Consider the following 48,645-nt stretch of genomic DNA (forward strand, 5'->3'; position numbering starts at 1 on the left):
TCCAGATCCGGTCCGGAGCTGGCCACCAGCCGGACCGGGCCGAGCGCGTCGGTGCGGGACGGGTGCAGGTTGTGCGGCAGCCACTTGACCCACTCCCACATCGGCCGGCGGCCGGACCCGGCGCAGACCGCGACGATCAGGTCGTCCGGGGCGTGGAACACGGCGAGCTGGGTCAGCACCGCCCGGGTCAGCGCGCGGGCGTCCGCCTCCGGGCCGCGCAGGAAGACCCGGGCGAAGCCGCGCAGGGAGACGGCCACCGGAAGGTCCGGCACCACCGAGTACGCGTCCAGGAACCGCCGCAGCGCACCCGCGGTCATCGGTTCCAGGTCCTCCAGCGGCCGGGTCACCGGCGGGACCAGCGGGGTGGCCAGCGTCTGCGGCCCCACGCCCAGCCGGACCACGCCGAAGTCGGCATCCGCGGGACGGCGCTCCCAGACCCGGTGGCTGGTCGCGGTGGACCACAGGCGGCTCGGGTCGGGATGGCGGTAGGCCAGGCCGGCGCGCTGTGCGTTCGCCGTCTCCCGGACCCGGCGGCGGAGCGTGGCCAGATGGCGCAGGTACTCCCGGCGGGCGGCCATCATCTCGGCCTTCTTCGGTGAGCCGTTGGCGCCGAACGAGGTGGCCAGCATGGCCAGCGACGAGATGCCGAACAGGCCGCCGACCACATAGGAGAACGGGCCGCTGCGCCCGTTGCCCATCATCATCGCCATGGCGACCGAGCCACCCAGCATGGGCAGCACCATCACCGCCTGCTGCCACCGGCGGCTGCTCTCCTGCGGGATCTCCGGAGGTGCGTCGACGGCCAGCTCGCCGGTCGGGATCTCCGGGGCGGGGCGCCGGGCGGACCGCTTGATCACCACCGTACTCATGCCGCCGCTCCCGCCCGCCCCGTCCATCGGGGCCCCGCACGCCGGCCCATGGTAGGTAAAGTGCCCCCGTTCCCGCAGCCTCGTCTTCGTCGATGGGTCAGGTCATGAGTGTCGGGTTGGCACGCGTCACGATCAGCGCCCCGCAGCGCCGGGTCGACGTCGCGCTGCCCGAGCACGTGCCGCTCGCCGAGCTGCTGCCCGAGGTGCTGCGGCACGCGGGCGAAGGGCTGGCCGACGACGGCGAGAAACACGGCGGCTGGCTGCTGCGGCGTACCGACGGCGCGGCGCTGGCCACCGGCCAGGGCCTGTTCCCGCAGGGGGTGCGGGACGGCGAGGTGCTGCACCTGGTGCCGGCCCGCCAGGACTGGCCGGAACTCGAGTACGACGACGTGGTCGAGGCCATCGCGGAAGGCGCCCGCCGCGGCTCGGTCTGGACGCCCGACTCCACCCGGACCGCCACGCTGCTGTCCGGTGCGGTGCTGCTGGCGCTCGGCCTGATCGCGATCCTGACCACCGGCCCGGCCTGGCCCGCGGCGGCCGCGGTGGGCCTCGGCGCCGGACTGCTGCTCACGCTCTGCGCGGTGACCGCTTCCCGGGCGTACGGCGACGCCCGGGCCGGCGCCGCGCTCGGCGCCAGCGCGATGCCGTACGCGTTCGCCGGCGGCGCGGTCCTGATCGCCCCGGACGCGGGCGACCGGGTCGGAGTGTTCGGCCCGCTGCCCTGGGTGGGCGGCCCGGAGCTGCTCGCCGGCTCGGTGGCGGTGCTGCTGGTCGCGGTGCTCGGCGGGATCGGCGTGGCGGCCGGGCTGCGGATCTTCGCGGCCGGGGTGACGGTGGGCCTGCTGGGCGCGGTGACCGCGCTGGTCAGCATGCTGACCACGGCCGCCGGCGCGGCGGCGGTGCTGGCCTCGCTCCTGGTCTGCGGCATCGGGGTGCTGCCGTTGCTGGCGATCCGGTTCGGCCGGATGCCCACGCCGCCGGTCACGTTGCCGACCGGTGGCGCGGCCGAGGACTTCACCAGCGCACCGTCGGGGGCGCTGGACGCGGCCCGGGAACGCCCCGACCGGGCGACCGTCTTCGCGGCGGTGACCCGGACCGAGGAACTGCTGGCCGGCATGCTGCTGGGACACGCGGTGCTGTCCGCCGCCGCCTTCGGCGTGCTGTCCACCGCGACCGGCTGGTCGGCCCAGATGCTGATCGGGGTGTCCGCGGCCGCGCTGCTGCTGCGGTCGCGCCTGTTCGTCACGGTGCGCCAGCGGGTGCCGCTGATCGGCGGCGGGCTGGCCGGGGTCACGGTGCTCGGCGTCGACCTGCTGCGCGGCGCGGACGCCGGGCTGCTGCTGGCGGTGACCGCGGGCGGTTTCCTGCTGGCGCTGGCGACCGTGGCGGCCGGCGCGACGTACTCGCGCAAGCCGCCTTCGCCCTACCTGGGCCGGGCCGCCGACCTGCTGGACACGCTCGTCGTGATCTCGGTGATCCCGGTGGCCTGCGCGGTGGCCGGGCTGTACCGCGCGGTCGGCGACATCAGCCTGTGACGCCGGCCGGCCGGATCAGTGCGCCCCGTCGTGGTGCTCGAGAGCCTCGGCGCGCTTGAACGAGGCCCGGATCTCGTCCTCCGCCTCGACGCGACCGGTCCAGGTGGCACCCTCGACCGACTTGCCCGGCTCCAGGTCCTTGTAGACCGTGAAGAAGTGCTGGATCTCCATCCGGTCGAACTCACCCAGGTGGTGGATGTCGCGCAGGTGCTCCTGGCGGGGGTCCTCGTAGGGCACGCAGAGGACCTTGTCGTCGCGGCCCTTCTCGTCGGTCATCCGGTACATGCCGATGGCGCGGGCGCGTACCAGGCAGCCGGGGAACGTCGGCTCCTGGATCAGCACGAGCGCGTCCAGCGGGTCGCCGTCCTGGCCGAGGGTGCCCTCGATGAACCCGTAGTCCGCCGGGTACTGCGTGGCGGTGAAGAGCGTCCGGTCCAACCGGATCCGGCCGGTCTTGTGGTCGACCTCGTACTTGTTCCGCTGGCCCTTGGGGATCTCAACCAAGACGTCGAAATCCATGATTTGCTCCTCTGTTAGCCCCGCCTCGTCAACCCGGTCACAGTGGCGGCGGAGCGGAGCGCGAGAGCCCCACCGAATCCGCGCGCAGCGATGTGCGGGATGTCAGTAGTCTCCCCTAAGTCGGGTGCGGCAGGCGAGGAGGGGCGCGTGGGGAGGCAAGACTCACAGAACGACCCGGGCGCGTCCCGGGGCCGGGCGTCCGTTCCGGCCCGATCGCCCGAGCCGGTTCCGGCCCCGCCCGCAGCGCCCGGTCCCGCTGCGGAGCCGTCTGCGCCGCCCGCTGCGGAGCCGTCTGCGCCGCCCGCTCCGGCTCCCGAGCAGCCTGCGTCGACCGCTGCGGCTCCAGCGCGGCCTGCGTCGCCCGGCCCGGCTGCCGAAAAGCCTTCGCTGCCTGGTCCGGCGCCCGGGCAGCCTGCGGTGGGTGGTCCGGCCGCGGAAAGCCCTGCGCCGGCCGGTCCTGCTCCGACGCCGCCTGCGGTGCCCGGTCCCGCGCCTCGGCCGACCGCCCCGGCGCCGAAACCGGCCGTTGCCGCTCCGGAGGCGCCCAGGTCCGCCCCGCAGTCGCCGGTCCCGGTCGCCCACGGACGGGTGAGTGTCCCCGAACGGGTGAGCCCGCCGCCGGAAGCCCGCGCCGCGGTTCCGCCCGGCGGCGACGTGGCGGGCCCGGCCACCGATCACCCGGTCGTGGCGGCGGGACCGTCCCGGAAACTCCGTACCGGATTGATCGTGGCTCCGGTCCTGCTCGCCGTCGCGGTCACCGCGACCCTGGTGGCCCGGCCCGGGCCGGTCGACGGCTGGCTGGCCGGCGAACCGACCACCGCGCCCACCGTGGCGTCGTCGCCCGAGCCCACGCCGACGCCGGTGCTCGCCGCCGCGAACGCCGACGCCGGTGTCCCGCCCAGTTCGGCCGCGGTCACCGCGGCGCTCGCGCCCCTGGTCGGCGGGCCCGCACTGGGCGCCCAGGTGCGCATCTCGGTGCGCGACGCGGCCACCGGCGAGGCCCTGTACGAGCGCGGCCCGGACGTTCGCACCACGCCCGCCTCGACCACCAAGCTGGTCACCGCCGCCACCGTGCTGGCCGCCCGCGGACCGGCCTACCGGCTCACCACCCGGGTGGTGGCCGGTGCCCAGCCCGGCGAGGTGGTGCTGATCGGTGGCGGTGATCCGACGCTGGCGGTGAACGGCAAGGCGCAGTTCCCCGGCGCGGCCCGCCTGGACCGGCTGGCCGGGCAGGTGAAGAAGGCGCTGGGCGGCGCGGCGCCGACCCGGGTGCTGATCGACACGTCGTTGTTCACCGGGCCGGAGACCGGGCCCGGGTGGACCGCCGGAGTCATCTCGCCGGAGGGCCAGGTGGCGCGGATCCAGTCGCTGATGACCAACGCCGGCCGGATCCGGCCGGTGCACAACGAGGTGGGCGGCGACCCGCGCTACCGGGATCCGGCGCTCGCGGCCGGCCGGGCGTTCGCCGCCCAGCTCGGGGTGTCCGGGCCGGTGCGCCGCGCTACCGCTCCGGCGACGGTCGCCGATCCGTCCGCCGCGGATCCGTCCGCCGCCCCGGGCGCGCCGGCGCCCGGCACCGAGTTGGGCCGGGTGCAGTCGCCACCGCTGGTGCACCTGGTCGACTGGATGCTGGAGCAGAGCGACAACGTGATCGCCGAGGCACTCGGCCGGCAGGTGGCGCTCGCCGCCGGGCAGCCGGCGTCGTTCCAGGCGGCGGCCGCGGCGATGCTCGGCAAGCTCGCCGAGCTGGGGCTCCCGGTCGCGGAGGCCCAGCTGGCCGACGCCAGCGGCCTGTCCCGCCGCAACGCGCTCACCCCGTCGCTGCTCACCGATCTGCTGGTGCTCGCGGCGGGCGGGCGTCAGCCGGTGCTCAGCCGGGTGTTCAGCGGACTGCCGGTGGCCGGCTGGTCCGGGACGCTGCGCACCCGGTTCGCCACGCCGGCGCCCAACCAGGTGGGCCGGGGCATCGTGCGGGCCAAGACCGGCTCGCTGAACGGCGTCAATGCCATCTCCGGGGCGCTGGTCACCCGGGACGGCCGGTTGTTGATCTTCGCGATCCTGGCGGACCGGACCGGAGGTACGCCCGCGGCGCGGCAGGCGCTGGACCGGATCGTCGCCCGGCTCGCCGCCTGCGGCTGCTGATCTCCGGGTTTTCACCGGGGTCGCGCGCTGGTGGCCCGCGGGTACTGTCGACGCATGGCGCAGTTCGTTGACTGGGATCTGGCCGCCGCCACCGCGGGCGCGCTGTCGAAATCCGGCCCCGCGGTGTCCTACGAAGAGGCCACGGCGGTGGTCGCGGACCTGCGCGAGCTGACCGAGGAGGCGGCCGGGCACGTGGCCGCGTACACCGGTCTGGTCTCCCAGGTCGACGTCCCGCCGGTGCGGGTGGTGGACCGCAAGGACTGGGCCGCGGTCAACATCGCCGGGCTCAAGCAGGTCATCGGCCCGCTGGTCAGCCGGCTCTCCGGGGACAAGCAGCCGGGCGCGCTGACCGAGGCGATCGGCTCCCGGGTGACCGGCGTGCAGGCCGGCACCATCCTGGCGTACCTGTCCGGCCGGGTTCTCGGGCAGTACGAGGTGTTCTCCGGCGACCCGGGCCAGCTGCTGCTCAACGCGCCCAACATCGTCGAGGTGGAACGCAAGATCAACGCGGATCCGCGCGACTTCCGCCTCTGGGTCTGCCTGCACGAGGTCACCCACCGCACCCAGTTCACCGCGGTGCCGTGGATGCGCGGCTACTTCCTCGGCGAGGTGCAGGCGTTCGTGGACGCCTCGCAGAGCGGTGGCGAGCACATCCTGGAACGGCTGCGCCGCGGCGTGGCCACGCTCTCCGACGCGGTCCGCGACCCGGACAGCCGCTCGTCGGTGCTGGACATCGTGCAGACCCCGGGGCAGAAGGCCGTGCTGGACCGCCTCACCGCGCTGATGACGCTGCTCGAGGGGCATGCCGAGTTCGTCATGGACGGCGTCGGACCGGAGGTGATCCCGACCGTGGACTCCATCCGGGCCAAGTTCAACCAGCGCCGCGAGAGCGGCAACCCGCTGGAGAAGGCGATCCGGCGGCTGCTCGGCATCGAGGTCAAGATGCGGCAGTACGCGGAGGGCCGCAAGTTCGTGCACGGTGTGGTCGAGCGGGTCGGGATGGACGGCTTCAACCAGGTCTTCAGCTCCCCGCTGACGCTGCCCCGGCTGGACGAGCTGGGCGACCCGGACGCGTGGGTGACCCGGGTGCACGGGGCGGTGGGCCCGATCCCGTCCGTCGGCTGACGTCCGTACCCCTCCTATGGTCCGCCTGCCGGAGCCGGTGTCGTCGGTGCGGCGTGCGGTGCGCGCGTCGCTGACCCGGGTGCCGGCCGGCTCGCTGCTGCTGGTGGCGTGTTCCGGCGGTGCCGATTCGCTGGCACTCGCCGAGGCGACCGCGTTCGAGGCACCCCGCCGGGGCCTGCGGGCCGGGCTCGTCACCGTCGACCACGGCCTGCAGGCGGGTTCGGCGCACCGGGCCGAGGCGGTCGTCGCCTGGGCCACCGCGGCGGGACTCGGGCCGGCCGAGGTGGCGACGGTCGACGTCGCGGGGCTGCCCGGGGGTCCCGAGGCCGCCGCCCGGACCGCACGCTACGCCGCCCTGGACGCTGCCGCGGACCGGCACCACGCCGCCGCGATCCTGCTCGGGCACACCCGCGACGACCAGGCCGAGACCGTCCTGCTGGCGCTCGCCCGCGGCGCCGGTCCGCGCGGTCTGGCCGGGATGCCGCCGCGCCGGGGCCGCTACCTGCGGCCGCTGCTGGACGTGAGCCGCGCAGACACCCGCAAGGCGTGCGCGGCGCTCGGCCTGGTGCCCTGGGACGATCCGCACAACACCGACCCGGTGTACGCCCGTTCCCGGGTCCGCGCCGCCGCCCTGCCCGCGCTGGTCGCCGCGCTGGGTGACGGCGTGGTGGCGAATCTGGCCCGGACGGCCGCGCTGGTGGCCGCGGACAACGCGGCGCTGGAGGCGCTGACCGGCTCGGTGCTGGCCGCGGCGCGCACCCCGGCCGGCCTGTCGGTGCCGCGCCTGGCCGAGGCGCCGGACGGGGTACGTACCCGGGCCCTGCACGCCTGGGCCCGCGAGCTGGGCGCACCCGGCGGTGCCCTGTCGCACCGGCACGTGGCCGCGCTCGACGCGCTGGTCACCGACTGGCACGGCCAGGGACCGACGATGCTGCCCGGCGGCATCGCGGTGGCCCGCCGCGCGGGGGAACTCGTCCGGGTGTAGCTGTGACAGTTGTCACGCACGGTCGCCACGAAGGGGTGGATCACGCCCATTTACGGGTAATCAACGGCCACTGACCGCAGCCCCCGGCCCGACGGGCGGCGGACGGATACGGCAGGCTTAGCCCCATGGCTGAGGGCTCCTGGTACGACGCCGACATCGACCGCGTGATCATCTCCGAGGAGCAGATCCGGGACAAAACCGCCGAGCTGGCCAAGCAGGTCTCGGCCGACCACGCCGACGTCGAGGGGGGTCTGCTGCTGGTCTGCGTCCTCAAGGGCGCGGTGATGTTCATGGCCGACTTCGCCCGGGCGATGGGCCGCTACGGACCCTCGACCGAGATGGAGTTCATGGCCGTCTCGTCGTACGGGCAGGGCACGTCCTCGTCCGGCGTGGTGCGCATCCTCAAGGACCTGGACCGGGACATCGCCGGCCGGCACGTGCTGGTGGTGGAGGACATCGTCGACTCCGGTCTCACGCTGTCCTGGCTGATGAAGTACCTGCAGTCCCGGTCGCCGGCCAGCGTGGAGGTGGTGGCGCTGCTGCGCAAGCCGGAGGCGGTCAAGGTGACGGTTCCGGTGCGTTACGTGGGCTTCGACATCCCCAACGAGTTCGTGGTGGGATACGGGCTGGACTTCGCCGAGCGGTACCGCGAGCTGCCCTACGTCGGCGTACTCAAGCCCGACGTGTACGCCCGTAGCTGAACGGCTTTCCCAGCTTCTTCACAGTCATCAACCCTTTGTCCGACTTCGTCCCGACTGGCGGATGACCTTCTCCGGTCCTCCTGGCGGGCTCACAGGTTGGTGAGCGGCACGCACGGTGTACCGTCGAGTGACCGATGGCGCAGTGTGTCACAAGCGCCGGAGGTGCTGGATCGGGATCGGCCGGGTCGGTGAGGTTTGCCGGCACGGTCAGCGGTAACCCGAATCGGCAGCCGCGGTGGCGGCGACCCCGCGTAACGCGGTACCCAGGTGACCAGGACGCCGATCAGGAGGGTCCGGGCGCGTTGGCGCCCGACAACAGTATGGAACGTACGCGTTTCTTCCGCCGCCCGGTGGTCTGGATCATTCTGGTGATCATCGGCGCCATTGCGCTGAGCTCCTTCTTCACCAGTGGTCCGAGCTACCAGCGAGTAGATACTTCTGTCGCCCTCGAACGCCTCAACCAGGCCGGCATCGAGAAGGCACTGATCAAAGACAAGGAGCAGACGCTCCAGCTGGACCTCGCCTCGCCGGAACGGTTCAACGGCAAGACGACCGACAAGATCGAGACCCAGTATCCGTACGAGGCCAGCAACCAGATCCTGGCTGCGGTCCAGCAGGCGAAGACCGCCGGCCGGATCACCGGCACCTACAACTCGACGGTGTCCGGGGACAGCATCCTGCTGAGCCTGCTCGTCAACCTCCTGCCGATCGCGATCCTCGTCATCCTGCTGCTGCTGTTCATGTCGCAGATGCAGGGCGGCGGCTCCCGCGTGCTCAACTTCGGCAAGTCCAAGGCGAAGATGCTCACCAAGGACATGCCGAAGACGACGTTCGCCGACGTGGCGGGCGCCGACGAGGCCGTCCAGGAGCTGCACGAGATCAAGGACTTCCTGCAGAACCCGGCGAAGTACCAGGCCCTCGGCGCCAAGATCCCGAAGGGCGTGCTGCTGTTCGGCCAGCCCGGTACGGGTAAGACGCTGCTGGCCCGGGCCGTCGCCGGCGAGGCCGGAGTGCCGTTCTACTCGATCTCCGGCTCGGACTTCGTGGAGATGTTCGTCGGTGTCGGCGCGAGCCGGGTCCGTGACCTGTTCGAGCAGGCCAAGGCGAACGCCCCGGCGATCGTGTTCGTCGACGAGATCGACGCGGTCGGCCGGCACCGTGGTGCCGGCATGGGCGGCGGTCACGACGAGCGCGAGCAGACGCTCAACCAGCTGCTGGTCGAGATGGACGGCTTCGACACCAAGGGCGGCGTCATCCTGATCGCGGCCACCAACCGGCCGGACATCCTCGACCCGGCACTGCTGCGCCCGGGCCGGTTCGACCGGCAGATCCCGGTGGACAACCCGGACATGGAGGGTCGCAAGGCCATCCTGCGGGTGCACGCCAAGGGCAAGCCGTTCACGCCGGACGTCGACCTCGACTCGGTGGCCCGCCGGACCCCCGGATTCTCGGGTGCCGACCTGGCCAACGTGATCAACGAAGCCGCGCTGCTGACCGCCCGGAACGAGAAGCGGGCGATCTCGAACTACTTCCTCGAGGAAGCCATCGACCGGGTCATCGCCGGCCCGGAGCGCCGCACCCGGGCGATGAGCGACAAGGAAAAGAAGATCACCGCGTACCACGAGGGTGGTCACGCGCTGGTGGCGTACGCGCTGCCGCACTCCGCCCCGGTGCACAAGGTGACGATCCTGCCGCGCGGCCGGTCGCTCGGGCACACCCTGGTGCTGCCCACCGAGGACAAGTACACCCAGACCCGGGCCGAGATGATCGACACCCTGGCGTACGCCCTGGGTGGCCGGGCCGCCGAGGAACTCGTCTTCCACGAGCCCACCACCGGCGCCGGCAACGACATCGAGAAGGCGTCCGGCCTGGCCCGCGCCATGGTCACCCAGTACGGCATGAGCTCCAAGCTGGGCGCCGTCAAGTACGGCACCAGCGGCGACGAGCCGTTCATGGGCCGCAACATGGGCCACGAGAAGGACTACTCCGACTCGGTCGCAGCGGACATCGACTCCGAGGTCCGGGCGCTCATCGAGCTGGCCCACGACGAGGCCTGGGAGATCCTGGTCGAGTACCGCGACGTGCTGGACGACATGGTGCTGGAGCTGATGGAGAAGGAGACCATCACCCAGGACGACATGAACCGGATCTGCGCCCGGGTGCAGAAGCGTCCGCCGATGGCCCCGTTCAACGGCTTCGGCAAGCGGCTGCCGTCCTCCGCACCGCCGGTACTCACCCCGGCCGAACAGACCGCGCTCAAGGCCCAGGCCGAGGCGGACGGACAGGTCGCGGTCGGCGGCGCGGCGGCGAGCACCAACTCGGCCGGCCCCAGCAGCAACGGAGAGAGCGGACACTGACCACCATCGACGGCAGCGCGACGGAGCCGGAAGACTCCGACGAGGCCATCGACTACCTCGCCGCTCGGCTGGTCGACGGCAAGCTCACCGGTGCCCCGGTGGAGCAGGCCGTCGACCTGGCCCGCATCGAGAAAGCGGTCCGGGAGATCCTCATCGCCATCGGTGAGGACCCGGACCGCGACGGTCTGCAACGCACCCCGACCCGGGTGGCCCGCGCCTACGCCGAACTCTTCGCCGGCCTGCGCGTCGAACCCGCCAAGGTGCTCACCACCACGTTCGAGGCCAACCACGAGGAACTCGTGCTGGTCCGCGACATCGAAGTGATGAGCATGTGCGAGCACCACCTGCTGCCGTTCACCGGTCACGCGCACATCGGCTACATCCCTGGCACCGACGGCCGGATCACCGGCCTGTCCAAGCTGGCCCGCCTCGTCGAGGTGTACGCCCGCCGCCCCCAGGTGCAGGAACGCCTCACCTCCCAGATCGCCGACCTGCTGATGGAACGGCTCGGCGCCCGCGGCGTGATCGTGGTGCTGGAGTGCGCCCACCTGTGCATGGAGATGCGCGGCATCCGCAAGGTCGGCGCGCGCACGGTGACGTCCGCGGTCCGCGGCGCCTTCCAGAAAGACGGCAAGGTCCGCGCCGAGGCGATGGCGCTGATCAACGCACGCTGACCCCAGGGTCAGACGATCATGCGGTACGTGTCCGCGCTGTCCATCGCGCTGCGGGCCAGCGTGGCCGCCTCGTCCAGCCGCATCCGGGCCTGCTCCAGCTGCGCGATGGCGGCCGCCACCGACGGATGCAGCGAGCCGATCGCGGTGAGCCGCAACAGCGCCAGCGCGTCGTCCATCTGATCCGACACCTGCTGGATCCCGGTCACCGCGCGCTGCGTGCCGTCCACCGACGCCGCGACGTTGGCCTTGACCTCTTCCACACTTGCCATAGCTGACTCCCTCCCTCCTCAGCGTCCACGCTCGCCGTCGCCGGGCATGCTCAGCGGATGAACGCCAGCAGACCCACGCCCATGCAGGTCAACAGCACCGGGGTCGCACAGGCGATCACGCCCACGATCGGCGTCCGGTCGAGCTTCTCCGGGCCGCCGCCGTACACGAACCCGATCGTCAGCCAGCCCAGCCCGAACGCCAGCACCGGCATGCTGAGCCCGCACAGCAGCGCGTACGTCGGCAGCGAGCCGGATGGCGCCACCAGGTAGAGCACGATCTGCACGAGCAGCACCGCGGCCGCGAACGGTCCGTACACCAGCAGGTTGCGGGCCCACGGCCGCCACTGCGCGGCCCGCGTGGCCGGCCCCAACATGGCCGCGTCCGCGGCGTCCGCCGTACCCCGGGTCTGCCGCAGCGCCGCCAGCGTGGCCGCCGGACCGCCGGCCACCGTCTGCGCGGCCAGCTGCCGCTCCGCGTCCTGCGGGAACAAAGCATCCTCGGGTACGCCGAAATCGCGCACCAGCCGGGCCCGCTGCGGTGCCAGCCGGGCCCGTACCGCCGCCAGTTCCTGCTGCGCCGCCTGCACGGTCGCGGAATGCTCGCCGGTGGCCACGGTCGCCGCCCGGCGGATCGCGTCGAGCTGCTGCGCGGCGCCCAGGTAGTCGCCCCACGGCCCGTCCGGCGGAGGCGCCGGCGGCGGACCGCCCTGCGCGGGCACGCCGGTCGTGGTCGGATCCGATGCGGTCATGTCTCGTCGCTCTCCGGCTGCACGAACGGCACCAGCGACACCGACCGGTCGGTGTGCCGGTCGTGCAGCAACGCCCGGTTCGGCCGCGGCTGCCAGTCCACCTGCCGGCCCAGCATCAGCGACACGTCCTGCTGCGGCACATTCAGGAACAGCAGGCCGGCGACGTCCTCACGGCCCGCCGAACCGCCGGTCTCCTCGGTGAACCGGCGCAGGCCCCGCCACCACGACAACAGGTGCACACCCCGACCCGGCCCCTCCCGCAGCAACGGCCGCAACAGCGGCAGAGCGCCGGGCGCCACCGCGTCCATGCCGAACACCACCCGGTACCCCGGCCGCTCCAGATCCAGCTCCGCGGCCAGCCCGGCGGCGTCCACCTCCACCACCTCCTGCCAGTGGGCGATCTCCACGGCCAGCGCCTTGGCCAGCTCGTCACCCTCGGCGACCAGCGACGAGATGACGAACCGGGTGGACCGCGGCGGATGGAACGCGGCGACACTGCGCGCGGCCGCGTCCAGCACCTGCGCCCCGGTCGCCAGCGAACCGAAGATTGCCAGATGCCGTCCCGGGGAGGCGTCCAACGGAAACGCGGCCGTGGACAGGTTCACGTCGATCACCCGGCCGACCAGAGCGGCCGGGCGCCCGGTGCGGCCGGCCAGCGTTGCCCGGTACGTCGGGTCGTCGGCCAGGTGCTGGTGGGCGTACCCGGCGAAGATGCGCGGCGGCACGGCCTCCGGGTCACGGGCGTCCCAGAGCCGATGCCGGAGGTCACTGAGCGCGGTGCGGTCCGCGTGCGGATCGGGGAAACGTACGGTGCGTTCGTGACCTCGGGTCGCGCCCCGCGGACCACCCAGACCACCGGCGGTGTTCACCACGGCGGTACCCAGCGGAAGCCCCGCCGCGGAGTCGTTGGTGGGCTCCAGCACGTCGCCGCCGCCCGGCAACGCGATGCGCACCGGGAACTGGCCGAAAATCGAGTCCCGCTTGGCGTACAGCGCCTCCACGCCCAGCACGGTCTGGCTCGCCAGGATCAGATGGATGCCGTACGAGCGGCCCTTGCGGGCCAGCGACTCCAGCAGCGCCACGCCCTCGCTCGCCGTCGCGTCGTTCCCGGCCAGCAGCACCTGGAACTCGTCGATCACACACAGCACCCGCGGCATCGGCCGGCCCCGGCCCTCCTCGGCGGCCACCGCCCGCAGATCCGCGAACTTCGTCACCCCGGCCCGCTTGTAGGCCATCGACCGCCGGGTCATCTCCTCGTCCAGCTCGCGCAGCACGGCCAGGCCGTACTCCCGGTCCGACTCCACGCCGACCGCCCGGGCGTGCGGCAACCAGGTGCGGTCCCGCTGCGTCGGCACGAACTCCGCGAACGACACGCCCTCCTTGAAGTCGAGCAGGTACAGCGCCAGCTCGTCCGGGTCGTACCGGGCGCCCAGGCCGTACAGCACGTTGATCAGGAAGGCGGTCTTGCCGGCACCGGACCGGCCGCCGACCATCCAATGTGGCGTCAGGTCGTTGAAGTGCAACACCACCGGGGTGTCCCCGTCGTGCCCGACCGGAGTGGTCAACGAATCGGCGGCGCTGGTGCTCCACGGCTCCTCGCCCGGATCCGGCAGCAGATCCGGCAGCGTCACCCGGGACGCCGCCGCGGAATCCGCGACCAGCTCCTCACACACCGCCTCCACCAGGTGCGGCGGCGGGTCCTCGTCGAGGAAGACCGGCGCGTTCAGCCACACCGCACCGGGAGCCGACCCGAACGTGCCGCCCGGCGGATCACCGACCACCGCGTACGGATTACGCAGCGACACCATGGTGGCGTGCTTCAACGGCGGCTGGGTGGTGTCCGGCGTCAGCGGCGGCGGCGGCCAACCGGCCACGATCAGGTGCAGACCGGACTCCGGGCCCTGCTGCGCCAGCGCGGCGATGCGGTTCAGCTCGCCGCCGTCGGTCAACTCCGGCAGGCCCGCGATGACCAGCAACATGGTCCGGTCCCGGCGGCCCCGCCGGATCGCGCTGCCGCGAACCGGGCGCAACCACTGCTCCGCCTCGTGCAGAACGGCACGCAGGCCGGTGCGGTCGGTGGCCGGCGGCGAGATCAGCCCGGCGTCGGCGAGCGCCGCGAACGGTGCGAACACGGTGCCACCCCCGGCGCCGTCCACCGCCCGGATCAGCAACGACCCGGCCGGAGCGGTGGCCAGCAGGCGCAGCAGCACACTGCGGATCAGCCCCGAGACACGCTGATCCCGGGCATCCTGATCGACCGTCAGATGCCCCACCCCGAGAAGCGGAACGATCGCCGGGAAACGCACGTCGTCCAGCGGCTGCGCGGTGCCGACCCGGACGAACTGCGGCGGATGCGGCCCACCCAGCGGGGTGATCGGCGACTGGGCGTCCAGCGTCGCCCCGAGCCAGCCCGGCGCCAACTCGTTCGCCGCCGCCTTCAGCCGCTCGGCAAGGCGATACTGCTCCCGAGGATCGGCCACGGCCGGCGCCTGCGACTCCAGCGCGACCCCGGCCGCCTCCGCGACGGCCTCGGCCTGACGGTGCAGAGCAGCGGCCTGATCGATCCGTGAACCCGAATCCGCCACCGCCGCCTCACCTCCTGTGTGCGCTCAAACCGTATCCCAGGTGAGCCGGTGGTTCGTGTTGCGCTGCCGATGCATGTGATGTGGCGTCCCTCGATGATCCCCCCGGGCGCCATTTCGGGCAGGTGGCGGTCAACGGTCCGGAGTGGGCGGAAGCTACTAAAGTTGGGGTGTGCAGCCGCCTGAGCCCGCGACCGGTCCCGCCCAGCAGCCTGGTCCGGGCGGTCCGTCGCCGGTGGTGCCGCCGCAGCCCGGTCCGGGTGGGTCGCCGGTGCCGCCGGTCGCTCCTGGGACGGGGAAGCCGCGAAATCGGCGGTTGCGGTTGGTGCTGGCCCTGGGGGCGGGAATCCTGGGGTTGTTCTGCTTAGGCGGCGTCGGGGTGTTCGTCTCCCTGTACGACGAGGCGACTGAAATCAAGCGAAGCGCCCCAGATGCCGTGGTGGACAATTTCCTCGGCGCCTATCTGACAAGCCGTAACGACGCGGATGCTTCCCTATATACATGCGGTGCCGAGGCCAATTTGAGTGCGCTTACTTCCTTGCGCACCGAGATGCTCAATCGAGAGCAGAAGTTTGGAACGTCAGTGGCCGCCACCTGGGCGGACATGGAAGTAGCCGGGACCGCCAACACCCGCAAATCGGTGGCTGTCGAGCTAACTATTGCGGGGTGGTCGGACGGGCAGCAGGTAAGCAGTCGTAAGGAGCTGTGGAGTTTCGACGTAGTCGACCGGAACGGCTGGCGCGTGTGTGGTGCGGCGAAACAGGCGTGACGTGTCATTCGACCCAAAGAAGGTGGACTGGGATTTCGAGGGTTGGGGGGGTGCGGCCGCTCCACGCCCAGCGATACCAGTCCAACTCCGTGGTCACCCGGGCGCAGATGTCGCCGTCATCGCTGGTGTGCAGTTCGGTCACCGCGCGCAGATCGCGCCGCTCCCCGCCGTCCTCCAACATCTGAACGACTCGCCGTCCGGTCAGCCGGTCCGCGTCCAGAGCGGCCACCGGCGTCCGGCGCGGCGGTTCGTCCAGCGAGACGAGCCGGGACACCACGTCGTCGGTCGGTGTCGCGGTACCGGCCATCCCGTACTCCTCGGCCCACACCCGCTCGACCGGCACCAACGGTGCGAACACCTCGGTCTGCTCGGCCTCGGCGCGGTACCACTCCGCCTCCGGCATCACCGGCACGTACGTGCGGCTGCCCTGCACCACCTTCTCGTCGGCGCGCAGGTCGCCGCGCCAGCCGTGCCCCGGCAACCCGATGAGCACCCGGCGCCCGCGAAGCTGACCGGCCATGGTGGCGGGCGTGGGTACCACGGGCCGCGGTTGCTCCGGCGCCCAGCCGGGGTGCCCGGCGAACGGGTCCGGCACGGCGCCGGTCATCCTTCACCTCCGAGGGGTGCGCCCTTGCTCTGCATGAAGTCCACCGGGTCGACGGCGCCGCGGCTGGTCCGGTCGTTGTTGAGGTGTACCTCGAAGTGGAGGTGCGGCCCGGACGAGTTGCCGCTGGAGCCGACGCGTCCGATGGGTTGCCCGGCGGCCACCTCGTCACCCACGTCGACGGACGGCCGTTGGATCAGGTGGCAGTACCGGGTCATTTCGTTGCCGGCGTGCACGATCTCCACCATCCAGCCGCAGCCGCCCTTGCCGGGATAGCCGTCGACGTTACAGCTCCGCCGGCCGCGCCGGTCCTCGTCGCATTTCATCACGGACACGACGCCGCTGGCGACCGCGGCGATCGGCGTGTACTTGCCGACGATCAGGTCAACGCCCTGGTGCGTCGGCCGAGATCTGGTGCGAAAGCCGGAGCCGACGACCGACTTGAGAGGAATGGTCCAGCCGCCGGCGGCGATCTTCCCGCCTGCCGCACACACCATGGCAAGCGAGTCGCCTACGGCGTTGGCCGCGCCGTTGGTCAGCAGGTTGACGATCTGCGCAGCGAGCGACTCGTGCTTGGCGTACGCGTTGGGGTAAGCGCTCCGCTGCACCCGCTGGGCCGCGCGGGTGAGCGACATCCGCTCCCAGCCCTTGACCGTCTGCAGTTTCTCGTAGAACTTGCGACTCGCGTAGACCGGGTCCTGCACCTGCGCCGGCGTGCCCCATCCGGTGCTGGGCCGCTGCTGGAAGAGGCCGAGCGAGTCGTGGTCGTTCCGTTCGCCGAGGAAACCCAGGTTGGTGAGGCGCGACTCCTGCATGGCGGTGGCGACCGCGATCACCCACGCACGCGGCGGCAGCTTCAGGTCCGAACCGACGTTGATGATGATGGCCGCGTTGCGGATCTGCTCCACGCCGTACTCGGCCACCCTCGGCAATTCGCCGTCCGGATCGATCGGTCCGCCCTGCCCACATCCGAGCGTGGAAAAGGCGTTGGAGTTGTCCTCATTGCCCAGCCCGCCGAGCAGGATCGCGCTGACCGATCCGCCGCAGCACAACAGCACCAGCGTCGCTACCAGGGCCACGATCAGCCCGATCCGGGACGGGCGAGGCAGGCTCATGGCCCGTCCCAGTCGACGCCGTCCACCAGCCAGCGCCCGTCCGGAGCGATCAGACGCAACGTCAGCTTGCCGGAGTCGACGGTGACGGTCGCATCGACCAGCCCTTCACCGACCGGGATCAGTTCGGGGCGGCCGATCACCCGGGACGCCGGTACGTCCGCCGGATCCGTGTCGGCCAGTTGGTCGGAGAGGTCCTTCGTCGCATTGGGTACCAGCTTGTCGTGCCAGGCTTTGGCGCTGACGTCCTGGTGGTTCACCCACGCTGAGGCGAAGGCATAGGCGACCGCCTCAGGCTGCGCGGTACCCGGGCTGGTGGTGGGCGACGGTGGCGGTCCTGGCGAAATGACGCTGTCCTCGTCGTCCGGGTTGACGCTGAGGGCCGGTGCCGCGGAGGGCGCCGAGATCGGCAACCGGCCGGTGCCGCTGCCGTCGGCGAAGACCCGTCCGATCCCCACGATCGCCAGCACCAGGACGGCGATGACCAGGGCGACACCCCACCGGGACCGGAAGATCCCGGTGAGACTGCGTTCCAGAAAGCGGGGAGACATAATGGGTCACTTCGCCTCGGTACGCACCCGCGGCTCCGCCGTCTCGCGGGTCGTGCTCTGCGTCTCCGGACGGTAGATCGCGTACGACGAAGGCCGCTCCGCCACGTCGGGCTCGCTCCAGGTGGCCGCGCGGCGCGAGCGGGCCGGGCCGGCGCTGGTCGGGGTGCGCGCGGACGTGGCCTCGTCCGGTACCGACTCGAGGCCGTCCGGTCGACTCGGCCGTTCGGACGCGTCCCGCGATTCCGACGCCGACACCGACGTCAACTCGCGACGGTCGTTGGCGGCGTGCGCGGGGTCCTCCAGCCGGGCTTCCGGGCGCAGATTGGTCTGCTCGACGTAGACGCCGCGTCCCTTGGTGATGACCGGCTCGCGAGTACCGCCGCCTTCCGCCACCTCCAGCTTCGCGGCCTCCCGCATGTCCCGGAAGAACCGCCGGTGCCAACCGCCCGCGGACGCGATGGCCCGCGTGCTGTCCTTGCCGCCGAGTTGGGTGATGCGCCGGTAGGGCCGCAGCAACAGCCAGCCGACCACGCCGCAGAGCCAGACGAGCACGACCTGCAGCCACCCGGCCAGACTGCCGGTGTTCATGATGAGGTCGACAGCGAAGAGATAGATCGCCGCACCGGTTCCGAAGATCGCGATGTTGAACAGGGCGGCGACGACCGCGTTACCGAGCCGGCGGATGCCCGCACTGGCCGGTCGCAGCAGACCGACCGTGCCCAGAATCGGCGCGGCGATGACCGCCCATCGGAAGATCAGGAAGCCGAGCAGGACCAGCAGCGAGGCGGTGAGATCGAACATTGCAAACATGATCGCCGCGAGTACGGCGATAAAGCCAGCACCAATCCGATCTATTCCGTTAATGCCCTGCAGGTATTCGTACGCTTCTGGGTCCTCTTGGCTGATTTGTTCGGCAACCTTTTCCCACTGTTCCTTCTTGCGATCTAGGGTGCCGCCGCGAGCTTCTGGATTATTTCGCAGACGCTGTGCCTCGTCCCAGGTTAACGACCGGGCGTCGTATAGTGCCCGCCCGTATTTCTTGGCCGTTTCACTGTCGGCGGATCCTAGTAGACCACGTAGCCAGTTCCGATACAGCATGGTTTCGGTCGCGGTATCGCTAGCTCGCACGGCCGGTGGCCGATTGTCTTCGCATGCGCCCGGAGTGGGATCGTCACACTTTCCGGCCGTCGAAGTCTGAGCTCGCGGTCCAACCGCATCATGTACTACGCCCAGCGTTCCGATCAGGCTCTCGTCCGCGATATTGGCAGACCGTACCGGCCATGCCGCGATCGCAGTTACCGCGACCATGATGAGGATGGCCCAGCCGGCGGTGGTCGTCGCAGCACCCATGTCAGCTTGCCGCGACCGCCACATCAAGTAGAGACCGACGATCGCCAACGTGATGACCCCGAAGACGCTGAAGACCTTCTGGTAAACCGCCTTGGTGGCTTCCTCAACTAGTGGGTCAGCCCATCCCCATAGCGACTGCGGATCCCAGGCGCGTTCCCGCAGCGCGTTCGAGGCGCCGATGATGGCTGTGGCGATCATGAACTCGCCGTTCGCCACGGTCGTTTCGAACTTGTATTCGGGATCTATAAGGGTCGATGCACATCCGTTATCGAGGTCATAGGTGGTGTAGCTGTAGCCGGCGTATCCGTAGATGCTGTAGTAGCCCTTAGGGCCTGGCTTCGACGATGAGGCTGGCCGCTCCGCGAACCAACCTGCCAGCCCGGAGTCCGGCGTGCTCGGCGTAGGCGGAGTCAAACACCGCGCCCGGTTCTCGGTTACGTCCGCCAGCCGGTCGACGCACCCCCGCATGTCCCGCTGCCACTCCTCGGTGCTGCAGGCGCCGCCGGGGGCTCGCTCCGGCACCGGTGCCGCCGTCGCGCCGCTCGGCGCTGCCACCGCCCATGCGATAGAAGCCACCACCGCCACCAGCACGGTGAGTACCAGAGCGCACGCCCGCCGCACCATATTCAGACCTCCAGATCTGACAGGCTGTGATCGGCCTGGCTGGGCAGGATCGACGGCGCCGCCTTGGCCGCCGTGGGAGTCGTGTCCAGGTGTTCCAGCAGCCCTTCGACGTACGACACGTCGACGCGCACCTTCTGCACGCGCCCGTCGACGTCGCGCATCACGAACTCGCGGAAGCCCAGCCGGTTCGACGACGACGTGTCGGCCTGGGACAGCGAGGCCAGCGTCGCCTCGTACCCGTCGTGCACCGGCACCCGCAGCAACCGCAACGCCTCGGAGGCGATTTCCTGGTCTTCGGCTATCCGGCCGACGAACACCGTGGATACCAGGTTCTGGACGTCGAGGCCGAGGATGTCGCGGGGGTTCTGCGACGCGACCAGGGCGGCCAGGTTCCACTTGCGGGAGTCGCGGGCCAGGCGGACCAGGAACGACCGGCCGGAACGCCAGCCTTCCATGAAGTGTGCCTCGTCCAGGCCGACCATTTTGCGGGACGACATCGCGCCGCCGTAGCAGCGGCGGACGGCGAGCCGGTGTGCGGTGTGCAGCATCGGCAGGGCCAGCGATTCCTCGGCCGACCAGTACTCGCGCTCGATCTTCATGTCGGGCAGTCGCAGCCCGGCCATGGTGATCACGGTGAGTGCCGAGTCGGCGCTCAGCAGGTGGGCCGGTGGCGAGCCGAAGAACAGCAGGGCGAGCGGCATCTCGGCGGTGTCCAGGAGCAGGTTGGCCAGCTCCTTGCCGTTGTCGTCCAACGTCTGCAGGGTACGGACGACGTCGTCGAGCGTGGACGTCTCCTCGGCGGGCACCTGGCGTACCGCGTGCCGCAGCAGTGTGGCGGTCGACGCCTCCTTGGCGACCTGCGGCGGCACCAGCATCGAGCAGATGTCCTGCACCAGCATCCGGCGTTCGGCGCGCGAGTTGGACACCGCGATCTCGAACTCGCGGTCGCCCGTCGGCCCGGTCGCGAACTCCGACCGGACCGGCGTGGGGATCAGCGCGTACGGCGCGAGCGTGCCCTGCTCCGATCCGGTCAGATTCAACACGCGGGAGTACGGCCGCAGCTCCGGCATCGAGCACAGCCGGGCCAGCGGGCCGGACGGGTCGAGCAGGGTGACCTGGACGCCGCGGCGGGCGTTCAGGTAGCCGAGCGCGCCCATCAGCGTCGACTTGCCACCGCCGGGCTCGGCGACGAACACGCCCAGGCCGGAACGCTCCCGGACCTCCATCGGGAAGTGCAGGTCGAGGAACACCGGCCGGCGGCAGGTGCCGGCGGTACGCCCGATCAGGTCGCCGCGCCGGTCACCGACCGTGGACGCGGCCTGGGGCAGCGCCGCGGCCAGCAGCTTCACCGGCATCCGCCGCACGTACCCGGTATTGGCGATCGGCTCGCCCGGAATGAACTCCCTGGCCAGCTGGTCCTGGTTTTTCGGATGCTGCAGTGAGATGCGCAGTTCGCGGGAGTACAGCTGGATCAGCCGGCGGGCCCGTTCGAGGCATTCCTCGCGGGTGGCGCCGCCGACCGCGATCCGGTGCCAGCCGTGCGCACGGGCCGACTCGACCGGCAGCCCGGTGGTCATCTCGTCGCCGATCACCAGCGCCCGCTTGGCCAGACGTTCCAGTTCGGGCGGCGCGTCGATGCCGTGCTCGGCGTAGTCCAGCTGCTGCGAGCGGATCATCCGGAGCCGGTGCTCGAGGTTCTTGAACGAGCTGCCGGAGCCGAGGATGTCGATCCGCGAGGACAGTTCCATGGGCCACGGCAGCCGTTCGTGGAAGTGCAGCCACGGCTCGTGCTTCTCGGGGATCTCCAGCGGCTCCATCCGCCCCACGGACAGCACCGCGACGTGCCGTTCCTCGCCGGTCATGCGGTTCACCAGCTTGACCGTCGAACCGTACGGCGTGCGGTACCGCTCGACCTGCTCGGTGAGCGCCAGCAGGTCGCCGGTGTCCCACTGCCCGCTGGTCACCGGCGACAGCGGCCCGGGCGGGGCCATGCAGAGCGCCACCGAGCGGTAGAGCAGCCATTCCAGTTCCTGCGGCGTGACCCGGCGGCCACGCATGCCGAACGCGTTGAGCACCTCGTCGAACTGCTCGACGGTACGGCCCAGCTTGCGCCGTTCGCCGTCGGTCGTGCCCCGGCCGAACAGCCGCAGGATGCGTTCGGAGAATGTGTCGCCCAGCGACCGGCGGGCGAACGTCACACCGAGGTACGTCTGCCCCTCGGCGTGGTTGACCGAGAGCAGGTGCCGCTGCGCGGCGACCAGGTGGTCGGACCACGAGGTCGCGCCGGTCACGTCCGAGAGCGGCTTGGCGGTCAGCGAGTCGACGGTACGGGCCCACTCGTCGGCGGGGAACGGCCGGCTGGTGCGCCGCAGGTGCAGCCGGAACCCGGCCAGACCGGCGTACTGCTCGGAGATCGCCGAGAGCAGCGCCTCCCGTTCGGCGTCGGGGCGGAATGCCCACCGCACCTCGGGCAGCGAGTACCAGGCGGTGACCGTGCTCTGGGTGAAGGTCAGGTGCCCGGCGATCTCACTGATCTCGAGTTCCATGGAGGGGTCGCGGTCGCTGAACTTCAGCTTGTGCGGACGCAGCGGCGCCGGCTTGACGTCCTTCTTGGCCGGTACGGCCGGCAGGTTCCGTGGCTCCTCGCGCTTCTTGCGGCGACGTGCGGGGATCTTGCTCTTCTGCCGGGCCGGCGCCTTCTCCGGCATCGGGGCGGGCAGGTCGGCATGGTCGTCGACGGCCGGCGCGGGGAGCGCCGCCACCGGGGTGACGCCCGGCACGGCATCGACCGGCGGCGCGGCCTGTGCCCCGTCGGCGGCCGCGACGGCGTGCGGCGCGACGGCGTGCGGCGCGACAGCGTGCGGTGGGACATCGGGTGCGCCGCCCGTCTGCCACAGCGGCGGGGTGGACACCGGCGCCGCCGACACCGGCTGGGCCGCGGTGGGGTTCGCGCCCGGTCGGATCTCCTCCGGCCAGTCGTCGAAGTCCAGGTCGGACGTGCCGGGTTCGTCGAAGAAGTCGGCCGGCGGTCCGAGCGGCGCCCGCGTGTAGGGAGCCGGCGACACCGGCTGACCGTCCGGCCCCACATCCGCCCGCGAAGGGCCCGGCGGCGTAGCGGCGGGCGTCCCGAACGCGGCGGGCGTCCCGGTGTACGGCGCCGCCGACGACGGCGCGGCGGTGAACGGCGGACCCGACGTCGGCGCCCCGGCGGGCGCCCCGTTGAGCGGCGGTGCGGAGGCCGGGTCGGTCGGTCCGGCGGCCGGATACGCGGGAGCTGGCCCGTTGAACGGCGGTGCGGAGGCCGGGTCGGTCGGTCCGGCGGCCGGATGCGCGGGAGCTGGCCCGTTGAACGGCGGTGCGGAGGCCGGGTCGGTCGGTCCGGCGGCCGGATGCGCGGGAGCCGGCCCGTTGAGCGGCGGTGCGGAGGCCGGGTCGGTCGGTCCGGCGGCCGGATACGAGAGAGCTGGCCCGTTGGGCAGCGGTGCGGAGGCCACGTCGACCGGTCCGGCGGGAGACGGGCCGGTGACCGGATGCGAGGGAGCTGGCCCGGCGGCCGAAGGCGCGGGAGCCGGTCCGGTAACCGGCGGCGCGAAGACCGAGTCGACCGGTCCGATAACCGGCGGTGCCGACGTCGGGTCGACCGATCCGGTCAGCGGAGATGCCGAGGCGGAGGACGTGGCAGGCGTCTCGGTAAAGGGCGGCGCGGAGGCCGGAGCCCCAGCGGGCGGCCCGGATACCGACGCCGCAGGCCCCGGCTCAGTGAAGGGCGGCCCCGAGGCCGGAGCCGGTGGCTCGGAAACCGACGCCGCGTCGGTGAACGCCGGGGATGTGGCGGGTGGCCCCGATACCGACGCCGCGTCGGCGAAGGACGGTGCGGAGTCCGCCACGGGCGGCCCGGTCACGGACGGCCCGGTCACGGACGGTCCGGTCACGGACGGTCCGGTCATGGACGGTCCGGTCACGGGCGGAGCCGCGACAGGCGGCGCCGCAGGAGCCCCGGTCGGCGGCGTCGGAGCCACCGCAGGCCGCCCACCGAATGGCGGTGCGGACGCCGGCGCCTGGGCAAACGGCGGTTCCGAGGCCGGAGCCGCAGCGGGCGGCCCCGAGGCCGGGGCCGCAGCAGGCGGCCCGGAGACCGATGCCGCCGCGGCCGGCCCGGACGACGGCCCCCCCGAGACCGGCTGATCGTCGAACACGGGCGACGATGGGGCAGGCGCCACGGGTGGCCCCGAAGCGGATGCGGCGGAACCGTCGGCCGGCTCGTCGAACACGAAGCCGAAGTCGAAGTCGTCGTCGGCCGGCTGCTCGGTGGCCGCGGTACGCGCGTTCCCGTTGGTCGTCGGCGGTGTGGCCGGTGCGCCGAAGAGGTCGAGGAACGGGGAGTCGATGTCCATCGAGGGGTCGACGGGTGCTCCGCCGTTGGTGCGCGGACGTACCGGCTGGGGTGCCTGGAAGACTCCGACCGCGCCGTGGCCGGGGCTGGTCACCAGGTCGGTGTCGTAGGCGTTGACGTCGTCGGGGACATCGGACGCATGAGGCGGAGCGTAATCATCCGAATGCGTACCGTTACTTTGCCTGGCGGGCGGGGTGGAGCCTGCGCGGGGGTGGCCCGGCGGCGGTGTGGTTTCGCTCATGAAGAGGCCCCGCTCGGGCATGCTGCGCGACTGGTGAAACCGGTCATATCAGCTCCTCCCGAACCCGGATGCGTGAAGCGACGAGTCGTGGGTCGCGTTGCTCCACCGCCGGCTCGCGCGTGCGGCGCCAGTCGGTGAGTGCGGTCCGGATGACCATCCGGGCCGGCCGGTCGGGATCGACGTGCCGGAACACGTACGACGTGGTCACCATCGCCAGCGCGATCTCCCAGGCCGGGAACGGATCGAATGTGAACGTGATCAGGTAGTGCAGGAACATGAAGAAGGGGACGAGGACGACGAACATTCCGTACTGGGCGTACGGCAGGTGCATGGGCAGCGTGTAGCCCGGCGGGCCCAGGTAGACCAGGCGGGCCCGGTAGATGTCGTCGTCGGTGCGCAGCCGCATGTGTCCGCCCGCGGCCTTAGCTGAAGATCAGGTCGACAAGGTAGTCGCCGAGGAAGAACAGCGACGCGGCGCCGGCGATGAACACGAGACCCACGATGGCGATCGCGGAGCTGGTCAGCACCTTCGAGATCTCGCCCCGGCTGGCCCGGCCGATGAAGATGACGCCGAGCACGGCGAGCAGGATCGGCGCGATGTTGCTGGCGAAGAAGGTGACGACACCCTCGGTGTTGATGCCGGTGGGCTCACCGGCGAGCGTGGTCTGCTGCCACGCCGTGGTGACCTGTGCGGCGAGTTCAGTGGCGATCATCGGTAAACCTCCCGGGCGCCCGTCGGGGGAGTTACGGACGCACTGCAGTTGTGAAGCCTGACGGCAACCCCATATGGTGCTACTTCCGGTTCACCACGTCGAGTGAGCCGTTAGGGCGTACCTGTCCTTCGCTAGCCCATCTGCTTCCTTCGGTCCTTCAAATGATGCCTGTCCGAAGCGTACGGGCCGTCCTTCTTACCTACAAGCTGCCTGATTCGTTACCCAAGGTAAAGACGTGACTGAAGATGAGTCACGTCGGCATCGTACACGTGTTCGAACAGGCGCTTCCCGGTACCGTTCACGAGTGACGAATGCACTGGTCCGGCGCGATCGCCCGGTGGTGATGGGAGTCCTCAACGTCACGCCGGACTCCTTCTCCGACGGCGGTCGCTACACCGACGTGGCCGCCGCGGTGGCACACGGTGTCGAGCTGCACCGCGACGGTGCCGATCTGGTGGACGTGGGCGGCGAGTCGACCCGCCCGGGAGCCGGCCGGGTGGACCCGCGGACCGAGACGGACCGGGTCGTCCCGGTGATCACCGGGCTGGTGGCGGCCGGCGTCCCGGTCAGCATCGACACCACCCGCGCCGTGGTCGCGGCGGCCGCCCTCGAGGCCGGGGCCACGCTGGTCAACGACGTCTCCGGTGGGCTCGCCGACCCGGACATGGCGGCGCTGGTGGCGGCGGCCGGCTGCCCGTACGTGATCATGCATTGGCGGGGTCATTCCCGGGACATGCAGGACCTGGCGGTCTACTCCGACGTGGTCGCCGAGGTGCGCGTCGAGCTGCTGGACCGGGTGGCTCGGGCGGTCGACGCGGGGGTCGCGCCGGAACAGATCGTGCTCGATCCGGGGCTCGGGTTCGCCAAGCGGGCGGAGCACAACTGGGCGCTCACCGCGCACCTGGACGAACTGGTCGCGGTGGGACACCCGGTGCTGTTCGGCGCGAGCCGCAAGTCGTACCTCGGGCGTCTGCTGGCCGGACCGGACGGTGCGCCGCGGCCGGTGGACGGCCGCGAGGCGGCCACGCTGGCGACCAGCGTGCTGGCGGTGGCGGCGGGTGCGTGGGGGGTGCGGGTGCACGACGTGCGCGCGACCGTCGACGCGCTGGCGGTCTGGCGCGCGGCGGGCCGGCCGCGGATCACCGGGGGGCGCACCGGGGGTACGCCGTGACGGACCGGATCACGCTGACCGGCCTGCGGGCCCGGGGACACCACGGGGTGTACGACTTCGAGCGGGCGAACGGCCAGGACTTCGTGCTGGACGTCGACCTGGAACTCGACCTGTCCGTCGCCGCGGCCAGTGACGACGTGGCCGACACCGTGCACTACGGCGAGTTGGCCGAGGTACTGGTCGGGATCGTCACCGGCGAACCCGTCGACCTGCTCGAGACGCTGGCCGATCGCCTGGTCTCGGCCTGCCTTCGGTACGACCGTGTCGCCGCCGCCACGGTCACCGTGCACAAGCCGCAGGCCCCGATCCCGCACGCGTTCACCGACGTGGCGGTCACCCTCCGCCGGGAGCGGGACGCGGACGGGACGCCGCGGTGAGCCGGGCGGTGCTGTCGCTGGGCAGCAATCTCGGTGACCGGTACGCGCACCTGCGTGCCGCGGTCGCCGCGCTCGGCGACCGGGTGGTGCTGGCGTCCGGGGTCTACGAGACGCCGCCGTGGGGCGATCCGGATCAGCCCGCGTACCTCAACGCGGTGGTGCTCGCGGTGGCACCGGAGGCCGCGCCGGCCGACTGGCTGGCCCTCGCCCGGAGCTGCGAGTCCGCCGCCGGGCGGGAACGCGATCCGGCCCGCCGGTTCGGCCCGCGCACGCTCGACGTCGACGTGGTGACGGTCTGGCAGGCGGACGACAGCCCGGTGGTCTCGGCCGACCCCGAGCTGACGCTCCCGCATCCGCGCGCCCACCAGCGCGCGTTCGTGCTCAAGCCGTGGCTGGACATCCAGCCGTACGCCCGGCTTCCCGGCCACGGCTGGGTCACCGACCTGCTGAACGCGCCGGACCTGACGGCCGACGTCGCGGCGCTGACACCGCGGCCGGACCTGCCACTAGAGTCGCAGGAGTGAGCAGTAACCCGGGCCGGCCCCAGGCGGATCCCTCGATGCGGCCGACGAGCGTCTCGGTGCTGGTGGTCGCCGGCCTGGCCGCGGCCGCGGTGGCCTGGCTCCTGCTCAGCGTGTTCTACGAGAACTGGCCGCCGCTGCCCTGGCTGCCGATCGTGGTGATCGCCGCGCTCGCCGTCGCGGAGGGCTATCTGGCCCAGAACACCGCGGCCCGGGTGCAGCGCCGGCCCGGTGCGCCGCGGGTGGACCCGCTCGCGGTGGCCCGGTACGCGGTCCTGGCGAAGGCGTCCTCGTTGGCCGGTGCGCTGTACGCCGGGTTCTCCGCCGGGGTGCTGGCGTGGCTGCTGCTGGAACCGACCCGGGCGGCCCGCGCCGACGTGCCCGAGGCCACCGGTGGCGTGGTCGCCGCGCTCGCGCTGGTCGGCGCCGCCCTCTGGCTGGAGCGTTCGTGCCGGGTGCCGGAGCAGCCCGACCAGCAGGACGAGGGCGAGCGCGGCCGGCCGTCCGGACGCGTCTGAAAGGGTCCTCGCGGGCTTGAACCGAGCCACCCTCGGTTCCGTATGCTGATTATGGGAGGGGCGCCGCCGACGCTCGGGCGACAGCTCGTTGCCTCGCCCATCCGAGGAGGCGTGGGCAATGGCGTACGACGAGACGACCTACCGTCGGCAGACCGACGACCAGAGCGACCCGTCCGCGTACCGCGCCAACGGTGTGTCCGCCGCCGACTACCGCAACCGCCGCCGCGACCTGGACCCGGACGACAGCGGCGCCCGGGTCGGCGAGAACTCCGGTGAACTGCTGCGCCGCGCGCCGGCCCAGGTGGCCGACGACGACTGGGGCCGGGACCGGCTCGGCGTACACATCGGCTGGGAGATCGTGCTGCTGCTGGCCGCGGCCGCGATCGGTTACCTGCTCTACCGCCTGGACCCGGCCAGCATGCGCCGTCCGGCCCTGGACACGCTGCTGATCTCCGGTGCCGCGCTGGGCGCGCTGACGCTCGGTGCGGGGCTGACGCTGCGCGCCGGCGTACCCAATCTCGCGGTCGGCCCGATCGCCCTGGCCGCGTCTTTGCACTTCGCCGAGAACGGCGACCGCGGCCTGGTGGACGCGGGCGTGCCCGCGCTGGTGGTCGCGGCGGCCGGCGGCCTGGTGGTCGGGCTGCTGGTGATCCTGCTGCACGTGCCGGGCTGGGTGGCGTCGCTGGGCGCCGGCCTGGGCGTGATCGTGTACATCCAGTTGCGCTCCGCCCCGGTCGCCGTGCAGGGCGCCTACGACCCCTCGGACCAGGCGTTCTTCCTGTTCGGCGGGTTCGCGCTGCTGGCCGTGTTCGGCGGTGCGCTGGGCACCGTGACGCCGATCCGCCGGATGCTGGGCCGGATGCGCCCGGTCGGTGACCCGGCCCGGCGCCGCGGCGCCTCCGCGGCGCTGCCGGTGCTCGGGTCGCTGGTGCTGTCCTCGGTGTTCGCCGTGGTCGCCGGGATTCTGCTGGCCGCGCAGTCCACCACGCCGATCGTGCCCGGCACCGGCCTGGAGTGGACCGGCATCGCCCTGGGTGCCGCCCTGCTCGCCGGCACCAGCGCGTACGGCCGGCGCGGCGGCGTCTTCGGCACGCTGCTCGCGGTGGCCGGACTGACCCTGTTCCTGGACTACGCCGAACGGCGCGACCTCGACATCGCACTGTTCGCGGTGGCGGCCGCCACGCTCGGCGCCGGCCTGGTGGTCACCCGGCTGGTCGAAACGTACGGCCGGCCCCTGCCGGTGGTGCCCGACGATGACTGGCAGGCCACCGCCAACGCCGGCACCACCACGTGGTCGCCGGACCTGCCGGAGACCTGGACCCCGCCGGCCAGCACCGAGAACCGCTCCGATCGGTGGGACGACGGCCCTTGGGGCGCCGGGCGCTGACCGCCGACCTATGCTGACCGCATGACTGCGAGCTTCGCCGAGCTGGACGCCCTGCCCACCGAGGAGTTGCGCGAGCGCGCGTTCGCCAAGGCCCGGGAGCACCGCGATCTCGGCTTCTTCTGGTCGGTCTTCAAGCACCTGCCGGACGCCGACGACGCGTCGACGCTGGACGGCGCGCCGCACTCCATCGGGCCGACCGTCGACGAGGCGGTGGCGCTCTGGCGTGAATTAACCGGACATGGGTACGGAGAACAGGAGCCTTTGCTTCGGGCGGCGTTCATCGACTACCTGCAGAAGCACTGAACAATCACGTCCGTCGTTTGAAATCCGCGGCTCGCTGGGAACTAGCGGGCCATGGCTCTCGGCAACCGTTACAAAACTGCGCCCGGTGCGGGCACGCTTGCCGCACTCATACTCGTCCTGGTCTTCGGCAGCCCCTGGTACGTCGACTGGGTCAATGACAACACCAACCCGGCCACCGCCGGCGGGTGGTGGTTCCGCCTCCTCTCCTGGCCGCGCTGGCGGATCGACTCCGACGACTCCCTCCGCGAGATCCTGGTCACCGACCTCCGGGCCATCCTGGTCGTCCTGCTGACCGCGGTCTTCCTGTTCCTGCTGCCCGGTTCGCAGCTGGCCCGGGCCCGGGGCACCGTCAGCCAGTTCTTCGCGGGCTGGTCGGCGTACGTCTTCGCGTGCGGTTTCGCCGCACTGCTCACCACGCTGTTCCTGGCCAACCCGTCGCTGCTGGGCGCATTCCAGTCGGCCGGTGCGGGAGCCACGTACGGCCTGTTCGTGGGCTGGATCATCGGCCTGGCCACGCTGGGCGGCCGGCGCGGCACCCGATGACCGCGGCCCGCTGAGAAACGCCCCGGGTCGCCTTCCGTCCCCCGACGCGGCCCAGGGTCACCGGCGCGAGCGTCCGGCCGGCATTTCCCCCGACGGCCGCACGCACCGCCGCGCCGAACCCGTGGCGTGGCCGGACCCCGCTGAGGCGGTCCGGCCGCGCCGCGGTCGTCAGACCGTCGCCTCGGCCCGGTTCGGCACCTCGAAGATCGCCGACCGGGACACCGTGCCGACCGGCGTGTCGCCGTCCACCACCGCGACGTTCAGCGAGTCCACGGTGAGCATCGCGGCCAGCGCGTCGTACAGCGTGCCCCCGACCGGCACGGTCGGCAGCCGTTCGACGTCCTCGGAGTTGCCCAGCGGGCGCATCGCGGCGCGGACCGAGGTGACCGACAACCGCCGGACGCCCCGGTCGGCGCCGACGAACTCGCGGACCGCGTCCGACGCGGGCGCACCGAGCAGGTCGGCGGGCGGGGCGTACTGGAGCAGCCGGCCGCCCTCGCCGAGTACCGCGATCCGGTCGCCCAGCCGTACCGCCTCGTCGATGTCGTGGGTGACCAGCACGATCGTCTTGCGTACCGTGGCCTGCAGGTTGAGGAATTCCTCCTGCAGGCGGGACCGGACGATCGGGTCGACCGCGGAGAACGGCTCGTCCATCAGCAGCACCAGCGGATCGGCGGCGAGGGCGCGGGCCACGCCGACCCGTTGCCGCTGCCCGCCGGAGAGTTCGTGCGGGTACCGGTCGGCGTACCGCTTCGGGTCCAGGCCGACCAGCTCGAGCAGCTCGTCGCTGCGGTCCCGGATCCGCTTGCGCTTCCAGCCCAGCAGCCGCGGGACGGTGCCCACGTTGGTGCGGATGGACTGGTGCGGGAACAGGCCGACGTTCTGGATCACGTACCCGATCTGCCGGCGCAGTTGCACCGGGTCCTGCCCGGTGATGTCCTCGCCGTCGATCAGGATGCGGCCCTTGCTCGGCTCCACCAGCCGGTTCAGCATCCGCAGCACGGTGGATTTCCCGCAGCCCGACGGGCCGATGAGGACGACCAGTTCACCGGCCGCGACGTCGAGGCTGAAGTCGCCGACCGCCACGGTGCCGTCCGGGTACACCTTCCCGACGTTCTCACATGTGATCGACGCGGCCGTCCGGCCAGCGCCGGAGTCGGTGATCGCGGTAGCGTCCACGTATGTCCTTCCTGTCCTGGGGCGGTGACCTCGCCGGGGGCCGTGGCTTCGCCGCCGTGGCCGCACCCGCCGATGACGGGCCGGGAAATCCGTGGTTCTCCTGGCGTTACGTCCAGGACAACGCCGACGCGATTCTCTCCGCACTCCGTTTCCACGCCGACCTGACCGCGCGGAGCGTTCTCATCGCTCTGCTGGTCGCGCTGCCGCTCAGTGTGCTGGCGTACTGGATCAAACCGCTGACCGGGCCGATTCTCGCACTCTCCGGGATTCTGTACACGATCCCGTCGCTGGCGTTGCTCGCGCTGCTGGCCCCGGCGGTCGGCACCACCAGTTCCACCTCGGTGCTCATCGCCCTGGTGCTCTACGCGCTGCTGGTCCTGGTCCGCAACGCGCTGGCCGGCCTCACCCAGGTCCCGGCCGAGGTCCGCGATGCGGCAACCGGCATGGGGTACGGCCGGGTCGGCCGGCTCCTGCGAATTGAACTGCCGCTGGCGCTGCCGGGCATCCTCACCGGGCTGCGCCTCGCCACGGTCTCCACGGTGGCGCTGGTCACGGTCGGCGCGCTGATCGGCAAGGGCGGGCTCGGCGACCTGATCCTGGGCGGTTTCGCCAGCAACTTCTTCAAGGCGCAGATCGTCACCGGGACGATCCTCTGCGTCGGCCTGGCGCTGATCCTGGATCTTCTGTTGGCCGGGGTCGGGCGCCTGCTCACCCCGTGGACCCGGGTGCGGCGCTCATGAACTACTTCTCCGAAGGGCTCGTCTGGTTCAACGACCCGCTGAACTGGACCAATCCCGGCGGCCTGCTGGACCGGCTGTCCGAGCACCTGGCGATCAGCGCGTGGGCGGTGCTGCTGGGCTGCCTGGTCGGCTGGCCGCTGGGCATCTGGATGGGGCACCGCGGCCGGGGCGGCGGCGTGGTGGTCACGCTGGCCAACCTGACCCTGGCGATCCCGACGCTGGCCATGCTCACCATCCTGCCGCTGACCCCGCTCGGTTTCGGCCGGCCGCCGGTGGTGGTGGCGCTGGCCGTGTTCGCCGTGCCGCCGCTGCTGGCGAACGCGTACACCGGGCTGCGGCAGATCGATCCGGAGACCCGGGACGCCGCCCGCGGCATGGGCCTCTCCGGCGGGCAGTTGCTGCGCCGGGTCGAACTGCCGCTGGCCGTGCCCTACCTGGCGGCCGGGCTGCGTACCGCCGCGGTGCAGGTGGTGGCGACCGCGGCACTGGCCACGTTCGTCAACGGCGGCGGGCTCGGGGAGATCATCCGAGCCGGCTTCGGGGTCGGGATGAGCAACGGCGGGGGCGGTCAGATCGTCGCCGGAGGCATCGCTGTGGCGCTCCTCGCACTTCTCGTCGAAGCCCTGCTGGCCGGCCTACAACGCCTGGTCACACCGCGTGCGCTGCGCGCCCGTGGGCGCCGCGCGACACCGTCGGTGGTCCCGACTGCATAACGGCGCCCGCCCACCCTGGAAAGTTGTCACACCTGCCGGGTAGACCTGGCAGGGAAGACACGGGCATCGGCCTCCGACTGCCCGTCGGACACGCGGCGCGGCCACCTTGGCCGCGCCGGGACACAGAAGGCGGCAGTATGCGTCGAAATCTGCTCATGACCGCCGGCAGCCTGCTCGCCGGCGCGGTTATTCTCACCGGCTGCGGTGACGCCGGCTCCTCCGGCACCGAGGCCCCGGCCAGCTCCGCCGCGGGCGCCGGCTGCGCCCCGGTGGCGGGCGACACGCTGGTGGTGCTCACCGACGACAAGCAGCTGCAGAACACCGACAACGTGGTGCCGGCGATCAACAAGAAGGCGTCCAGCCCGCAACTGGTGGCCGCGCTCGACAAGGTGTCCGCGGCACTCGACACCACCAAGCTGATCGCGCTCAACAAGGCGGTGGTCATCGACCGCAAGACCTCCAAGGCGGCGGCGCAGGAGTTCGCCACGGCGAACAACCTGACCGCCGGCATCGCGAAGGGCCCCGGCGGCGAGATCACCGTCGGCGCCGCCAACTTCCCGGAGAACGCCACGCTCGGCGAGCTGTACGGGATCGCCCTGACCGCGGCCGGATACACCGTCAAGGTGCAGCAGATCGGCAACCGCGAGCTGTACGAGCCGGCCCTGGAGAAGGGCGAGATCGACGTGGTCCCGGAGTACGCCGCCACGCTCGCCACCTTCCTCAACGGCAAGGTGAACAAGGGCAGCACCGAGGACCCGTCGTCGCCCGAGCTCAACGTCACGATGACCAACCTCAAGGCGCTCGGTGACAAGGTCGGCCTGGTGTTCGGCACGCCGTCCGCCGCGCAGGACCAGAACGCCTTCGCCACCACCACCGCGTTCGCCGACAAGTACTCGGTGAAGACGCTGTCCGACCTCGGCGCCAAGTGCTCCGGGGCGGAAACCGTGCTGGGCGGCCCGCCGGAGTGCCCGCAGCGCCCCAAGTGCCAGCAGGGCCTGTCCTCGACCTACAACTTCCAGCCGGGCCGGTTCACCTCGCTGGACGCCGGCGGTCCGCTCACCCAGACCGCCCTCAAGCAGGGCACCATCAGCGTCGGTCTGGTCTTCAGTTCGGACGGCGTGCTGGCCGCGGGCTGACGCGGCGCGGCGCCGGGCATCCGACGAAAAGATGCCCGGCGCCGCCCGTTTCGTGCACCAGGGTCATATCGGTAGCATCTGCGACCATGTCGGACCGGGATGCCGAGAACGGGCACGGCGGGCAGGGGCACAGCGCTCGCCTGTTGCGCGCCCTCGTCTGGACCGGTGCCGGTCTGGCGCCGATCGCGGCGCTGGTCGTACTGATCGGCGGCAGTAACGGCTCGATCCGTTTCGCGGTGCTGCTGATCGCCGTCTGCGTGGTGCTGATCGGCGCCTCGATGCTGATCCGCAGCGACCCGGTGCTGCTGCGGATGGACGTCGAGGACCGGGTCGCGGCCGAGGTCGACGCACTGCGCGAGGAGATGCGCGGCGAGATCGCGGCGGCCGCCCGGGCGACGCACCACCGGGTGCAGGCGCTGCAGGAGGAAGTCAGCCGCCGGCAGGCCGTGGCGCCGGTCCGGCCGGAGCCGGCTCGTGCTTCGATCGGCCAGCCTGAATCGGCTCGTGCTTCGGTCGGCCAGCCTGAATCGGCTCGTGCTTCGGTCGGCCAGCCTGAATCGGCTCGTGCTTCGGTCGGCCGGCCCGAACCAGCCCGTGCCGCGGCCGGGCGTGCGGTCGCGGCCGTTCAGGCTCCGGCCGCCTTTCCGGCAGCCAGGTCCCGCGGCGAATACAACACCGGCAGATCGTCCCTGACCGGGCAGCCGGAGGCCGATCCGGTCGAGGCGGGCTGGGCCGAGCCGGTCCCGGCAACCACCAGCTGGCCCGAGTCCGATGATGCGGCCGCCGGCTGGCCGGAGCGCGATGATGCGGCCGCCGGCTGGCCGGAGCGCGATGATGCGGCCGCCGGCTGGGCGGAGCGCGATGATGCGGCCGCCGGCTGGGCGGAGCGCGATGATGCGGCCGCCGGCTGGGCGGAGCGCGATGACGCGGCTGCGGGCTGGGCGGAGCGCGATGACGCGGCTGCGGGCTGGGCGGAGCGCGATGACGCGGCTGCGGGCTGGGCGGAGTCGGATGATCCTGCCGTGGGCTGGTCCGGGCGAGGTGACGGGGCCGCGGATTGGCCGGAGCCGGGTGATGCGGGCACCGGCTGGTCGCGGTCGCGTGACGCGGCCACCGGTTGGTCAGACGCGGACGACGCGGGCGCCTCGGGCGCCTCGGGCGCCGGCTGGTCCGGGCGGGGTGACGCGGCTGCGGGTTGGTCGGAGTCGGGTGGTGCGGGGCCTGGCTGGTCGGAGTCGGGTGCGGGGCCTGGCTGGTCGGAGTCGGGTGACGTGGCCGCCGGCTGGTCGGAGTCGGACGATGCGGGCGCCGGCTGGCCGGAGCCCGGGCATGCGACCGGCGGCTGGCCGGACCAACGCCCCGCGCCCGTCGGCCGCGCGGCACCGATGAAGGTGGCCGGCGGACGTGCCCGCGTGGTGGCCTCCGCGCCCGGCTGGCCGGACACGCCGGGCCGCGGCACCCCCGGCGTTCCGTCCCGGCACCCACGCCCGGCGCCGCCACAGGCCCCGGTCGGCCGGGCCTCCGCGTCGATTCCCCGCCAGTCCGCGTCCATTCCCCGCCAGCCCGTGTCCGCGGCCCGCCCGTCCGCGTCCGCTCCCCGTCAGTCCACGTCCGCGTCCGCGTCGGTTCCCCCGCAGTCCGCTCCGATTCCCCGGCGGTCCGCGTCCGCGTCCGCCTCCGCTGCCGTCCCGCCCCCGACACCGGTCAGCTACGGAAGCAACCGAGCCGAACCCGCACCCGACCAGTCCGCCGCCACTCCACCCTGGTCCCCGGACGACGCCGGCCACGACGACGGCCGCGGAACCGGCCGCCACGCGGGGTACCGCGGTCGCCGGCATCGTGACGAGGACGAACCCTCGTACGGCGGCGGCCCGGACGACCGGGACTACGGCGGGTACGGCGTGGAGGGCCGCTACGACCAGCCCGACCCGCTCGCCGACCAGTACGACTGGCGGTCGGCGGAGAGCCCGCCCGGCCGGTGGTGACCTACTTGTCGACGTCGCCGACCACGAAGAACATCGAGCCCAGGATCGCGATCAGGTCCGGCACCAGGCAGCCCGGGATGAGCGTGGCGAGGGCCTGCACGTTCGCGTAGGAGGCGGTCCGCAACTTCAGTCGCCACGGGGTCTTCTCGCCACGCGACACCAGGTAGTACCCGTTGATGCCGAGCGGGTTCTCGGTCCACGCGTAGGTGTGGCCCTCCGGCGCCTTGACCACCTTGGGCAGTCGTACGTTCACCGGCCCGCCGATCCGGTCCACCCGGTCCAGGCATTCCTCGGCCAGGTCCAGCGATACGTACACCTGCTCCAGCAGCACCTCGAACCGGGAGTGGCAGTCACCGGCGGTCCGCGTCACCACCGGCACATCCAACTGGTCGTACGCCAGGTACGGTTCGTCGCGCCGCAGGTCGATGTCCAGACCGCTGGCCCGGGCGACCGGTCCGGACGCGCCGTACGCGGCCGCCTGCTCCGCGGTCAGCACGCCGACGCCGACCGTACGGGCCAGGAAGATGTCGTTGCGCCGGATCAACCGGTCCAGGTCCGGCAGCCGCTTGCGGACCAGCGCGATCGCCTCGCGGGCGCGGCGGGTCCAGCCGGCCGGCACCTCCTCCTTGAGGCCGCCGACCCGGTTGAACATGTAGTGGATGCGGCCACCGGAGACCTCCTCCATGACCGCCTGCAACGTCTCGCGCTCCCGGAACGCGTAGAACATCGGAGTGATGGCCCCGATCTCCAGCGGGTACGACCCGAGGAACATCAGATGGTTCAGCACCCGGTTCAGCTCGGCCAGGGCCATCCGCAGCCAGACCGCACGCTCCGGCACCTCGATGCCCATCAGCCGTTCGACGGCGAGCACCACGCCCAACTCGTTGGCGAACGCGGACAGCCAGTCGTGCCGGTTCGCCAGCATGATGATCTGCCGGTAGTCACGGACCTCGAACAGCTTCTCCGCGCCCCGGTGCATGTACCCGACGATCGGCTCGCACGCGACCACGCGCTCGCCGTCGAGGGTCAGCTTCAGTCGCAGGACGCCGTGCGTGGACGGATGCTGCGGCCCGATGTTGAGCACCATGTCGGCCGTGTCGAGACCGGCACCGGTGCCGACCGTCATCTCCCGCAGATCGCTCACCCGTGCATCGTCCCACGCCGGTCCGCCGGGGCGCGGTCGCCCAGCAGCGGCGGAACGCCGACCGTGTGCAGCAGCCACCAGTGCCCGCCCAGGCCGGCCGGATCGGTGAGTTCGGCGGCGGCGCCGGCCGAGCCCAGCGCCCGCAGATAGGCCGCCGGGTCGCTGCGCGCCAGATCCAGCGGTGGCCGGGCGCCGTCGACCCCGAGCGCGTGGAGCGCCTCCCGCTGGCCGATCAGGGAGTACGCCGTCCCGGCCGCCCACGCCGCCGCGTCCATCGCCACGTGCGCGGTCACATCGCAGGTCCCGTCCGGGACGGGCTCGACCTGCCGGCCCGCCCGATACCCGGTGAGGCTGCCGAGCGGCGGCCGGGCAGCCTGCAGGTGTCCGTAGTCGACGGCGAGCGCCGCGCCCCGCCGGACCGTCGACACCGCGTCCGCCCACGCCACGTCCCGGGTCCAGCCCACCTCGGCCCGCGCCCCCGCGACCCCCGCGAAAATCTGCGGCCACCACCGGGCCAGCCACATCCGGTCCGCCGCATCCACCGGCCCGCCGAGCGACTCGACCCCGGTCGCCGGATCGACCAGCACCCGCCGCACGTCGCCGCGGTCGTCCACCTCAGCCACGTCCAGCGGTACGTTGTCCAGCCACTCGGTGGCCAGCAGCACCCCGACCACCGGCTCCGGAACCGCCCGTTCCCATCCGATGTCCACGGGCAGCCCGGCCGGCCGCGGCCCCACCTCCACCGCGGTGAACCGGTGCCGTTCGGTCCCGAGCCCGGCGCGCAGCGCGGTCAACAGCTCGCCCCGCCCCGCTCCGACGTCCACCACGTCGATCCGTTCCGGACGGCCGAGCGCCGCGTCGACCCGATCGATCAGCCGCAACAGCGCACCGGCGAACAGCGGCGACGCGTGCACGCTGGTCCGAAAGTGCCCCGCCGGCCCGACCTCGCCGCCCGCGAAGAACCCCCCGTCGGCATACAGCCCGTCCCGCATCGCCTCGCGCCACCCGACAGCCGCCACCCCGCCACGCTAGCCGCCCCGCCCACCCCGACGGCCGCCCTGCCGACGGCCGCGTCCACGACTCGACCCCAACGGCGCACGCCCTCCAGCCGACCCCCCCACATGGGCGGCTGGCGGGGAGCTGTCCGTAGTTCCACTCCCGTCGGGCTGGTAGTTCTACTCGCGCAGAAGCGTGGTTGGTGGTGTGTGGGGTTGGGGCGTGGAGCTGTGCGTAGTTCCACTCGCGCAGAAGCGTGGTTGGTGGTGTGTGGGGTGGGGGCGTGGAGCTGTGCGTAGTTCCACTCGCGCAGAAGCGCGGTTACTGGTGTGCGGAGTTGGGCCATGGAGCTGTCCGTAACTCCACACGCCGCAGAAGCCCCAGAGCCCCAACGCCCCAACCGGCGCCTCAGGAGCACCAACCGAATCCGCCCCTGACCACGCAGAGGCCGACCACACCGCCCCACTCGCCGATCTTGGACCTCGCCAACTGGGAAAAAGCCGCTTCACGCTGACAAGCCGGGCACCACAAGGCGGCAGAGGGGCGGGCGGGGATCGCAGCCGGTGGTGGGGTGCCGTTGTTCACAGGGGGTGTTTCGGGAGTGTTGCGGGGGCCATACTTGCGGTGGCCGGTACCCCTCGAGGACTGGATCTTTCTATGAGCGCAGTGCAGCCTGCGTACCCGCTGGTTGTCGGTGTGATCGGCGCGGGACGCGTCGGGGCCGTGCTGGGTGCCGCGTTCGGCGCCGCCGGTCACCGGGTGGTCGCCGCCGCGGCGGTCTCCTCCGCTTCGCTGGAGCGCGCCGCCCTCCTCCTGCCCGCCGCCGTCGTGCGGCCCGCCGACGAGGTCGCCCGCGCCGGCACCGATCTTCTCCTGCTCGCCGTCCCGGACGACGTCCTCGGCGCCGTGGTGGACGGGCTGGCCCGGACCGGGGCGCTGCGGCCGGGGCAGGTGGTCGCGCACACCTCGGGCGCGCACGGCCTGGCTGTGCTGGGCGGGGTGCCGGGGTTCGCGCTGCACCCGGCCATGACCTTCACCGGGACCGCGGCCGACCTGGACCGGCTGCCGGGGACCGCGTTCGGGCTGACCGCCCCGCCGGAGTTGCGGGCGCTCGCCGCCCGGCTGGTCACCGACCTGGGCGGCGTCCCGGAGTGGATCGCGGAACGGGACCGCCCGCGGTACCACTCGGCGCTGGCCCACGGCGCCAACCACCTGGTCACGCTCGTGAACGAGGCGGCCGATCTGCTTCGCGCCGCGGGAGTGGAGCGGCCGGAGGCGGTGCTGTCCCCGCTCCTGCACGCGGCGCTGGACAACGCGCTGCGGCTCGGCGACGCGGCGCTCACCGGGCCGGTGTCGCGGGGGGACGCGGGCACCGTGGGCAAGCATCTGGACCGGATGCCGGCGGAGGTCGTACCCGCGTATCTTGCCCTGGCCCGGCGCACCGCGGACCGGGCCATCGCGTCCGGGCGTCTGCGCCCGCGGGACGCCGAACTGTTGCTGGACGTGCTGGCGCAGGCCGCACACGCGGTACATGGGGGCCGGCCGTGAGCATCGAGCTGGTGCACACCCGGGCCAACCTGCACGGGGGCCGGCCGTGACCGTTGAGCTGGTGCACACCCGGGCCGACCTGAACGGGGGCCGGCCGTGACCATTGAGCTGGTGCACACCCGGGGCGACCTGGCCGCGGCCCGCAAGGCGCTGCCCGGCACGGTCGCGGTGGTGATGACCATGGGTGCCCTGCACGAGGGCCACCGCGAGCTGATCCGGGCGGCCCGGCGGCACGCCGACCACGTGCTGGTGACGATCTTCGTGAATCCGTTGCAGTTCGGGCCGGGCGAGGACTTCGACCGGTACCCGCGCACGCTGGACAGCGATCTGGCGGCGTGCCGGGCGGAGCGGGCCGACCTGGTGTTCGCGCCGGACCGGCCCGAGATGTATCCGGGCGGCGAGCCGGTGGTGCGGGTCGACCCGGGACCGCTCGGTGACGTCCTGGAGGGTGCGGTGCGGCCCGGTCACTTCTCCGGCGTACTCACCGTGGTCTGCAAGCTCTTCCTGCTCACCGCGGCGGACGTGGCGTTCTTCGGGGAGAAGGACTACCAGCAGCTGGCGCTGATCAAGCGGATGGTGCGGGACCTGGAGATCCCGGTCGGGGTACGCGGGGTGCCGACCGTGCGCGAGCCGGACGGACTGGCGCTGTCCAGTCGTAACCGGTACCTCTCCGCGGAGCACCGGCAGGCCGCGCTGGTGTTGTCCCGGGCGCTGCGGGCGGGCGCCGAGCGGGACACCGCGGCCGGGGCGCTGGCGGCGGCGGAGTCGGTGCTGTCCGGTGTCCCGGTCGACTATCTCGCCCTCACCGATCCGGATCTGGGGCCGGCGCCCCGGTCCGGTCCGGCGCGGCTGCTGGTGGCCGCCCGGATCGGCACCACCCGGCTCCTGGACAACGTACCGCTGCAGCTGAAAGGCGTCTGATGCTCCGCACGATGCTCAAGTCGAAGATCCACCGGGCCACCGTGACGCAGGCCGATCTGCACTACGTCGGCTCGGTCACCGTGGACCCCGACCTGCTGGACGCGGCGGATCTGCTGCCCGGCGAGCAGGTCGCGATCGTGGACGTGACGAACGGGGCGCGGCTCGAGACGTACGTGATCGCGGGGGCCCGGGGCAGCGGCGTGATCGGCATCAACGGCGCCGCGGCGCATCTCGTGCACCCGGGTGACCTGGTCATTCTGATCTCGTACGGGCAGATGGACGACGCCGAGGCCCGGTCGTACCAGCCGCGGGTGGTGCACGTCGACGCCGCCAACCGGATCATCGAGCTGGACGCGGACCTGGCCGGTGCGGTTCCCGGCATGGCGGGGGAGCTGATCCGCGGCGCCTGACCGGAACGCCGCCGTGAACGGGGTCGATTGCCATATGATCGACAAACCGGACACTGGCGGCGCTCGGGAGGCACGCGTTCATGCGACTTCGGCTGCGTACCCGTCTGGGCATCTCGGCCATGTCGATCGCGCTGGTCCTGCTCGCCGGGTGCGGCAATCCGCGCGGCGTCGACGGCGACCTGACGAACGACTGGACCCCGATCGCGGCCCCCACCGGGTTCGTGCCCGAGACCGGGACCTGCCACCTGGCCAACTTCGCCGCGGCGGGGCCACGGGGCACCTACGAGGAGATCGACTGCAAGCTCAAACACCGGACCGAGACGGTGTACGTGGGCCGATATCCGGATCCCGCGGCGGAGGCCGACGCGCCTCCGGCCGACGGTTCGGCGGGCGCGCGTGAGGCGTACCGGACCTGCGACCAGAAGACCACGGCGTACGTGGGCGGCCAGTGGCGTACCGCCCGGCTGTGGGTGGGCGTGACCCGGCCGACCGCGGCGGCCTGGACCGGCGGCGCCCGGTGGTTCCGGTGCGAGGTGCTGGAGATCAGCACGATCGAGGACGACGGCGGCCTGGTGATGCGGGTCGGCAGCCTGCGGGACGCGCTGCGGGACCGGACCTCGCCGCTGCGGCTGGCCTGCTACGCGATCGAGATGGACGCGGCCGGGGCGATCACCACGATGCCGGCCACGCCGTGCGCGGCCGGGCACAACGCCGAGTTCGTCGGGATCTGGTACGCGGACGACCTGCCGTACCCGACGCAGGACAAGGAGTGGGGACCGTTCCACGCCGGCTGTCGCAACCTGATCGCCGCGTACGTGGACGTACCCAACGACGCCGACCTGCAGTTCCGCACCGGGGTGGTGTCGCTGCCCGGCGGCGCGGACGTCTGGGCGCTCGGCGACCGGGGCGTGCGCTGCTACCTGTGGGTGGACGCCGCCACCCTCACCTCGTCGCTGAAGGGCAAGGGCGTGCAGGCGCTGCCGGTCCAGTTCAAGTAACGGTGCGCACTTCTGCCGCCCCCGCCTCGATCCCGGCCCGGCGGCGATGTTGACTGGGCGCATGTCGCTTCCCGTGGACCTCCCGGTGCTACCGCGCCGGCTCGCCGCCGGTGCACCCGGGTGGACCGAGACCACCGACGTGCTGGTGGTCGGTTCCGGCGTGGCCGGCCTGACCGCGGCGCTGTACCTGCGGGAGGCGGGCCTGCACGTCACCGTGGTTACCAAGGTCAACATCGATGACGGGTCGACCCGGTGGGCGCAGGGCGGCATCGCCGCGGTGCTGGACCCGCTGGACACGCCGGAGGCGCACGCGTTCGACACCGAGATCGCCGGCGTGGGCCTGTGCGACCCGGCGGCGGTGCGGGTGCTGGTCGAGGAGGGCCCGGCCCGGGTGCGCGAGCTGATCCGGCGGGGCGCCGCGTTCGACCGCAACCCGGACGGGTCGCTGATGCTGACCCGCGAGGGCGGCCACCGCGCGGACCGCATCGTGCACGCCGGCGGCGACGCCACCGGTGCGGAGGTGCAGCGGGCGCTGCACCAGTCGGTGCGGCGGGACCCGTGGATCCGGCTGGTGGAGCACGCGCTGGTGCTCGATCTGCTGCGCGCCGCCGACGGCCGTGCCTGCGGCATCACGCTGCACGTGCTGGGGGAGGGTACGGCGGACGGCGTCGGCGCCATCCTGGCCCGCGCGGTGGTGCTGGCCACCGGCGGCATGGGCCAGGTGTACGCGTCCACCACCAACCCGGCGGTCTCCACCGGCGACGGTGTCGCGCTCGCCCTGCGGGCCGGTGCCGCCGTCACCGACGTGGAGTTCGTCCAGTTCCACCCCACCTCGTTCGTCACCGCCGACCTCAGTTCGGTGCAGCGGCCGTTGATCTCCGAGGCGCTCCGCGGCGAGGGCGCGCACCTGGTGGACGACGCCGGCAAGCGGTTCATGGTGGGGCAGCACGAACTGGCCGAGCTGGCGCCGCGGGACGTGGTGGCCAAGGGCATCCACCGGGTGCTGCGCGCGAGCGGCACCGACCACGTCTACCTGGACGCCCGCCACCTGGGCGGGGACTTCCTGGAGCACCGGTTCCCGACGATCGTGGCGTCCACCCGGGCGGCCGGCGTGGACCCGGCGACCGACCTGATTCCGGTCGCCCCGGCGGCCCACTACGCCTCCGGCGGCGTCCGCACCGATCTGCACGGCCAGACCTCGATCCCCGGCCTGTACGCCTGCGGCGAGGTGGCCTGCACCGGCGTGCACGGCGCCAACCGGCTGGCCAGCAACTCGCTGCTGGAGGGCCTGGTGTTCGCCCGGCGGATCGCCGACGACGTGGCCCGGGACCTGCCGCCGCAGGCCGACCCGGCGACCCGGGCGCCCGACCTGCCGGCGTGGGTGGTGGCGCCGGAGATCCGGGCGGACCTGCAGCGGGCGATGACCGGAGGCGCCGGGGTGCTGCGGTCCGCCGACACGCTGGCGGACACCGCGTCGGCGCTGACCCGTCTCGGCGGGCAGCGGACCACCCCGCACAACGCGGCCTGGGAGGCGACCAACCTGCTGACCGTGTCGGCCGCGCTGGTGGCGTCCGCGTCGGCCCGGCGGGAGACCCGCGGCTGCCACTGGCGCGAGGACCATCCGACGGCGGCCGACGAGTGGCGCGGCCACCTGCTGAACGGCATCGACGCCCGCGGCACCCTGACCCAGACGTTCGAGGAGATGGCATGACCGACTGCACCGCAGCGAAGCAAGGGCCAGGAGGGCATGCCGAAGGCGGGATGGGCATGACCGGCTGGCATGCCGAGGGGGGATCGGCATGACCGCTTCGCTTGACCTGGCCGAGGTGCAACGGATCGTCTACACCGCGCTGGGTGAGGATCTCGGCGACCCGCCGCGCGACGTCACCAGCGAGGCGACCATCCGCGCCGACCGGACCGACACGGCCGAGCTGGTCGCCCGGGCGCCCGGCGTGGTGGCCGGGCTTCCGGTGGCGGCCCAGGTCTTCGCCGCCACCTCCGGCGGGACGGCGGTCTTCGAGCAGTGCGTCGAGGAGGGTGCCCGGGTGCTCCGGGGCGACGTGCTCGCGGTGGTCTCCGGCCCGACCCGGGCGCTGCTGACCGCCGAGCGCACCGCGCTGAACCTGCTCTGCCGGATGTCCGGGGTGGCCACCCACACCCGGCGCTGGGCGGACGCGCTGGCCGGCACGAAGGCCACCGTGCTGGACACCCGGAAGACCACCCCGGGCCTGCGGATCCTGGAGAAGTACGCGGTCCGTGCCGGCGGCGGGACGAACAAGCGCATGGGCCTGTACGACGTGGCCATGATCAAGGACAACCACAAGCTGGCCGCCGGCAGCATCACCGCGGCGTACCGGCGGGTGCGGGAGGTGTTCCCGGACGTGCCGGTGCAGGTCGAGGTCACCACGGTGGCCGAGGCCGAGGAGGCGGTCGTGGCCGGTGCCGGCTTCCTGCTCTGCGACAACATGAGCCCGGACCTGCTGCGCGAGGTGGTCGTGGCGGTCGGCGGCCGGGCCGAGTTGGAGGCGACCGGGAACCTCACGCTGGACACCGCGGCCCGGTACGCCGCCACCGGGGTCGACTACCTGTCGGTGGGCGGTCTCACCCACTCGTCACCGATCCTCGACATCGCGCTGGACCTCCGCGTACCCGACTAGTCTTTGACCGTGCTGCTCTGCATCGATATCGGGAACACCAACACCGTCCTGGCGACCTTCGACGGCGACAAACTGGTGCACAACTGGCGGATCAAGACCGACGCCCGGTCCACCGCCGACGAGTTGGGGTTGATGTTCCGGGGGCTGCTGGCCGGCGACGCCGTGGAGATCACCGGCGTGGCGGCCTGCTCCACCGTGCCGGCGGCGCTGCGCTCGCTGCGCACCATGCTCGGCCGCTACTACGGCGACCTGCCGAACGTGGTGGTCGAGCCGGGCGTCAAGACCGGGGTGCAGCTGGCCATCGACAACCCGAAGGAGGTCGGCGCGGACCGCGTGGTGAACACGCTGGCCGCGCACGCGCTCTACGGCGGACCGTCGATCGTGGTCGACTTCGGCACCACCACGAACTTCGACGTGATCAGTGCCCGGGGTGAGTTCCTCGGCGGGGCGTTCGCGCCGGGCATCGAGATCTCGTTCGACGCGCTGGCGGCCCGGGCCGCGCAGCTGCGCAAGGTCGAGCCGGCGGCGCCACGGTCGGTCATCGGCAAGAACACGGTGGAGTGTCTGCAGTCCGGCATGTACTTCGGCTTCGCCGGCCAGGTCGACCGGATCGTCGAACGGATGATCGAGGAGCTCGGCTCGGTCAAGGCGGTGATCGCCACCGGCGGCCTGGCCGGGCTGGTCAAGGACGAGTGCCGGACGATCACCGCGCACGAGCCCATGATCACCCTGATCGGTCTGCGGATGGTCTACGAGCGCAACGTCTGAGCCCACCCGCGGCGGAAACCCACGCAGGTTCTTACCTGAGCTGCTTATCCGTTTTCGTCGGCGGCAGGGCGCTGAGTAGGCTTTTCAGGATTCTTTCCGTTGCCGACAGAGAGTCCTACCGTGTCCGAGCAGAACCAGCCCGTGCCCGACCCCGCCGAGGACCTCCCCGAGCAGATGCGGGTCCGCCGGTCGAAGCGGGACCGGATGCTGGCCGAGGGTGTGCCGCCCTACCCGGTCCACGTGCCCCGCACCGCCACCCTGGCCGAGGTGCGTGCGAAGTACGCAGATCTGCCCACCGACACCGCGTCCGGCGACCAGGCCTCGGTCACCGGGCGGGTGATCTTCATCCGCAACGGTGGCAAGTTGTGCTTCGCCACCCTGCGCGACGGCGACGGCACCGAGCTGCAGGCCATGCTCTCGCTGGACCGGGTCGGCGCCGAGGCGCTCGAGGACTGGAAGCGCCGGGTCGACCTGGGTGACCTGGTCGGGGTCACCGGCGAGGTGATCACCAGCCGGCGCGGCGAGCTGTCCGTGCTGGCCGGCTCCTGGACGATGAGCGCCAAGGCGCTGCGCCCGCTCCCGGTGGCGCACAAGCCGCTGAGCGAGGAGACCCGGGTACGCCAGCGCTACGTCGACCTGATCGTGCGCCCGCAGGCCCGGGAGACCGTCCGGACCCGGGCCACCGTGGTGCGCAGCCTCCGCGAGTCACTCTTCCGCCGGAATTACCTGGAAGTCGAAACGCCAATGTTGCAGCTTCTGCACGGCGGCGCCACGGCCCGGCCATTTGTTACGCACAGCAACGCACTGGATATAGATCTATACCTGCGGATCGCTCCGGAACTTTTCTTGAAGCGGGCCGTGGTCGGTGGGATCGAGCGCGTGTTCGAGATCAACCGGAACTTCCGCAATGAGGGCATGGACTCCACGCACTCTCCGGAGTTCGCCATGCTCGAGGCGTATCAGGCCTATGCCGACTACAACGTGATGCAGACCCAGGTTCAGGAGTGGATTCAGGAGGCCGCCGAGGCGGTGTCCGGCTCCCACGTGGTCACCCATTATGACGGTACGGAACTGGACCTGAGCGGGGAGTGGCGTTCGGTCACGTTGTTCGGGTCGCTGTCCGACGCGTTGGGGGAAGAAGTAACGGTCCGTACCGATCTGGCGCAACTGCAACGATTCGCGGAAAAGCATGATCTTTCTGTGGATCCCAAGTGGGGACCGGGCAAGCTCGCCGAGGAACTCTTCGAACACCTGGTCGTCCCCGGCCTGCAGGCGCCGACGTTCGTCCGGGACTATCCGGAGGAGACGACGCCGCTCACCCGCGCCCACCGGGAGATCCCCGGCCTCACCGAGAAGTGGGACCTCTACGTCCGCGGTTTCGAACTCGGTACCGCCTATTCCGAACTGGTCGACCCGGTGGTGCAGCGCGAGCGCCTGGTGGCCCAGGCGCGGCTGGGTGCCGGCGGCGACGCCGAGGCGATGGTCCTGGACGAAGATTTCCTCCGCGCCATGGAGTACGGAATGCCCCCGGCCGGTGGGATGGGAATGGGAATCGACCGGCTGTTGATGGCGTTGACCGGCCTGGGGATTCGGGAAACGATCCTCTTCCCGTTGGTGCGTCCCGAGTAGCGCCACTGCCCCAATTCCCGGGAATGAGGCGGTCCCATTGACGGGCGGCGCAGGCCGGGCGTTATTGTTCATGGGAAAGTCGCGAGAACCTGGTGCTCGGAGGGATTACGGCGCGTGGCGAAGCAGATCATTCACAAGCTGGTTGACGACCTCGACGGAGGTGACGCCGAGGAGACCGTCAAGTTCGCCCTCGACGGCATTCAGTACGAGATCGACCTGTCGGACGCGAACGCCAAGAAATTGCGCGACATCTTCGCGCCGTACGTCGCCGCCGGATCGAAGGTTGCGCGCGGCGGCGTCGTGGTCGGTGGCCGCGCGGCCCGCGGCCGTGGCGGTGCGACGGCGGACCGGGAGCAGAACAAGGCGATCCGGGAGTGGGCCAAGAAGTCGGGCAAGGAGATCTCCGACCGGGGTCGCATCCCGCAGGAGATCGTGGACGAGTTCCACGCCAAGGGGCCCGGCCGCTGAGCCGGGCGGTGCTGGAGCGGGGGGGGGGGGGGGGGGGGGGCCCGCGCCCCCCGCGGTGGGGGGGCGGTGGGGGGGGGGGGGGGGGGGGGGGGGGGGGCGGGGGCCCCCCCCCACCCCGCTGCTTTTCGCTCGTTCTTCGTCCGGCTTGCGTACGGTTATCCACAGGGGTGGACAGCGTTGTCCACAGGCTGTGGACGGCCGGTGCCGGCTCGTCCCGGACCGAGCGGACGGCGTCCGTGACGTACGGGCGATTTCGCTGTCCGCGTACACGTTCGGGTGTGGGAACAGGCTCTGAGCGTGCGAAGTTGGCTAAAACAACGTCGTTGAGCGCCTCGAAGGGCCACGAGGCCCCAGCAGAGTCACCCGGCGGCGATAGAGTTACAGCACGGGTATCACCGATGCCCGTGCGCTGGCCCCGCCACACCATTGGCGCACGGCACGTGAGGAGCACGAGGGCATGTTCGAGCGGTTCACCGACCGAGCGCGACGGGTTGTCGTCCTGGCCCAAGAAGAGGCCCGGATGCTCAACCACAACTACATCGGGACAGAGCACATCCTGCTCGGCCTGATCCACGAGGGCGAAGGCGTTGCCGCGAAGGCTCTGGAGAGCCTCGGCATCTCCCTCGAGGGGGTCCGGCAGCAGGTTGAAGAGATCATCGGCCAGGGTCAGCAGGCGCCGAGCGGGCACATCCCGTTCACCCCGCGCGCCAAGAAGGTGCTGGAGCTGTCGCTGCGTGAGGCGTTGCAGCTGGGCCACAACTACATCGGCACGGAGCACATCCTGCTCGGGCTGATCCGGGAGGGCGAGGGCGTCGCCGCCCAGGTGCTGGTCAAGCTCGGCGCCGACCTCAACCGGGTCCGCCAGCAGGTCATCCAGCTGCTCTCGGGCTACCAGGGCAAGGAGCCGGCCGCGGCCGGCGCCGCCGCCGGCGAGGCCGCGCCCTCGACGTCGCTGGTGCTCGACCAGTTCGGACGCAACCTGACGCAGGCCGCCCGGGAGGGCAAGCTCGACCCGGTCATCGGCCGGGAGAAGGAAATCGAGCGGGTCATGCAGGTGCTGTCCCGCCGCACCAAGAACAACCCGGTCCTCATCGGTGAGCCCGGGGTCGGCAAGACCGCGGTCGTCGAGGGGCTGTCGCAGTCCATCGTCAAGGGCGAGGTGCCCGAGACGCTGAAGGACAAGCAGCTCTACACGCTCGACCTCGGTGCGCTGGTCGCCGGCTCCCGCTACCGCGGTGACTTCGAGGAGCGCCTGAAGAAGGTGCTCAAGGAGATCCGCACCCGCGGCGACATCATCCTGTTCATCGACGAGATCCACACCCTGGTGGGTGCGGGTGCCGCCGAGGGCGCGATCGACGCCGCCTCCATCCTCAAGCCCATGTTGGCTCGTGGCGAGCTGCAGACCATCGGCGCCACGACCCTGGACGAATACCGCAAGCACCTGGAGAAGGACGCCGCGCTCGAGCGCCGCTTCCAGCCGATCCAGGTGGGTGAGCCGTCCCTGGCCCACACCATCGAGATCCTCAAGGGCCTGCGCGACCGGTACGAGGCGCACCACCGGATCAGCATCACCGATGCCGCGCTGGTGGCGGCGGCGACGTTGGCCGACCGGTACATCTCGGACCGGTTCCTGCCGGACAAGGCGATCGACCTGATCGACGAGGCGGGT

General features: G+C 71.9%; 45 protein-coding genes (1 of these 45 running past the window's edge). 30 read left to right on the top strand and 15 right to left on the bottom strand.

Annotation, left to right across the window (positions count from 1 at the left end):
* Positions 1-869 carry the beginning of a type VII secretion protein EccCa gene (gene eccCa, locus LDL48_RS23715; RefSeq protein WP_225257402.1) on the bottom strand. 3,094 nt of this gene lie to the left of the window's left edge, so the window shows 869 of its 3,963 coding nt (coding positions 1-869); it begins with the start codon at positions 867-869; its stop codon lies beyond the left edge, outside the window.
* Positions 870-973: 104 nt separating this feature from the next.
* Between eccCa and eccD the strand changes: the two genes are divergently transcribed.
* Entirely contained in the window at positions 974-2,404 is a 1,431-nt protein-coding gene (gene eccD / locus LDL48_RS23720; RefSeq protein ID WP_225257403.1) for a type VII secretion integral membrane protein EccD, read from the top strand.
* Between the two features lie 15 nt (positions 2,405-2,419).
* On the opposite strand, the gene LDL48_RS23725 is transcribed toward eccD, so the two are convergent.
* A complete protein-coding gene (locus LDL48_RS23725) occupies positions 2,420-2,923 on the bottom strand; it encodes an inorganic diphosphatase (protein WP_225257404.1) in 504 nt (167 codons plus the stop codon).
* 588 nt (positions 2,924-3,511) lie between these two features.
* Between LDL48_RS23725 and dacB the strand changes: the two genes are divergently transcribed.
* From dacB to folE, 6 genes are all read left to right on the top strand, one after another.
* Complete coding sequence (gene dacB, locus LDL48_RS23730; RefSeq protein ID WP_225257405.1) at positions 3,512-5,065, top strand: D-alanyl-D-alanine carboxypeptidase/D-alanyl-D-alanine endopeptidase; 1,554 nt, start codon at positions 3,512-3,514, stop codon at positions 5,063-5,065.
* Positions 5,066-5,119: 54 nt separating this feature from the next.
* A complete protein-coding gene (locus tag LDL48_RS23735; RefSeq protein ID WP_225257406.1) occupies positions 5,120-6,190 on the top strand; it encodes an Rv3626c family coenzyme F420 biosynthesis-associated protein in 1,071 nt (356 codons plus the stop codon).
* Positions 6,191-6,206: 16 nt separating this feature from the next.
* Positions 6,207-7,175, top strand: coding sequence for a tRNA lysidine(34) synthetase TilS (gene tilS / locus LDL48_RS23740; RefSeq protein WP_225257407.1), 969 nt, complete (start codon positions 6,207-6,209; stop codon positions 7,173-7,175).
* Positions 7,176-7,300: 125 nt separating this feature from the next.
* On the top strand, positions 7,301-7,876 hold the full coding sequence (gene hpt / locus LDL48_RS23745) for a hypoxanthine phosphoribosyltransferase (RefSeq protein WP_225257408.1): 576 nt from the start codon (positions 7,301-7,303) through the stop codon (positions 7,874-7,876).
* Positions 7,877-8,196: 320 nt separating this feature from the next.
* Complete coding sequence (gene ftsH / locus LDL48_RS23750) at positions 8,197-10,233, top strand: ATP-dependent zinc metalloprotease FtsH (protein WP_225257409.1); 2,037 nt, start codon at positions 8,197-8,199, stop codon at positions 10,231-10,233.
* 47 nt (positions 10,234-10,280) lie between these two features.
* Entirely contained in the window at positions 10,281-10,907 is a 627-nt protein-coding gene (gene folE, locus LDL48_RS23755; RefSeq protein ID WP_372472190.1) for a GTP cyclohydrolase I FolE, read from the top strand.
* Positions 10,908-10,915: 8 nt separating this feature from the next.
* Here the strand turns inward: folE and LDL48_RS23760 are convergent, their stop codons facing one another.
* From LDL48_RS23760 to LDL48_RS23770, 3 genes are read right to left on the bottom strand one after another with little or no spacing between them, the layout of a single operon-like run.
* On the bottom strand, positions 10,916-11,176 hold the full coding sequence (locus LDL48_RS23760; protein ID WP_225257410.1) for a hypothetical protein: 261 nt from the start codon (positions 11,174-11,176) through the stop codon (positions 10,916-10,918).
* Between the two features lie 50 nt (positions 11,177-11,226).
* Positions 11,227-11,925, bottom strand: coding sequence for a hypothetical protein (locus LDL48_RS23765; RefSeq protein ID WP_225257411.1), 699 nt, complete (start codon positions 11,923-11,925; stop codon positions 11,227-11,229).
* A complete protein-coding gene (locus LDL48_RS23770; protein ID WP_225257412.1) occupies positions 11,922-14,510 on the bottom strand; it encodes an FtsK/SpoIIIE domain-containing protein in 2,589 nt (862 codons plus the stop codon). The genes LDL48_RS23765 and LDL48_RS23770 overlap by 4 nt, the downstream gene beginning before the upstream one ends.
* Before the next feature lie 313 nt (positions 14,511-14,823).
* Here LDL48_RS23770 and LDL48_RS23775 point away from each other — a divergent pair, with 313 nt between their 5' ends.
* Positions 14,824-15,276 carry a hypothetical protein gene (locus tag LDL48_RS23775; RefSeq protein WP_225257413.1) on the top strand — a complete coding sequence of 151 codons (453 nt, stop codon included), beginning with the start codon at positions 14,824-14,826 and terminating at the stop codon, positions 15,274-15,276.
* A 4-nt stretch (positions 15,277-15,280) separates the two neighbouring features.
* On the opposite strand, the gene LDL48_RS23780 is transcribed toward LDL48_RS23775, so the two are convergent.
* Genes LDL48_RS23780 through LDL48_RS23800 form a run of 5 tightly spaced genes read right to left on the bottom strand, consistent with a single transcriptional unit; the run spans position 15,281 to position 23,011 of the window.
* The gene (locus tag LDL48_RS23780; RefSeq protein ID WP_225257414.1) at positions 15,281-15,883 is read right to left on the bottom strand and encodes a hypothetical protein; all 603 of its coding nucleotides are present in this window, start codon (positions 15,881-15,883) and stop codon (positions 15,281-15,283) included.
* Positions 15,880-16,995: a M23 family metallopeptidase gene (locus LDL48_RS23785; RefSeq protein WP_225257415.1), complete on the bottom strand. Its 1,116-nt coding sequence runs from the start codon at positions 16,993-16,995 to the stop codon at positions 15,880-15,882. Before LDL48_RS23785 ends, LDL48_RS23780 begins: the two co-directional genes overlap by 4 nt.
* On the bottom strand, positions 16,992-17,543 hold the full coding sequence (locus tag LDL48_RS23790; RefSeq protein ID WP_225257416.1) for a hypothetical protein: 552 nt from the start codon (positions 17,541-17,543) through the stop codon (positions 16,992-16,994). The genes LDL48_RS23785 and LDL48_RS23790 overlap by 4 nt, the downstream gene beginning before the upstream one ends.
* A 6-nt stretch (positions 17,544-17,549) precedes the next feature.
* Complete coding sequence (locus tag LDL48_RS23795) at positions 17,550-19,517, bottom strand: DMT family transporter (RefSeq protein WP_225257417.1); 1,968 nt, start codon at positions 19,515-19,517, stop codon at positions 17,550-17,552.
* Positions 19,518-19,519: 2 nt separating this feature from the next.
* Positions 19,520-23,011 carry an ATP-binding protein gene (locus LDL48_RS23800; protein ID WP_225257418.1) on the bottom strand — a complete coding sequence of 1,164 codons (3,492 nt, stop codon included), beginning with the start codon at positions 23,009-23,011 and terminating at the stop codon, positions 19,520-19,522.
* 28 nt (positions 23,012-23,039) lie between these two features.
* Between LDL48_RS23800 and LDL48_RS23805 the strand changes: the two genes are divergently transcribed.
* Positions 23,040-23,702: a hypothetical protein gene (locus LDL48_RS23805; protein ID WP_225257419.1), complete on the top strand. Its 663-nt coding sequence runs from the start codon at positions 23,040-23,042 to the stop codon at positions 23,700-23,702.
* A gap of 492 nt (positions 23,703-24,194) precedes the next feature.
* Here the strand turns inward: LDL48_RS23805 and LDL48_RS23810 are convergent, their stop codons facing one another.
* Both LDL48_RS23810 and LDL48_RS23815 read right to left on the bottom strand, forming a co-directional pair.
* On the bottom strand, positions 24,195-24,557 hold the full coding sequence (locus tag LDL48_RS23810) for a hypothetical protein (RefSeq protein WP_225257420.1): 363 nt from the start codon (positions 24,555-24,557) through the stop codon (positions 24,195-24,197).
* Between the two features lie 16 nt (positions 24,558-24,573).
* Positions 24,574-24,864, bottom strand: a complete 291-nt coding sequence (locus LDL48_RS23815) for a hypothetical protein (protein ID WP_225257421.1) — start codon at positions 24,862-24,864, stop codon at positions 24,574-24,576.
* Between the two features lie 343 nt (positions 24,865-25,207).
* Between LDL48_RS23815 and folP the strand changes: the two genes are divergently transcribed.
* From folP to LDL48_RS23850, 7 genes are all read left to right on the top strand, one after another.
* Positions 25,208-26,035, top strand: a complete 828-nt coding sequence (gene folP, locus LDL48_RS23820; protein WP_225257452.1) for a dihydropteroate synthase — start codon at positions 25,208-25,210, stop codon at positions 26,033-26,035.
* Positions 26,032-26,412: a dihydroneopterin aldolase gene (gene folB / locus LDL48_RS23825; protein WP_225257422.1), complete on the top strand. Its 381-nt coding sequence runs from the start codon at positions 26,032-26,034 to the stop codon at positions 26,410-26,412. Before folP ends, folB begins: the two co-directional genes overlap by 4 nt.
* Positions 26,409-26,936: a 2-amino-4-hydroxy-6-hydroxymethyldihydropteridine diphosphokinase gene (gene folK, locus LDL48_RS23830; RefSeq protein ID WP_225257423.1), complete on the top strand. Its 528-nt coding sequence runs from the start codon at positions 26,409-26,411 to the stop codon at positions 26,934-26,936. Before folB ends, folK begins: the two co-directional genes overlap by 4 nt.
* 35 nt (positions 26,937-26,971) lie before the next feature.
* Positions 26,972-27,451: a DUF3180 domain-containing protein gene (locus LDL48_RS23835; RefSeq protein WP_225257453.1), complete on the top strand. Its 480-nt coding sequence runs from the start codon at positions 26,972-26,974 to the stop codon at positions 27,449-27,451.
* Between the two features lie 118 nt (positions 27,452-27,569).
* Complete coding sequence (locus tag LDL48_RS23840) at positions 27,570-28,838, top strand: ABC transporter permease (protein ID WP_225257424.1); 1,269 nt, start codon at positions 27,570-27,572, stop codon at positions 28,836-28,838.
* Between the two features lie 21 nt (positions 28,839-28,859).
* Complete coding sequence (locus LDL48_RS23845; RefSeq protein ID WP_225257425.1) at positions 28,860-29,141, top strand: hypothetical protein; 282 nt, start codon at positions 28,860-28,862, stop codon at positions 29,139-29,141.
* A gap of 51 nt (positions 29,142-29,192) precedes the next feature.
* Complete coding sequence (locus tag LDL48_RS23850) at positions 29,193-29,684, top strand: hypothetical protein (protein WP_225257426.1); 492 nt, start codon at positions 29,193-29,195, stop codon at positions 29,682-29,684.
* Between the two features lie 168 nt (positions 29,685-29,852).
* Here the strand turns inward: LDL48_RS23850 and LDL48_RS23855 are convergent, their stop codons facing one another.
* Positions 29,853-30,863: an ABC transporter ATP-binding protein gene (locus tag LDL48_RS23855; protein ID WP_225257427.1), complete on the bottom strand. Its 1,011-nt coding sequence runs from the start codon at positions 30,861-30,863 to the stop codon at positions 29,853-29,855.
* 2 nt (positions 30,864-30,865) lie between these two features.
* Between LDL48_RS23855 and LDL48_RS23860 the strand changes: the two genes are divergently transcribed.
* The 4 genes from LDL48_RS23860 (at position 30,866) to LDL48_RS23875 (ending at position 35,437) form a co-directional block, all read left to right on the top strand.
* A complete protein-coding gene (locus LDL48_RS23860) occupies positions 30,866-31,603 on the top strand; it encodes an ABC transporter permease (protein WP_225257428.1) in 738 nt (245 codons plus the stop codon).
* The gene (locus LDL48_RS23865) at positions 31,600-32,316 is read left to right on the top strand and encodes an ABC transporter permease (RefSeq protein WP_225257429.1); all 717 of its coding nucleotides are present in this window, start codon (positions 31,600-31,602) and stop codon (positions 32,314-32,316) included. The genes LDL48_RS23860 and LDL48_RS23865 overlap by 4 nt, the downstream gene beginning before the upstream one ends.
* 137 nt (positions 32,317-32,453) lie before the next feature.
* On the top strand, positions 32,454-33,452 hold the full coding sequence (locus tag LDL48_RS23870) for a glycine betaine ABC transporter substrate-binding protein (RefSeq protein ID WP_225257430.1): 999 nt from the start codon (positions 32,454-32,456) through the stop codon (positions 33,450-33,452).
* 86 nt (positions 33,453-33,538) lie between these two features.
* Positions 33,539-35,437, top strand: a complete 1,899-nt coding sequence (locus tag LDL48_RS23875; protein ID WP_225257431.1) for a hypothetical protein — start codon at positions 33,539-33,541, stop codon at positions 35,435-35,437.
* Between the two features lies 1 nt (position 35,438).
* On the opposite strand, the gene LDL48_RS23880 is transcribed toward LDL48_RS23875, so the two are convergent.
* Both LDL48_RS23880 and LDL48_RS23885 read right to left on the bottom strand, forming a co-directional pair.
* Positions 35,439-36,563: an NADH-quinone oxidoreductase subunit D gene (locus LDL48_RS23880; RefSeq protein ID WP_225257454.1), complete on the bottom strand. Its 1,125-nt coding sequence runs from the start codon at positions 36,561-36,563 to the stop codon at positions 35,439-35,441.
* 14 nt (positions 36,564-36,577) lie between these two features.
* On the bottom strand, positions 36,578-37,573 hold the full coding sequence (locus tag LDL48_RS23885) for an SAM-dependent methyltransferase (RefSeq protein WP_225257455.1): 996 nt from the start codon (positions 37,571-37,573) through the stop codon (positions 36,578-36,580).
* Between the two features lie 661 nt (positions 37,574-38,234).
* On the opposite strand from LDL48_RS23885, the gene LDL48_RS23890 reads away from it, so the two are divergent.
* From LDL48_RS23890 to LDL48_RS23935, 10 genes are all read left to right on the top strand, one after another.
* Positions 38,235-39,125, top strand: a complete 891-nt coding sequence (locus tag LDL48_RS23890; protein ID WP_225257432.1) for a Rossmann-like and DUF2520 domain-containing protein — start codon at positions 38,235-38,237, stop codon at positions 39,123-39,125.
* Between the two features lie 96 nt (positions 39,126-39,221).
* Complete coding sequence (gene panC / locus LDL48_RS23895) at positions 39,222-40,046, top strand: pantoate--beta-alanine ligase (protein ID WP_225257433.1); 825 nt, start codon at positions 39,222-39,224, stop codon at positions 40,044-40,046.
* Positions 40,046-40,456 (top strand): aspartate 1-decarboxylase, encoded by a 411-nt coding sequence (panD, locus tag LDL48_RS23900; protein WP_225257434.1) that lies wholly within the window; start codon positions 40,046-40,048, stop codon positions 40,454-40,456. The genes panC and panD overlap by 1 nt, the downstream gene beginning before the upstream one ends.
* Positions 40,457-40,536: 80 nt before the next feature.
* On the top strand, positions 40,537-41,454 hold the full coding sequence (locus LDL48_RS23905) for a septum formation family protein (protein WP_225257435.1): 918 nt from the start codon (positions 40,537-40,539) through the stop codon (positions 41,452-41,454).
* 61 nt (positions 41,455-41,515) lie between these two features.
* Entirely contained in the window at positions 41,516-43,165 is a 1,650-nt protein-coding gene (locus LDL48_RS23910) for an L-aspartate oxidase (RefSeq protein WP_225257436.1), read from the top strand.
* Between the two features lie 88 nt (positions 43,166-43,253).
* Positions 43,254-44,111, top strand: coding sequence for a carboxylating nicotinate-nucleotide diphosphorylase (gene nadC / locus LDL48_RS23915; protein WP_225257437.1), 858 nt, complete (start codon positions 43,254-43,256; stop codon positions 44,109-44,111).
* A gap of 9 nt (positions 44,112-44,120) precedes the next feature.
* A complete protein-coding gene (locus LDL48_RS23920) occupies positions 44,121-44,879 on the top strand; it encodes a type III pantothenate kinase (RefSeq protein ID WP_225257438.1) in 759 nt (252 codons plus the stop codon).
* A 120-nt stretch (positions 44,880-44,999) separates the two neighbouring features.
* A complete protein-coding gene (lysS, locus tag LDL48_RS23925) occupies positions 45,000-46,508 on the top strand; it encodes a lysine--tRNA ligase (RefSeq protein ID WP_225257439.1) in 1,509 nt (502 codons plus the stop codon).
* 114 nt (positions 46,509-46,622) lie between these two features.
* Complete coding sequence (locus LDL48_RS23930; protein WP_225257440.1) at positions 46,623-46,976, top strand: histone-like nucleoid-structuring protein Lsr2; 354 nt, start codon at positions 46,623-46,625, stop codon at positions 46,974-46,976.
* Positions 46,977-47,433: 457 nt separating this feature from the next.
* A partial coding sequence (locus tag LDL48_RS23935; RefSeq protein ID WP_225257441.1) for a Clp protease N-terminal domain-containing protein occupies positions 47,434-48,645 on the top strand: 1,212 nt, incomplete at its 3' end.

Origin of the sequence: Jidongwangia harbinensis, assembly GCF_020216025.1 — a bacterium.
Classification (GTDB): domain Bacteria; phylum Actinomycetota; class Actinomycetes; order Mycobacteriales; family Micromonosporaceae; genus Actinoplanes; species Actinoplanes harbinensis.

Coding starts and splice junctions, on each gene's coding strand:
- eccD (WP_225257403.1), top strand. CDS start 974: ATGAGTGTCGGGTTGGCACGCGTCACGATCAGCGCCCCGCAGCGCCGG.
- LDL48_RS23725 (WP_225257404.1), bottom strand. CDS start 2,923: ATGGATTTCGACGTCTTGGTTGAGATCCCCAAGGGCCAGCGGAACAAG.
- LDL48_RS23735 (WP_225257406.1), top strand. CDS start 5,120: ATGGCGCAGTTCGTTGACTGGGATCTGGCCGCCGCCACCGCGGGCGCG.
- tilS (WP_225257407.1), top strand. CDS start 6,207: ATGGTCCGCCTGCCGGAGCCGGTGTCGTCGGTGCGGCGTGCGGTGCGC.
- hpt (WP_225257408.1), top strand. CDS start 7,301: ATGGCTGAGGGCTCCTGGTACGACGCCGACATCGACCGCGTGATCATC.
- ftsH (WP_225257409.1), top strand. CDS start 8,197: ATGGAACGTACGCGTTTCTTCCGCCGCCCGGTGGTCTGGATCATTCTG.
- LDL48_RS23760 (WP_225257410.1), bottom strand. CDS start 11,176: ATGGCAAGTGTGGAAGAGGTCAAGGCCAACGTCGCGGCGTCGGTGGAC.
- LDL48_RS23765 (WP_225257411.1), bottom strand. CDS start 11,925: ATGACCGCATCGGATCCGACCACGACCGGCGTGCCCGCGCAGGGCGGT.
- LDL48_RS23780 (WP_225257414.1), bottom strand. CDS start 15,883: ATGACCGGCGCCGTGCCGGACCCGTTCGCCGGGCACCCCGGCTGGGCG.
- LDL48_RS23785 (WP_225257415.1), bottom strand. CDS start 16,995: ATGAGCCTGCCTCGCCCGTCCCGGATCGGGCTGATCGTGGCCCTGGTA.
- LDL48_RS23790 (WP_225257416.1), bottom strand. CDS start 17,543: ATGTCTCCCCGCTTTCTGGAACGCAGTCTCACCGGGATCTTCCGGTCC.
- LDL48_RS23795 (WP_225257417.1), bottom strand. CDS start 19,517: ATGGTGCGGCGGGCGTGCGCTCTGGTACTCACCGTGCTGGTGGCGGTG.
- LDL48_RS23810 (WP_225257420.1), bottom strand. CDS start 24,557: ATGCGGCTGCGCACCGACGACGACATCTACCGGGCCCGCCTGGTCTAC.
- LDL48_RS23815 (WP_225257421.1), bottom strand. CDS start 24,864: ATGATCGCCACTGAACTCGCCGCACAGGTCACCACGGCGTGGCAGCAG.
- folP (WP_225257452.1), top strand. CDS start 25,208: ATGGGAGTCCTCAACGTCACGCCGGACTCCTTCTCCGACGGCGGTCGC.
- LDL48_RS23835 (WP_225257453.1), top strand. CDS start 26,972: ATGCGGCCGACGAGCGTCTCGGTGCTGGTGGTCGCCGGCCTGGCCGCG.
- LDL48_RS23840 (WP_225257424.1), top strand. CDS start 27,570: ATGGCGTACGACGAGACGACCTACCGTCGGCAGACCGACGACCAGAGC.
- LDL48_RS23845 (WP_225257425.1), top strand. CDS start 28,860: ATGACTGCGAGCTTCGCCGAGCTGGACGCCCTGCCCACCGAGGAGTTG.
- LDL48_RS23850 (WP_225257426.1), top strand. CDS start 29,193: ATGGCTCTCGGCAACCGTTACAAAACTGCGCCCGGTGCGGGCACGCTT.
- LDL48_RS23860 (WP_225257428.1), top strand. CDS start 30,866: ATGTCCTTCCTGTCCTGGGGCGGTGACCTCGCCGGGGGCCGTGGCTTC.
- LDL48_RS23865 (WP_225257429.1), top strand. CDS start 31,600: ATGAACTACTTCTCCGAAGGGCTCGTCTGGTTCAACGACCCGCTGAAC.
- LDL48_RS23870 (WP_225257430.1), top strand. CDS start 32,454: ATGCGTCGAAATCTGCTCATGACCGCCGGCAGCCTGCTCGCCGGCGCG.
- LDL48_RS23875 (WP_225257431.1), top strand. CDS start 33,539: ATGTCGGACCGGGATGCCGAGAACGGGCACGGCGGGCAGGGGCACAGC.
- LDL48_RS23880 (WP_225257454.1), bottom strand. CDS start 36,563: ATGACGGTCGGCACCGGTGCCGGTCTCGACACGGCCGACATGGTGCTC.
- LDL48_RS23885 (WP_225257455.1), bottom strand. CDS start 37,573: ATGCGGGACGGGCTGTATGCCGACGGGGGGTTCTTCGCGGGCGGCGAG.
- LDL48_RS23890 (WP_225257432.1), top strand. CDS start 38,235: ATGAGCGCAGTGCAGCCTGCGTACCCGCTGGTTGTCGGTGTGATCGGC.
- panD (WP_225257434.1), top strand. CDS start 40,046: ATGCTCCGCACGATGCTCAAGTCGAAGATCCACCGGGCCACCGTGACG.
- LDL48_RS23905 (WP_225257435.1), top strand. CDS start 40,537: ATGCGACTTCGGCTGCGTACCCGTCTGGGCATCTCGGCCATGTCGATC.
- LDL48_RS23910 (WP_225257436.1), top strand. CDS start 41,516: ATGTCGCTTCCCGTGGACCTCCCGGTGCTACCGCGCCGGCTCGCCGCC.
- nadC (WP_225257437.1), top strand. CDS start 43,254: ATGACCGCTTCGCTTGACCTGGCCGAGGTGCAACGGATCGTCTACACC.